This is a genomic window from Streptomyces sp. NPDC050548, assembly GCF_044457385.1.
Lineage (GTDB): Bacteria > Actinomycetota > Actinomycetes > Streptomycetales > Streptomycetaceae > Streptomyces.
Genome location: NZ_JBITGV010000003.1, coordinates 409,562 through 464,236, shown reverse-complemented (window position 1 = coordinate 464,236; position 54,675 = coordinate 409,562). Strand labels below are relative to the sequence as shown.

The window sequence follows — 54,675 nt, the reverse complement described above, 5'->3', positions numbered from 1 at the left end:
CCCAGTGCAGGACTACACATTGTCCAGCGGAGCTTCCGACGGAGTTTTCTCCAACGGGCGCAGGACGGTCACCGTGGCGGGCACCTGCCTCGCCCTCGCCGCCCTGGGCCTGAGCTTCAACACCCAGGCGCACGCGGCGAGTTACGGCACACCGACCATCTCCCTCTCGGCCTCCTACCTCTCGGGCGCGGTGGGCGGCGTCGGCGATCCGACGGTCCAGGTGACGGTCGCCCAAAGTGGCGCGGACGTCGGCGCGTTGACGGTCGCGGCGAGCAAGAGCAGCAAGACGTCCGTGGCACCGACGAGCGCGGTGACCGTCACCGGCACCGGCGCCACCCGTCAACTCGCCGTGGCGGCGGCCGCGCAGGGCTACACCGACCTGACCGTGAAGGTCACCGGCCTCGGCGGCAAGACGGCCACCAAGACCCTGCACTACGCGGCCTCCGCCTCCGTCCAACAGCCCGCCGACACCCGCTACTTGACCGGCTCCAGCGACGCCTCCGCCGCGGTCGACGTGGGCGGCGGCTACGTCGTCGTAGCGGACGACGAGTCCAACGTCCTGCGCCTGTACGACCGTTCGGCGTCCGGCGCCCCCGTCAAGACCTGGGACTTCAGCGACGACATCGGCGTCGACAAGGAGATCGACATCGAGGGCGCGGCCCGCGTCGGCGACACGATCTACTGGACCGGCTCGCTCGGCAACAACAAGGACGGCGAGTACAAGGCCGCCCGCAACACGGTCTTCACCACCGAGGTGACCGGCAGCGGCGCCAACACGGCTCTCTCCTACGGCAGTTCGTACGGCAAGCTGCGCGACGACCTGGTGGCCTGGGACAAGGCGAACGGCAACAGGTACGGCTTCGCGGCGGACACGGCGGACGGTCAAGTACCCAAGGAGATCGACGGGTTCAACGTGGAGGGCCTGGAGTTCGCGCCCGGTTCGACGACCACGGCGTACGTCGGTTTCCGCGCGCCGCTGGCCCCGGCAGTGGCAGGAGGCAAGGCACTCCTGGTCCCGGTCACCAACATCGACAAGGTGGTGGCGAACGGCACGGCGGCGACCTTCGGCACGCCGGTCGAGCTGGACCTCGGCGGTCTCTCGGTGCGCGACATCCGCAAGAACGCGGCGAACCAGTACCTGATCGTCGCCGGTTCCTGGGCCGCCGACGACAACTCCGACCCGTACGCCCTCTACTCCTGGACCGGCAACGCGGCCGACAGGCCGGTCAAGCTGCGCGACCTGCCGACCACGGACCCGGGCGCCTGGGAGGCGGTCGTCGACGTACCGGACCTGACGGCGGCGGGCGCCCGTGCCCAGCTGATCACCGACGACGGCGCGGCCGACCTCTACGGCGACGGCACCGAGGCGAAGGACCTCACCCACCCGGAGTGGCAGAAGTCCCGCTCGACCTGGTTCACGGTCACGGGCTGACGGGCGGCGGCTCACGGGGGGGACAGCTCACGATCACCGGCTGACACGCGGCGGCTTACGGGGGGAGGCAGCTCACAATCAGCGCTGGCACGCGGCGACTTGCGGGCGGCCAGGAGCGGCCCGTGCCGAGCTCCCGGCCAAAGCCGAGTGGAGAACACGCGCGCGGTCACAGGTGACGGGTACCGCGCGCCCGGCCCACGGCGGCGGGCCGCGCGCCCAGGACGGGTACCAGGCGCCCGGCCCGAAGCCGAGTGAAAACACCTGCGCGGTCAGAAACGACGGGTGCCGCGCGACCGCCCCACGGCGGCGGGCCGCGCGCCCAGGACGGGTACCGGGCGCCCGCCCCACGGCGGCGCGCCCCGCGCCCAGGACAGGTACCGGGCGCCCGCCCCACGGCGGCGCGCCCCGCGCCCAGGACAGGTACCGCGGGCCCGGCCCGAAGCCGGCGGGTGCCGCCCGCGCCGCCGGGAGGCTGTGCGCGCGTCACCCTGGCACCCTGGTCCTCGACAACACCGTCGAGGACGAAAGCCGAGTCATGACCACCGAGAAGCTCACCGTAGGCGTCCTGGGTACCGGCATCATGGGCGCCGCGATGGCCCGTAACCTCGCCCGCGCCGGACACACCGTCCACGCCTGGAACCGCACCCGCGCCAAGGCCGACCCGCTCTCCGCCGACGGCGCGCACGTCACCGACACCGTGGCGGAGGCCGTACGCGACGCGGACGTGGTCCTCACCATGCTCTACGACGGCGACACCGTCCTCGATGTGATGCGCGAGGCCGCGCCCGTCCTGCGCCCCGGCACCGCGTGGATCCAGTCGACGACCTCGGGCCTCGAATCGGTGGCCGAACTGGCCGCGTTCGCCGGCCGCCACGACCTGGTCTTCTACGACGCCCCCGTGCTCGGCACCCGCCAGCCCGCCGAGGCCGGTCAGTTGACGGTCCTGGCGGCGGGCCCGGAGTCCGGCCGCGCGACGGTCACCCCGGTCTTCGACGCGGTCGGCGCCCGCACGATGTGGGTCGGCGAGGACGGCGCCGCGGCCACCGCGACCCGCCTGAAGCTGGTCTCCAACAGCTGGGTCCTCGCCGTGACGAACGCGGCGGGCGAGGCCCTGGCCCTGTCCAAGGGCCTGGGCGTGAACCCGCAGAACTTCCTCGACCTCATCGCGGGCGGCCCCCTCGACATGGGCTATCTGCACGCCAAGTCGGCCGCGATCCTGGGCGACCAGCTGACTCCGGCGAGTTTCGCGGTCTCGACGGCGGAGAAGGACGCCCGACTGATCGTCCAGGCCGGCGCGGCTCACGGCGTCCGCCTCGACGTGGCGGCGGCGGGCGCGGAACGGTTCGCGCGGGCGGCGGCACAGGGGCACGGCGACGAGGACATGGCGGCGGCGTACTTCGCGAGCTTCGAGGCGGGGACGGACGGGAGGCCGACCGGGTCGTCCTGATCCGGCCTTGATCTCGTCACAGCCAGGACACAGCGGACACACAGAGGAAACCGGGTGCACGCCCTGAACTGTCTCCCCCGCCGAAATGCCGGCAAGTCCGGTCGCACGAACCGAACTCGGGGGACGTCATGCAGAAGAGCAGCATCCGCAGGGCCGCGATGGCTACGGCCGCACTGTCGGCGGCACTGGTGATGACGGCATGTCAGCCGGGCGACACGGACACCGGGTCCGACGTGTCGTCACAGTCGCCGACCGCGACCGCCTCCCCCATCTCCTCCGGGTCCACGGGTACTTCCGGATCAACGGGGTCCACGGGGTCCACGGGGTCCACGGGGTCGTCCGGATCCTCTGGGTCCACGGGGACCTCCGGATCCACGGGGTCGTCCGGGCCCGGGGGCAGCGCGGTGAAGACCTGCGCGGCGGCCTCGCTCAAGGCGATCGCCTACCAGGCCGCCGACCGCCCGGCCGGTACCGGAACCGGGGCGGCGATCGTGCAGTTCACCAACACCACCGCCAAGTCGTGCGTCCTCCAGGGCCACCCCACGGTCGCGGGTGCCGCGAACGGCTCCCCGGAACTCAACGTCCCCCTGAAGGTCACCCCCACCGGCTCCGCCTCCCCCGTGAAGCTGTCGCCCGGCGGCCAGGCCTGGCTGAAGCTGACCTTCGTGCAGGTGCAGGGCGAGGGGGACGGCTACTGCGAGTCGGGGTCGGCACCGGTGATCTACCCGACGATGGTGATCGGACTGCCCGGCGCCGGGAAACACCAAGTCGCCCTCGACGACGGGCAGTTCGCGGAGTGCGACGGCACACTGACCGCGACCGCCGTGACGGCGACGAAGCCCTCCTGACCGTACGACCGCACGGTTGGCCGTACGACCGGACGCCCGGCCGTACGGCTACACCGACTGGCGGTCGCCCGACGCCTCCACCGCCAGGCCCCGCATGACGTGTTCGAGGAGGGCGAGCAGGACCGACTTCACCGACTCCCGGTCGCGCGCGTCGCACAGGACGAGCGGGATGTCGGGGGCGAGGTCGAGGGCGGTGCGGATCTCCTCGGGGTCCTCCTCGCAGACGCCGTTGAAGCAGTTGACGCCCACGGCGAAGGGGATGCCGCGGTGCTCGAAGAAGTCGACGGACGGGAAACAGCTCTCCAGCCGCCGGGTGTCGGCGAGGACGACCGCGCCGAGCGCGCCGCGGGACAGGTCGTCCCACATGAACCAGAACCGGTCCTGGCCCGGGGCGCCGAAGAGATAGACCACGAGGGCCGAACTCAGCGTGATCCGGCCGAAGTCCATGGCGACCGTGGTCGTGGTCTTCTGCTCGACGCCGGCGAGGTTGTCGATGCCGACGCTGGCCTCGGTGATGAGTTCTTCGGTGCGCAACGGCGTCGTCTCGCTGATCGCGCCGACGAGCGTGGTCTTGCCGACGCCGAAGCCGCCCGCGACGAGGATCTTGGCCGTGGCGGCGTTGGGCGCGACGGTGGTGGCGCGGCGGTCAGATTCTGCGAATGCCATCGATCACTGCCTGGAGGAAACGGGCGTCGGGAGTACCGGCCGCGGTGGGCGGGGAGACGGAGACGAGTTCGTTGTCCAGCAGGTCATCGAGGAGGACCCGGATCACCGCGACGGGCAGATCGAGCCGGGCGGCGACCTCCACGAGCGCCGTAGGGGTACGGCAGAGCGCGAGCAGCCGGTTCTGTTCGGGCTGGAGGCGCTGATCGCGGGTGGGCGGCCGGACCGTGCTGATCAGGGTGATCAGCTCGATGCCGGAGTGGGCGGTCGGGGTGCGGCCGCCGGTCACCGTGTACGGGCGGACGAGCAGCGCGGGGTCTTCGTCCTCCCAGGGATCTTCCTCCGACCAATGTCTCATTCATGCTCACCCGCGAAGGGCACACCGCTGTACTCCGGGAACCGGGGGGCCGCGCTGAGGAACTGCCCCACCTGCCGTACGACCATGGTCATTTCGTAGCCGACGTTGCCGACGTCCACCTCGGAGGTGGCGAGCACGGCGAGCCGGGCACCTCCGCCCGCGGTGGTCACAAAGAGAAACAGATCGTCCATCTCGATGACGGTCTGCTGCACCCGGCCGCCGCCGAAGTGGCGGCTCGTGCCGAGCGCGAGCGAGTGAACTCCCGAGGAAATGGCGGCGAGTTGCTCGGCGTCCTCCTGGGCGAGCTTCTCGGAGGAACCGACGAGGAGTCCGTCCTCCGACAGGACGATGGCGTGCAGGGTCTCGGGGATCCGCTCGATCAGGTTGTCCAGCAGCCAGGCCAGTCCGCCGTGCGTGGTGTTGGGCGCAGTCATGGGTTGTTCCTTGTCGGACGGGGACGGGTGGGCAGCTGACGCCGCTCGGGCGGGGTGGTGGGCCAGTCGGCCGACGGGAACTCGTCCTGCGGGGCGGGCGGCCGGCCGGGCGCGGAGCCTTCCCCGCGCATCGCCGACGGCCAGGCGGGCATGGGCACTTCCTCCTGGGCGCGGGCCCGGCGGGTACCGTCCCGGAGCGCGGCGAGCATCGACCGCGCCTGCTCCGGCCGCCGCTCCGCCTCCCGCCCCGGCCCGTGGTCACCGTCGGCCTCCACGACCCGGTCCCGCAACTGCGGCGCGAGATTGGCCTGCCGCACCCGCCGAGGCAGCCGCCCGGAACCACTCCGGGCACCCGAGCCGGGCACGCCTCCCGACCGGGCCCCGAGCGACGACGAGCCGCCACCGGGACGAGACCCGCTGGGCAAGGCGCCCTCGGCCCGGAAACTGACGGAAGCCGAATCACCGGCGTAGAGACCAGTAGGCGGCGTCTCCCGGGCGGGGGAACCCGCGGACGGCATCTCACCGGTGCGGGAGCCCGCGGAGGGTGCGTCACCCGCCTGGGAGCCAAGGGGCCGTATCTCTCCGATGCGATGCCCCGCAGACGGCGGCTCGCCGGTGCGGGAGCCCGAGTACGGCGCATCCCCCGCCTGCGAACCCGGCGACCGCATCTCTCCGCTGCGGGAACCCGCGGACGGCATCCCGCCAGTGCGGGAGCCCGAGTACGGCGCGTCCCCCGCCTCGGAACCCAGGGACCGCATCTCTCCGGTGCGGGAACCCACGGACGGCATCCCGCCGGTGCGGGAGCCCGAGTACGGCGCGTCCCCCGCCTGTGAACCCGGGGACCGCACCTCCCCAGTACGAGAATCCACAGACCTCGCGTCCCCCGCCTGGAAGCCCAGGGACGGCGTCTCCCCCGCGCGGGAACCCGGGGACGGCGCGCCCCCCTTGCGGGATCCCAGGGCCCGCATCTCCCCGATGCGTGAACCTGTGGACGGCAGGTCTCTCGCTCGGGACCCGGTCGAGGGCAGGTCCCCTGCTCGGGACCCTGCGGACGGCATGTCCCCGGCGCGAGAGGCCCCGGAGGGGATGTCCCCCGCGCGCGAACCCACGAACGGCATGTCACCCGGCGTCGGCGCATCTCCCGTGCGCGGCCCCTCGGACGGCGTGTCCCCCGCGCGCGAGCCGGCGAAGGGCCCGGCCTCGTGGGAAGGCGCCGCCTCATAGGAGGGCGTGGTCTCGCGGGAAGGCGCTTCGTCGTAGGTCGGCGCGGTCTCCTGGGACGGTGCGGCCCCGTAGGAGGGCGTGTCCTCGTGGGACGGTGTCGTGGCGGTGACGACGGGGCCCGCCGCCGAGGCGTTCCGGGTGCGGCGGGTGCGCATCGGCATGCCGCCCGGCGTCACTCCCGCGCGGGGCGGGCCGCCGACCGGGCCGGTGGGCTGGCCGGGGGCCGGGAACGGGTCGGTGGGGGAACCCGCCACCGACGCCAGGTGGCGTTCCGCGCGGGCGTCCAGGGGGGACGGTATGCCGTCGGCGACCGGCTCGGTGAGCGCCTGCGGCAGTACGACCACGGCGAGCGATCCGCCGTACGACGAGGCCTGGAGGCTGGCGGTGATGCCGTGGCGCTGGGCGAGGTGGCCGACCGTGAAGAGGCCCAGGCGCGGGTCCTCGCCGAGGGTGGTGAAGCTGAAGTCCTTCGGGTGGTGCAGAAGTTCGTTCGCCGCCGCGTACTCGTCCACCGCGAGGCCGAGCCCCCGGTCCTCGACCTCGACGGCGTACCCCTGCGCCACCGGCAGTGCGCGGACGCGTACTTCGGTGTGCGGCGGGGAGAACGTCACGCCGTTCTCGATGAGTTCGGCCATGAGGTGGATGGTGTCGCCGACCGCCGGGCCCAACACCGCTATGGGCGGGAGGGGTTCGACGACGACGCGGGTGTAGCCCTCGATCTCGGACACCGCGCTGCGCAGCAGGTCCGAGAGTGGCACCGCCTGCTTCCAGCGGCGTCTGGGGGCCGCGCCGGACAGCACGGTGAGGCTCTCCGCGTTGCGTCGCATCCGGGTGGCGAGGTGGTCCACGCGGTAGAGCTCGGCGAGGAGTTGGGGATCCTGCTCCTTGCGTTCCATGGAGTCGATGACCGTGAGCTGACGGTGCACGAGGAGCTGGATACGGCGGGACATGTTGTGGAAGACCAGCCGCGCGCCCTCGCGCAGCGAGGCCTGTTCCAGCGCGACGCTCACCGCGGTCCGCTGAGCGCTGTTGAAGGCTTCCGCGACCTTGCCCAACTCGTCGGTGCCGTAGTCGAGTTCGGGCAGATCGTCGAGTTCGGCGCGTTTGCCCTGGGTGCGCAGCCGGGTGATCAGCTCGGGCAGTCGTTCCTCGGCGAGTTCGAGGGTCTCGGCGCGCAGGCCGGACATCCGGCCGAGGAGGGAGCGGGTGATGCGCCAGGACAGCAGGGCGACGGCGAGTACGGCGACCAGGGCGAGCGCACTGCCCAACAGCGCCTTGACGAGCACCTGGTGGGTCCGGTCCTGGGAGTCGCCGGTGACCTTGTACAGGAACTGACCCTCGACCGCCTGCACCCCGCCGGTCACCCGTGCCGGGGCCGCCGCGCGGTCGGCCGTGGTGTGCGGCACCGCGATCGTGCCGTCGTGCCCGGCGGACGCCGACGCGACGGCCGTCTCGAAGGCCGTCATGGCCGCCCAGTCCCGGCCGCCCGTGACCTTGTCCAGCGCCGCGCCCATCTCCGTGGGCAGGTACGGCTCCACCTCGTTGGACAGCACGGAGACCCGGACGGCCTCGGCCGCCGCCAGCGCCGACCGTTCCTGGACGCTCAGCTTCCCGGACGCGGCGACCCCGCCGAGGATCGCCTGCTCCTGCGAGAGGGCCTCCGTGCCGCGCAGGAACGCCAGCGCGTGCCCGGCGTCGGCCGCGGTGGCCGCGTCGCCGCTGTCGGTGCTCAGCATCCCGAAGAGGTTCAGCGCCGAGGACACGGCGTCGGAGTAGGCGGTGTAGGCCTGCTGCCGGGTGCTCTTCCCGCCGTCGACGGCGGTCCGTTCGGCGGTCAGCGCGGTGAGCCGCTTGCGTACGGTGCCCAACTGGGCCCGGTACTGCGCCGATCCGACACCGCCGGAGGCGGCGTCCGCCTTGCGGAATCCGGCCAGTACGGCATCGGTCCTGCGCCGCTGCGCCTCCAGCGCGGCACGGCTGCCGTGCGAGGCCAACAGCCCGACCGTCAGCTGCCGTTCCTTCTGGAACTCGCCGATCGCGGGCTGCAGGGCGTAGGTGGTCTTCGCCGCCTGCCCGACGTTGTTGGACTGGTGCCACTGGTCGAACAGCGCGAAGGAACCACTGACCCAGAGCAGGACCATCGCCGCCGCCGGCACCACCGCGAGCGTGATGAGCGAGGCGCGGATGCTGCGCCCGCGACCGCTACCGGGTCCGGTCTGCGCGGACGTGTCCCGGTGTCTGCTCACTTCACCCACCGGTGTCCGACGGCGCGACGATGGAGGCGGGCTGCGGTGAGGAACTGCGACACCGGTGGTTTCCTTTCCGGGGTGGCGCGTGACGCGTCGGATCGCGGGCATACGTCAACACGCCTGCACAGACTGGGGAGTTGGCGGCGTAGCACGGCACGTACGCCAAAGACGGGCTGCGGTTTCCCGACGGGCGCCCGAGCCCCCCGCGCAGTTGGTCAGTTATGAAACCGAGCCATCCGACCCGGGTCAAGGGACGCCACAAACGCGCCAGGCGCAGCCGTTTAGGGCGTTCAGTACACTACACGCGTAGACAATCCGGCGGCCCGCCCGCCCAACCACCCGCCCACGAAGACGTTTTGGCTGACTACCCTGGGTGAAGTGCGGGGCAGAGGGTGACTCGGGTGACGCCGGGGACGCGACGGGAGCTGCGGGGCGAGGCGTCCGGGCGGGACGCGAATGTGACCTAGTTCACAGCATAAACACCGTCCACGCACACCAACTCCACCGCTTTCCGCGGCCGGTTGCTCACCCCCGCCCCGGCGCCTCCAGCAACGCCAGGGTCTGCGCCCCGAGCGATGTCATGCCGTACGTCTCCGCCCCGCGCGCCGCCTCCCGCAGCAGCCGGACCGCGTGCGGCTCGCTGCCCGGACCGCCCGCCCGGCGCGTCGCGCGGGCCTGGGCCAGGCGGAGGCGGGCGAGTTCGGGCTGTGAGGAGCGGGCCGGGACCGCCGCCTGCCGGAAGCGTTCGAGGGCGGTCTCCGGCTCCCCCGCCGCCAGCGCCAGCAGTCCGCAGGCCCGGGCGGTCGGCCCGACGAGGACGGTGGGCCAGCCGCCCAGGGCGATCTGCCCGCCGTCGTGCGGCGCGAGGCGCGCACGGAGCCCGGGCACCGCCTGCGCCAACTCGGCCTCGAATCCGCCCTCCAGGTCCAGCGCCGCGCAGACCTCCGCCAGCAGGACCAGCGCGGGCACCGCCCAGCCCGACGGCGGGAACCGGTCGACGTCGGCGACACAGCCGAGGAACAGGTCCGCCCCCTCGGCGTGCTGCCCGGTCTCGCACAGGGCGAGGGCCAGCCCGGCCCGCCAGACGGGGAAGTAGGCGTGGCGCTCGACGTCGCCGGCCAGATCGGAGGTGAACAGCTCGTGCAGGCGCCCCTGTTGGCGCAGCAGCCAGTAGGCCTGGCCGAGCCGGGTCTGCGTCAGGTTGTCCGCCGGTACGGCGTAGTCGGCGCGGAGCAGTTCGATGAACTTCAGGGACTCCACGAAGATCCACTCGGCGGCGGCGTCGAACCGGCCGTGCCACAGGTCGAGCAGGGCGTCGAGAGTGTGCCGCTGCCAGAGGGCCAGGGCGCTCTGGGTGTCCGCCGCGTGCTTGCGGTACTGGTTGGCGGTGGCCAGCGCGCTGAAGATACGGCCGTTGCGCAGCTGGTCGATGGCGACGGCCATGAGCGCCTCGCCGCGGAAGTACGCCGAGTCCTGCCGGGCCGCGGCCTCGCGCAGCCGCTCGGAGAGGTCCAGCGACTCGGGCGCGCTCATGAAGTCGTAGCGTGCCCACCGGCATTCGGTGAGGACCTCGCAGCGCACCTCGTCGTCGCCGTCCTCGGGTAATCGGCGCAGGGTGTCCTCGGCGAGCCGGGCGCCCTCGGCGGGACCGGCGAGCCCCGCCACGGTGTCCTGACTGACCGCCAGGGCCATCTTCTTCGCCAGATGGGCTTCGAGCCGCAGCCGCAGCCCCGCGGCCTCGGGGCCGCCGTCGCCCTCCAGCGCGGCCAGGCACCCCTTGATGGACTGGAGCAGCTCACGGTCGACCTGCCCGGGGTCGGACCAGCGGCGCGCCAGCCTGATCACCGCCTCGGCCTGCGCCCGCGGGTCCCCGGCGGCGCCGCGATAGGCGGCCGTGTAATGCCGTTCGGCCTCGCGCATCTCGCCGGCGGCATGGCTGAGATCACCGCGCCGCAACAGCCGTAGGAACTCGGCCCGTTCGTGCGTGGTGGCCGAACGCCCGTCCTTCCCGGGGGACTTGACCAGCCGCACGGTCTCCCCGCGGACGGCCCTCGGCGGCGCGTCGGTGCCGGGTGGTGGTGTCAGGCCTGCCAACGCCCCCTTGGCGCCCAGGACTTCGTCGCACAGTTGGGCCAGCTCCAGGGACGCCCTGCGGCGTCCGTTCTCGACGCGGCTGAGGAAACTGCGGCTGCAGTACACCCTGCCGGCCAGCTCACTCAGTGACATACCGGCCGCAATGCGGCGCCTGCGTAACTCCGCGCCGAATCCGTCGTGCTCGATGGCCATCCCCCCAACAACACGCCGGCCGACCGGTGTTGCCAAATACCCGCTGGCAACACCCGACCCCTGCGGACCGGCACGATTACCGACGAAGCTGTCTGTGCCGGGAGCCTACCGGGCACAGGGGCGTGCCCATTGGCGGAACAGGAGCACTGGTCATGCCTTCGGGCGAACCTGTGGCGTCGACGGGGGTCGATATGCCGGAGGCACTCACCCACAGCACACCCACCGCGCTCCGCCCGGCACCGAAGAGCTGAATGACGACGGGGGGATGGGGGGTCCACGGTCCGGGGCGCGCGGGGGGCGCTCCGGACCCCGGATCCTGTCGCCCTCCCAGGAGTTGAGCCGGTGGGTCAGAACCCGGCCGCGCGTGCCGCCGCGTACACCTCGGCGTTCACGTCCTTCAGTTCCTGCGCGTCCCGCGCGGCCCACGAGAGGTCGACCAGGAACTCGTCGAGGCCGATGCCGTCGTACGCCATCAGGTCGGTGACGATCTGCTCGACGTCGCCCTGGAAGGGACGGCGGTCCGGGCCCTCGTAGCGCTTCGCGGTGTAGTCCGGGTTGACGCGAACCACCGTCCGCAGCGGGCGGGTTCGGCCCCGCTCGGCGGCGAGGTCCTGCAACTGGCGCCAGCCCGCGGCTACTTGCTCGGGGCCGTCGGCGTACGGGAGCCAGCCGTCGGCGTGGTCGACGAGCCGGCGCATGGACCGTGGGGAGTTGGCCGGGACGAGGATCGGGATCGGGCGGGCCGGCTTCGGGCCGACCACGGCCGGGGCGATCCTCGTGACCCTGCCGCCCTCGTAGACCACCGGGTCCGGGCCCCACACCGCCCGGCACACCTCGAAGACCTCGTCCATGACCTTGCCGCGCTCCGCGAACGGGCGTACTCCGGCGGCGGCGTACTCGTCGAGTGACCAGCCGCTGCCGAGGCCAGCGATCACCCGGCCGCCGCTCGCCGCGTCCAACGTGGCCAGGGACTTGGCCAGTTGGAAGGGGATGTGCAGCGGGGCGACCAGTACGGCGGTGCCCAGTTCGGCCCGCTCGGTGGCCGCCGCCGCGAGGGTCAGCGTGACCAGCGGCTCGGCCACGCCCCGGTAGGCGTCGGGCCACGGCAGGCCGGGGACGCCGTAGAGCGGCTGGGTCTGTGGTTCCGGGAACAGGGCGCGTTCGTACACCCAGAGGCTGTCGTATCCGATGGCCTCGGCGGCGCGGGCCACGTCGGGCACGTCCTTGCCGAGGTCGTACTTCCGATTCTGCGGGAGACCGATTCCCAGCCGGGTCGTCATGCCGATGCGTTCCTCTGTGGTCGGTTGCGCGATCAAGTCGGTGTGGTGGCGAAGTGGCCGTTCGTCAGCGGCCGGACAGCAGGCGCAGCATGGTGGCGTACTCGCCGCGGGCCTCGGCGAAGCGCAACGGTTGGACGGCCTTGACGAGGATCTCGTCGGGCTGTTCGCCGGCGCCGAGGATGCTCATGACCTCGTCGAGGAAGGCGTCGAGGGGCATCGCGGTCTCCGACTCCTCCTGACCCATCAGGGCGGTGCGCACGGCCGGGGGCACCAGTTCGAGAACCTCGACGCTCGTGTCCGCCAGCTGGACGCGCAGGCTCTCGGTGAAGGAGTGGACAGCGGCCTTGGTGGCGTTGTAGGTCGGGGCGATCGGCAGCGGGACGAAGGCCAGTCCGGAGGAGACGGTCATGATCGTCGCCCGCGGCCGGGTGGCGAGGTGTTCGGTCAGCGCGGCCACGAGGCGGATGGTGCCGAGGAGGTTGGTCGCCACCGTCGCCTCCGCCACGGCGAGGAAATCCGGGTGGTGGAGGTCCTCCGGCAGCATCATGCCGGCCATCGTCACCAGGACGTCGAGGTCGGGAAAGCGTTGGAGCAGTTGGGCGGTGACGTCCCGGACGGCGGCCGGGTCGGTGACGTCGAGCACGACGGACTCGATGCCGGGGTGCTCCGAGACGATCTGTTTCAGCCTGTCCTCGCGGCGCCCGGAGACGATGACCCGGTTGCCTGCCGCGTGCAGCCGCAGCGCCAGCCCGAGTCCGATGCCGGAGGTCGCTCCGGCGACGAGGATGGTGTTGCCTGTGGCGTTCAAGGGGTTCCCCAGCTGAAGAAGGACGCTTGTCGAATGACACCGGGACGGGCCGCGGCGGGTGATGCGGGGCCACGGGGGCCGGGCATCACCCGCCGGCGAGTGGCTCAGTGCTGGTTGACGGCCGAGGCCCAGTCGAAGTTCACGCCCATGTCGGAGTACATCTTCGAGTAGCCGACGAAGCAGTCGAACTTCTCGACCTTGCCGTTCTTCAGGTACCAGAAGTCGGCGGTCGGGGCGTCGACCTTCTGGCCCTTGCCCTTGACGAAGCCGCCCGTCGGCGCCTGGAGCTGGCCGTCGAACGTGCCCTGGATGGACAGCTCGATGCTGATGGTGTCGCCGTTCACGGTGATGCGCTTGAGGTCACGGTGGACGTTGGAGAAGAGGCCCTTCATGTACGGCAGCACGTTGCCGAGCGCCTTACCCCGGTAGGCGACGCCGGGGACCATGTCGTTGAAGACGCCGTCCTTGGCGAAGCTGTTGACGAAGGTCGGGACGTCGATGTGGCTGCCCTCGGCCACGTAGTAGTCGCGCAGGACGATCGCGAGGTTGGTCTTCTCGTGCTTGGTCAGGTGCCGGTCGGTGAGCGGCAGCGCGGCCAGCTGACGCGCGGTCAGGGTCGGGGCGGCGGACTTGTGGTGCGTGGGGCTCGCGGCCTGTGACGGCACGGCGGCGATGGAAAGACCACCCAGAACAGCTACCGCGGTGGCGGCGGTGATCGACTTCCGGCTGAGCAGCTTCATGACACATTCCTTCATGTTTGTCCTCAGGATCCGGGGGCCGCACAGCAGCGGTCCCCCGCTCGCTCTTAGTAAATCAAGCGATGGCTTGACTTTATGGACGGCCGGCGCAAGCTGTCAAGCCACTGTTTGAATTGTGTGGCCCGCCGGGCCCTCGCCAGGCGCCGACCACTTGACGATGCAGTCAAACAAATGATTGAGTACATGGCGTGATAAGGGAGAACAAGACGGACCTGCGCCGGGAGGCCGGTCAACGCACACGGGACGGCCTGCAGTCGGCCGCCCTGGAGCTGCTCGCGCAAAGGGGCCAGGAAGGCGTGACACTCCGCGAGATCACGGATCGCGCCGGGGCCAACGTCGCGGCGGTGAGCTACCACTTCGGGTCACTCAAGGCACTGTGCGACACGGCGATCGAGCACGCGCTGGAACAGTATCTGGACGCCCAGATGGCGGCGATCGACTCGCTCGGCCCCGACGCGGCACTTGAGGAAGTGGCCGCGGCGTTCGCCGGGCCGATGATGCGCGCGTTCGCCGCCGGCGGGCAAGACCTTGCCGTGATGCGAACCGTGGCACGCATCGGGATCGAGCCGCCCCAGGGGTGGGAGCGCCTGACCGGCAAGTTCGAGAAGAGCCGCCGGGACGTGCTGCGGGTACTGGCGCCGAACATCCCCGGAGTCGACGAGGAAGAGCTGATCTTCCGCACGCGCTGCGCGGCCGGCCTGCTGAACTGGCTGGCGTTGGCGCCCATCGGCACGGAGCTGGCCGCCTTGCCCGCCGAGCGGTTGGAGCGGCAGTTGGTGCCGGTGGTGGCGGGGGCGTTTCGGGGGAGTGGGGGGTAGCGGTGGATGGGCCTGCGCTACGGCGCTTGTCCGCGAAAGCGGAAGACTCCCGGACCCGACGAAGGGTCCCGACAGCCCATAAGGCCAGGTGAGAGCCCTGATGGCAGACGAGCCGGGCCGTACGCCGGGTTCTGTTTCCGGGAGGACCTCACGATCCCCCCGGCGACGGCCATCCATCTAGGACCGACGTTGCCGTCGGCCTCGTGCGGTCTACCCGCGGACTCGGGCGGGCAGCCCTCGAACGTCCGCGCAGAGCCGCGCCTCTTTCGAAGCGGTGGCTCCTTTTGACCTTGCTCCGGGTGGGGTTTACCTAGCTGCCCAGGTCACCCTGGGCACTGGTGGTCTCTTACACCACCGTTTCACCCTTACCGGGGACCGAAATCCCCGGCGGTCTGTTTTCTGTGGCACTGTCCCGCGGGTCACCCCGGGTGGCCGTTAGCCATCACCCTGCCCTGTGGAGCCCGGACGTTCCTCGGGGAGTTCCCACCAGGGGCACTCCACGCGGCCGTCCGCCCGGCTCGTCTGCCGTGTCGACCATGCTACCGGGCGGGCACGCGTCCTTCGGACCGGCGGCCGGTCCCACCGGCCCCTCCTCCCGATCCCACTTCGTCGCTCGGGTCCGGCCGATGCATCCGCCCGCGTCGCCACCCCGCCACCCACCTACCTCGCCGCCTGCGCCGGTCCTCCCGGTCCCGCCGGTTCGACCGAACCCACAGAACCCACAGAACCCCCTGACCCCACCGACTCCCCCACCCCCGCCAGTCCCCCGGCGGCCTCCTTGCCGCGCCCATGTCCCCCCGAAGCCCCTGCTCCAGCCGGCCCCGCCGTCGCCAGCACCGACCCCGCCAGGATCAGCGTGAAGGCCACCCCGATGCCGAGCGTCAGGTCCTCGCCCAGGAAGAGCGCGCCCGCCGCCACCGCGATTGCCGGGTTGACGTAGGTGATCACCGTTGAGCGGGTCGGGCCGACCTCCTTGATCAGTTCCAGGAAGGCCACGAACGCCACCGCCGTGCAGATCACGCCCAAACCGGCGAGGGAAGTCAGCACCTGAGCCGAGGGCACCGTGGACGGCCAGGTCAAAGCCGCCGCCGGGGCGTACACGATCGCCGCCAACGCCAGGCACGGCGCCGTCAGTTGGAGCGTCGGGACGTCCTTCAGATGGCGCGCCGCTATCAGCGGCGCCGTCGCATAGCCGAGCACCGTCAGCAGCACCTCCACCAGTGAGCGCGCGTCGCCGCCCGTCAGGTGCGGGACCGTGAGGACCGTGACCCCGGAGAGGCCCAGCGCCAGGCCCGCCACCCGTCGCGCCCCCAGCCGTTCCGCGTCGCCGAAGAAGCGCGCCATCAGCACGCCCACGATCGGTACGCCCGCGATCAGCAGACCCGCCGTAGAGCTGGACAGGTGCCGTTCCGCGTCCGTCAACGTGAACCACGGGCCGATGATCTCTATGCACGCGAAGGCCAGCATCGGGCGCCAGTGCGAACGGACCACACGCGTCAGGCCGCCCTGTCGTAGTGCGAAGGGGAGCAGGAGTACGGCGCCCAGGGCGCAGCGTGTGAAGACGACCATGGACGGGGAGAGCGGGGCGTCCACCGCCACCTTGATCATCAGGTAGGGGATGCCCCACACCACTCCCATCAGGGAGAACAGGAACCAGCCGCGTGCAGTCATACGGCGAGGATGCGCCGCCCCCTCATCGGGCGTCTTGAACGCTGTTGCGGTACGCCGCCGGGGTCACCCCGAGCACCCGCCGGAACCAGCGGGTCAGATGCGCCTGGTCGGCGAAGCCCACCTGGGCCGCGACCTCGGCGGGCCGCCCGCCCAATTCCAACAGGCCGCGCGCCCGGGTGACCCGGTACTGGGCGAGCCAGGCGTACGGCGGGATCCCCATCGTCGTACGGAAGGCGCGGAGGAGTTGGTAACGGGACAGGTCGAAGTCCGCGGCCAGGGCCGAGAGCGACGGCGGGGTCAGCAGGTCGTCCGCCAAGCGGTCCCTCACCGCGTGCGCCACCCAGGACGCGCCCACGGGCAGGTCCGGTGCCGGGCGGGACGTCGAGTGGCGGCGGGCCAGGGCCGTGAGGAGCCACGGGAGGCGGGACTCGGCCTCCAACGGGTCGGGGCAGACGCTGAGTTCGGTGTGTGCGAGGCGGAACGCGCGGGCGAGTTCGGCGTCGTCGAGGAGCGGTTCGCGGAAGTGCGGGACGCCGCCGAGGGTGCCGTCGGTCAGGAGTGCCGGGTCGGCGTAGAGGGCGCGGTAGGCGTAGCCGGCGGTGGGGCTGCCGGGGCCGCCGGTGTGCATTTCGCCGGGGGCGAGTACGACGATGGAGCCGGGGGTCGTACGGATGTGGCCGCCGCGGTAGTCGATGAGTTCGGAGCCGTCGACGCAGACGCCGATCGTGAACTCCTCGTGGGCGTGCGGCGCGTAGACGTGCCGGTCGAAGCGGGCGGTCAGGAGGTCGAGCGGCGGGCCGCAGTGGCCCAGTCTCGCCCTCGTCCACAGGGCATGTTCGCGTGCGCTCACCGGACGCACCCCCTTTCCCCCACAGGGTGCAACGCTCCGGGGCTCCGTGTCATGCCGGGGTGAGCGCCCGTTCCAGGATGTCGAAGGCCTCGTTCATCCGGGCCTGGTGGTCCTCGGCCGTCGCTTCGTCGCGTTCGCCGGCGAGCAGGCGGCGCGCGGTGGTGACGTAGACCGACCGGTACGCGGCGACGATCAGGGCCGCGGTCAGGGCGGGGTCGGGGGTGTCCGGGGCGGTCTCGGCGAGGGCGTCGGACAGGGCGGTCTCGATCTCCTCCAGGCCTTCGCGGGCCCGGGCGCGCAGGGCCGGTGAGTCGATCACGACCTGCCAGAAGGCCGGGAAGTTGTCGTTGGGGCCGGCCAACGGGTGGTGCTGGTCGCGGAGTTCGAGCGTGAGGCGGCGCAGCGCGGCGAGCGGGGTCTCGTCCGGGGCACGGTGGCGTACCGCCCCGCTGAGCACCTCGACCGCCTCGGGGATGCGGTCGAGGAACATGTCCTCCTTGCGCGGGAAGTAGTTGAAGACGGTCATCGTCGACACCTCGGCGGCGCGTGCGACCTCCGCCACGGACACCCCATCGAAGCCGCGCGCCTTGAACAGCTCCGTGGCCACGTTCGAGATCCGCTGCCGGGTCGCCCGCTTCTTGCGCTCTCTCAGAGAAAGCTCGCCCTCACCATCGCTCATGAGAACAGTGTAGCGAACATAATTTTTTAGTTACTACACTCTTAGCCATGGACACCGAGAACACTCAGAACACCGAAACGAACTACGACGTCGTCGTCTCCGGAGCCGGCCCCGTAGGCCTGCTGCTGGCCGCCGAGCTGACCCTCGGCGGGGCCCGCGTGCTGGTCGTGGAGCGGCTGGCCGAGGTCGACGAGACCATCAAGGCCGGCGGCCTCAACTCCACGACCACCGTGGCCCTTTACCGGCGCGGGCTGCTCCCCGAGCTGACCGGGATACACCAGGAGGCGATGAACCGCTTCAAGGAGTTCACGCGGACGCACGGCGACAGCGACGGCAGCGGCGACAACAACCCCGTTCCGCCGCCGAAGTTCGCCGGGCACTTCTCCGGGATCATGCTGCGGGCCGATCTGCTCGACGAGTCGGACCCGGCCTTCGCGGGCCTCGGCCCGGTCGACCGCGTCGGACTCGTCCCGCAGGCCCCGCTGGAGCGGCTGCTCGGCCGGCACGCCGACGCACTCGGCGTCGAGGTGCGCAGGCAGGTCGAGTTGACCGGTTTCGACGCCGACGAGGAGGGCGTGATCGTCCGCCTCGCCCCTACGGACGGTTCCGCGCCGTACGCCGTCCGGGCCGGCTGGCTGGTCGGCTGCGACGGTGGCCGCAGCCTCGTGCGCAAGCTCAGCGGGATCGAATTCCCGGGCACCGCACCGGAGATCACCGGCTACCAGGCCATCGCCGACCTGACCGGCACCGAGCCGCTGCGCGGCGGCTGGAACACCACCGACGTGGGGACGTACGCCTTCGGTCCGTTGCCGGGACGGATCCTCACCGTCGAGTTCGACGGACCGCCCGCCGACCGCCAATCCCCCGTCACCGCCGAGGAGTTGCAGGCGAGTGTGCGCCGGGTGACCGGTGTCGACGTCACCGTGCACAAGGTCCACTCCTCGACCCGGTTCACCGACAACTGCCGTCAGGCGGAGACCTATCGCGCGGGCCGGGTGCTGCTCGCGGGCGACGCGGCGCACGTCCACTCGCCGTTCGGCGGGCAGGGGCTCAACCTCGGTGTCGGGGACGCGATGAACCTCGGCTGGAAGCTCGCCCTGGTGGTGAGCGGCCGGGCGCCGGTCGAACTCCTCGACACCTACACGGCCGAACGGCATCCGATCGGCGCCTGGGTGCTCGACTGGACGCGTGCCCAGATCGCCGTGATGCGCCCCGAGCCGCACTCCCGCGCCCTGCGCTCGGTGGTCACCGACCTCGCGGGGACGGTCGACGGGACGACGTATCTCGTCAAGCGGATCTCCGGCGTCTGGCAGCACCACGACCTCCCCGGCGACCACCCGCTGACCGGCCGCAGCGCCCCCGACCTCGAACTCGCCGACGGCACGCGCCTCGCCGACCACCTCCACAACGGCCGCGCCCTCCTCCTCGACCTCGCCGACGACCCGAAACTCCGGGCCCGCGCGGACGGCTACGAGGGCGTGGTGGACGTCCTGACCACCTCCTGCCCCGGGCGGCCGGAGCTTGCCGCCCTGCTGGTGCGCCCGGACGGATTCACGGCCTGGGCGGCGGACACGGACGGCGCCGGGGACGATCCCTCGGACGCGCTGCGGCTCTGGTTCGGCGCCGGCCGGTGCTTGACCCTGCCGTAGCGTCAATGTCTCTACTGGTCCCATGCGGATCGGAGAACTCGCCGAGACCGTCGGCGTCACCACGCGGACCGTCCGGCACTACCACCAACTGGGCCTGCTGCCGGAACCGGAGCGCCGCTCCAACGGCTATCGCGACTACGGTCTGCGGCACGCCGTCGTCCTCGCCCGGATCCGGCGGCTCACCGAGCTGGGTCTGGGGCTGACCGAGGTACGGGACGTGCTCGCGGACGACGCCGGCCGGGACCTCGCCGAGGTGCTCACCGAACTCGACGAGGACCTGGCCCGGCAGGAGTCCGCGATCCGGGAGCGCCGGGCCCGGCTGCGCGCCCTGCTGGACTCGGGAGAACTGTCCGCCGAAGGGCCCGTCTCGCCCGAACTGGCGGCGGTGTTCAGCGAGTTGAACCACGCCTCGACGCTCCCCACCGACTCGCCGATGGCCGCCAAGGACCGCGAGATGCTCGCCCTGCTCGACACCGTGGCGACCCCGGCCGAGCGGGCGCGGATCATGGACCTGGTGGGCAGCGCCGTCGCCACACCGGACGCGGTCGCCCGGGCGCACGAGGCGTACGCGCTGCTCGACGCGCTCGCCGACACCGAGCACCCCGTCGACCCCGCCGACCCGCGCGTGGACGAGGCGGCTCGCGCCCTCGCCGGCTGCGTTCCCGCCGCGCTGCTCCCCGAGGGGAACCCGGTCGACCACGACAGCGGCTTCCTGCGCGCCTTCTACGCGGACTTCGCGCCGGCCCAGGCGGAGGCGATCCGCCGGGCGCTGCGGATCGTCACACGGGGGTAGGGATCAGAAGTGACCGCGGTCAGGCAGGCGCGAACCGTACCTTCGACGTCCCCGGGTCCGCCTGCGTGAGCCGGACCCGCAGCCGCTCCCCCAGCGGCAGCGGAGTCGCACCGCCCTCCAGCCGGGCGACGACGGCCGGAGCGTCCAACTGCACCTTCCCTACGGTGGGTTGACGTTCCTCCACGTCGACGACATAGCCGTCGAAGAGGTCGCCGACACGGTCCTTCAGCAGGGCCGCCTCGACGACGTCGACGCACTCGCGCTCGACCGTGCCCGCGAGGCGGCTGCCGTCCGCCATCTCCTTGGGCAGGGCGTCGAGGCCGGCCAGGACCCAGGCGGGCGGGGACGCGGGCGAGAGGCAGATCTCGGCGGCGTAGCGGTCGACCAGCCGTCGTAGCGGAGCCGTGCAGTGGGTGTAGGGGGCGGCCACCGCCGCGTGGGTGGTGATGGGCGGGAGGTCGCCGCCCTGGAAGACCGTGTAGCCCGCGCCGCGCAGGAGGGTCGTGCACTCCTGGAGGAAGGCCGCGTGGTGCGGGAGTCGCGGGTCGAGGGAGCGGATCAGCTGCGCGTACGACACATGGTGCGGCCAGTCGATGCCCAGGGCGTGCGCGGTGCGGTGCAGGCGGCCGACGGCGCCGTCCGGGGCGGCGGGCAGGGTGCGCAGGACGCCCGTGCCGTGCGTGAGCATCAGGTCGGCGGCGGCCATGCCGGTCAGGAGGGAGATCTGGGCGTTCCAGCCGTCGGCGGGGAGCGGGGCACGGTAGGCGAGTTCGTAGGTGTGGTCGCGCTCGACGATCTCCTGCTCGGGCACGTTGAGGGAGATGCCGCCGCGCTCGACCTCCAGGCGTTCGCGGGCCTCGCCGATGTCCTTGAGTAGCGCGACCGGTTCCTCGGCGGTGCCCGTGTCGATCCGTCGCTGCGCGGTCGCGTAGTCGAGCTTGGCCCGGCTGCGGACGAGCGCCCGGTGGACGTCGACGGCGACCGTACGGCCGTCCGCGTCCAGGTCGATCGTCCACAGCACCGCCGGCCGGGTCACGTCCGGCAGCAGACTCGCGGCGCCCTCGCTGAGCAGGGGCGGGTGCAGCGGGGTCTTCTCGTCGGGGAAGTAGAGGGTGGTGACGCGGCGGTGGGCCTCCGCGTCGAGCGCTCCGCCGGGTGCGACGAAGGAGGCGACGTCGGCGATGGCGTACCGCACCCGGAAACCGCTCCCCCGGCGGGACAGGTGCATCGCCTGGTCGAGGTCCATGGACGTGGGCGGGTCGACGGTGAAGAAGGGGATGTCGGTGGCGTCCGGGAGCGCCGGCAGCGGCGCCGCGGCGGCCCTCCCCCATTCTCGGCTCCGCTCGAACGGGGGGACCCCCATCGCCTCCGCGAGCACCTCCGGCGGGAAGCTCTCGGGTACGCCGAGTTCGGTGCGGAGCGCGGTGAGGGCGGCGCGGAGCGGGGCTTCGGGGGTGCCGGTCACCCGGATGCGGCGGCGGGGCATGACACGAGCGTAGGCACAATCCGCCCGGTCGCACCCTTTACGCTGGCGCAGCACCCACCGTAAGGAGAAACCCACCGTGCTCGTCCTGCTGCCGCCCTCCGAAGGCAAGGCCTCCTCCGGCCGCGGTGCCCCGCTCAAGCCGGAATCGCTGTCGCTGCCGGGACTCGCCGACGCCCGCGCGGCCGTACTCGACGAACTCGTCGACCTGTGCGCGGCCGACGAGGACAAGGCACGCGAGGTGCTCGGCCTGAGCGAGGGCCTGCGCGGCGAGATCGCGAAGAACGTCGGCCTGCGGACCGCCGGCGCGCGCCCCGCCGGGGAGATCTACACGGGTGTCCTCTACGACGCCCTCGACCTGGCTTCCCTCGAACCCGCCGCGAAGAAGCGGGCCGCGCGCTCTCTGCTCGTCTTCTCCGGTCTGTGGGGCGCGGTGCGGGTGACGGACCGGATCCCGTCGTACCGCTGCTCGATGGGGGTACGGCTGCCCGGGCTCGGGGCGCTGGGCGCGCACTGGCGGGCGCCGATGGCGGCCGTGCTGCCCGAGGCCGCGGGCAACGGGCTGGTGCTGGATCTGCGGTCCTCCGCGTACGCGGCGGCGTGGAAACCGAAGGGCGAGGTCGCGGGGCGGACGGCGACCGTACGGGTGCTGCACGCGCCGACCCGGAAGGTCGTCAGCCACTTCAACAAGGCGACGAAGGGGCGGATCGTGCGCAGCCTGTTGAGCGCCTCGGCCGCGCCCGGGACGCCCGCTGAACTGGTGGACGCGTTGCGGGAGTTGGGGTACGAGGTGGAGGCGGAGGCGCCCGGGCAGGCGGGGCGGGCCTGGTCGCTGGACGTGCTGGTGGACGAGATTCACTGAGCATTTCCAGGGCGAGCGTGCGTTGCATTCTGTGCAATGACCTTTGCGCACACTGCTTCCGCTCGGCAGGATGAGGCCATGGCTTCCTCCTCGCTGCTCGATCTCGCCCCCGTCCTGCCCGTCGTCGTCATCGAGGACACCGCCGACGCCGTGCCGCTCGCGCGGGCGCTGGTCGCCGGGGGGCTGCCGGCGATCGAGGTGACGTTGCGGACGCCGGCCGCGCTGGAGGCGTTGCGGGCGATCGCGGACGAGGTGCCGGGGGCCGTGGTCGGGGCGGGGACCGTGCTGACTCCGGGGCAGGTGAAGGAGTGCGTGGCGGCGGGGGCGCGGTTTCTGGTGAGCCCCGGGTGGACGGATCTGCTGCTGGAGGCGATGCGGGGGTCCGGGGTGTCGTTCCTGCCGGGGGTGTCGACCACGTCCGAGGTGGTGGCGCTGCTGGAGCGCGGGGTGCGGGAGATGAAGTTCTTCCCGGCTCAGGCGGCGGGCGGGACCGCGTATCTCCGGGCGTTGGCCGGGCCGTTGCCGCAGGCGCGGTTCTGCCCCACCGGTGGGATAGGGGTCAAATCGGCGCCGGAATACCTGGCGTTGCCCAACGTCGGCTGTGTGGGCGGGAGTTGGATGATCCCGGCGGACGCGGTGGCCGCGCGCGACTGGGGGCGGATCGAGGCACTGGCCCGCGAGGCGGCCGCGCTCAGCGCAGGTGGGACGTGTCGTTGAACAGCCGTACGCTCGCGTTGCCGTCCGCGTAGTACGCCACCGCGGAGAGGGAGGCCGCCGAGAGTTCCATGCGGAACAGGGACTCCGGCGGGGCGCCCAGGGCGAGTTGGACGAACGTCTTGATCGGCGTGACGTGTGTGACCAGCAGGACCGTACGGCCCGCGTAGGCCGCGATCAGCTTGTCGCGGGTGGCGGCGATACGGGTTGCCGTGGCCGCGAAACTCTCGCCGCCGCCGGTGGGTTGGGCCGTCGGGTCGGCCAGCCAGGTCGTCAGGTCGTCCGGGTAGCGCTCCCTGACCTCGCCGAAGGTGAGGCCCTCCCAGGCGCCGAAGTCCGTTTCGCGCAGGCCCTCTTCGATCGTCACGTCCAGACCGAGGCGGTCCGCCACGGCCGCGGCGGTCTCGCGGGTGCGGGTGAGGGGGGACGCGAGGATGTGCTGGATGGTGCCTCGGGCCGCCAACGCGGTTGCCGCGCGGGCGGCTTGGTCCTGGCCGACGGGTGAGAGGGAGGGGTTGGTGCCGCCGCTGCCGGAGAAGCGCTTCTGGGGGGTGAGGGGGGTTTCGCCGTGGCGGAGGAGCACGAACGTTGCGGGGGCGCCCATGTCTGCGGGGGCCCAACCCGGGCTGGGGGCGGCCACGTTGCGGGCGGCTCGGACGTCAGTTTTGTCGGTTTTCGTCACAGTTGCGGCCGGTGGGGGTTGGTCGCGCAGTTCCCCGCGCCCCTGGGAGGCGGCTGCGCCGCCATCGTCCATCGCCTGGTTGGCCAAGCGGTCCGCGTGTTTGTTCTTCTCCCTCGGGATCCATTCGTACGTCACCTGCCCGACCGGGAACACCGAACCCGCCTCCGCCGCCAAGGGCTTCATGTCGGGGTGTTTGATCTTCCAGCGGCCCGACATCTGCTCGACGACCAGCTTGGAGTCCATGCGGACGTGGATCCGGGCGACGGGGTCCAGGGTGTGGGCGGCGCGGAGGCCCACGATCAGGCCTCGGTACTCGGCGACGTTGTTCGTGGCGACGCCGATGTACTCGGCCTCCTCCACCAGGGTCTCCCCCGTCGTCGCGTCGATGACCACGCTGCCGTAGCCCGCGGGCCCCGGGTTGCCCCGGGAACCGCCGTCGGCCTCGACGATGAACTCCCGCACCGCGAACGCTCCTTGAACGACGTGAGGGCTTACAGACCCGACTCGGACGTGCGCACCAGGATGCGGCGGCAGTTCTCGCAGCGGACCACCGTGTCGGGGGCCGCCGCGCGGATCTCGTTGATGTCGGTGATGGCGAGTTCCTGGCGGCAGCCCTGGCAGGTGCGCTGGTAGAGCTTGGCCGCGCCGATGCCGCCCTGCTGCTGGCGCAGCTTGTCGTAGAGCTTGAGGAGGTCCGCGGGGATGGTGGCCGCGATGACCTCGCGCTCCTTCTCGGCCTTGGCCTCGTCGGCTCCGAGGGTCTCGTCGGCTGCGTTGCGGCGGGCGGTCGCGTCGTCGATCTTGCCCTGCACGGAACCGACCCGCTCGGTCAGTTCGGCGGTGCGCTCCTGTGCGGACTCACGGCGCTCCATGACTTCGAGGACGATGTCCTCCAGGTCGCCCTGGCGCTTGGCGAGGGAGACGATCTCGCGCTGGAGGTTCTCCAGGTCCTTGGGCGAGGTGACGGCGCCGGAGTCGAGGCGCTGCTGGTCGCGGGTGGCGCGCTGGCGGACCTGGTCGACGTCCTGCTCGGCCTTGGTCTGCTCGCGGGCGCAGTCGCTCTCCTCGGTCTGCACGGCCACGAGCAAGTCGCGCAGCTGGGTGAGGTCCTTGGTCAGCGCGTCGATCTCGGCGTGCTCGGGCAGGGAGTTGCGCTTGTGCGCGAGCTGCTGCAGGCGTACGTCGAGGGCCTGGACGTCGAGAAGTCGGATCTGGTCGGCGGGCGCGGCGTTCAGTTGGGGGCTCCCAGTGGGTCAGGTGTGGCGGAGGACGCCGCGTGGGCGGTCCAGGGGTCGGTGACCGTCTTGGAGACGTGGACCCTGAGGTCCCATCCCTCGCGGTCGGAGATCTCGTCGAGCTGGGCGGCGGCCAGCTCGCACCAGGGCCACTCGGTGGCCCAGTGCGCCGCGTCGAGCAGCGCGAGAGGACTGTGGGCGCGGGCCTCGGAGACCGGGTGGTGGCGGAGGTCCGCGGTGAGGAAGGCGTCGACGCCCGCCGCGCGTACGTCGTCGAAGAGGCTGTCGCCGGAGCCGCCGCTGACGGCGACCGTGCGGACCAGGGCGTCGGGGTCGCCGGCGACGCGGATGCCCTGCGCGGTGGCGGGCAGTCGCTCGGCGGCGCGGGCCGCGAGTTCGCGGACGGTGAGCGGGTGGTCCAGCTCGCAGACGCGGCCGAGGCCCCGGCGGCCGTCGGGGTCGGTGGGGTCCGGCACGAGGGGGCGTACGACACGGAGGTCGAGCGCGCCCGCGAGGGCGTCGGAGACTCCCGGGTCGGCGCGGTCGGCGTTGGTGTGGGCGACGTGCAGCGCGATGTCGTGCTTGATCAGGGTGTGCACCACGCGGCCCTTGAAGGTGGAGGCCGCGACCGTGGTCGTACCGCGGAGGTAGAGGGGGTGGTGGGTGACCAGGAGGTCGGCGCCCAGCTTCACCGCCTCGTCGACGATCTCCTGGACCGGGTCCACGGCGAACAGCACGCGCGTGACGCCCTGATCCGGGTCGCCCACGACCGTGCCGACCGCGTCCCAGGACTCGGCCCGTTCGGCGGGCCACAGGTTCTCCAGCGCGGCGACGACTTCGGACAGGCGGGGTGCGGACTGACGGGATACGGGCTGACGGGGCACGGGCAAAGGCTACCTGGCCGCACTGCGGGGCTGAACCGCTGAAGCGGCCGTAGACGGCCTACGGTCCCGTTCAGCACACCGGCCCCGGTTTCCTCAGGCGAATCGTTACTTGGCCACCCTTATGTGTGATGAGGCTGCTCATCGGTCCCACGTCCGTACGTACGAAAACTAGTTTCGTCGCCGGAGGTGACCGAACCATGACGGCCTGTGCGATCGAGCCCACGGCGGCGGACGAGGACGGGGAGACGGACGGGGAGACGCGGACCGACGGTGCCGCGGGCACCGCGTGCGCGATCAGCGCGGACGGGGCGTACGCCGCCCGTCTCGCGCCGGCCGGCGACTGTCTGTTCCCGGAGCGGTGGACCCTGGACGGCCCGGAGCCGTACGCGGTGCCGCTGCCCGGCAACCAACCGGAGGAGCCTGGCAGCGAGGTGCAGCCGATGGGCGACGGGCGGGTGCTCATCCGGCGGCTGGTCGACGGGCGGCACACGCTCTCGCTGCTCTACCCGACCGGCCCGGGCACCGGTGAGCTGCCGCTCGGCGCGATCGAGTGCCCGGACCCGGACACCCGGCTGCGGCTGCTGCCGCCGGCGCCGGGCGGCGAGAAGGCGTACGCCCTCGCCGTGGGCCGGCGGTCGACGGCCGTGTGGCTGGTGGCGGGGGGTGCCTTCGGGCCCGAGCATCTCGCGATGGTGCCGGGGCGCTGTTCGGGCGGGGTCTGGCTGGACCGGGCGGGGCGGATGCTGGCGCTGGACCGGGAGGTCGGCGGGCGGACCAAGGCGATCGTGGTCGACCTGGAGCGGGACGGGGAGGTGTCGCCGCTGCTGCAGATCGCCGCGGACAGCGACGACCGGCTGCTCGCGGCCGACCCCGACAGCGGGCTGCTCCTCATCCGCTCGGACGCGCCGTCGCCGGGGCGGGAGGAGCGGCTGGGCTGGGGGGTGATCGGCTCCACGCTGCCGGTGCGGTTCCCGGAGTGCCTGCGGGTGGCGGACTGCACGGTGACGCCGTTCGCGATCCAGCCGGGGCAGGTGCTGATGCCGGAGAACTGCGGGGTGGCGCTGCGCATCGACGGGCCGGGCGGCAGCTGGCTCGGCGTCTGGCGGCCCTCGGACCGGCAGCTGCTCCAACTCCCGGCGCCCGAGGGGTGGTTGGCGGGCGCCGGGCTGTGGAGCGAGGACGGGGTGCTGCAACTGCCGTACGCCACACGGGAAGTGCCGTGCGGTGTGCTGCGGTTGGCGGTGCCCAGGGGGGCGGGGGACAACGGGGGCCCGGGGGCCGGGGGGATCCCTGGGGTAAAGGGGGAAACGGGGGGTACGGGGGAAACACGCCCGGGGGATCCGGTTCGGGACGGGACGGTGGGCGCGCCTGGGGAGGCCGCGCCCGAGCCGTCTCCACCGTCCGAACCGGATCCTCCGGTGCCGGTCGCGCCGCGTCCGGTGCCGTTGCGGGAGGCGCCGCTCAACGGCCGGGTGGCGGTCGGGTAACAAAGTGGTGCGGCTCGGTAACGAAGTCGTTCCGGACGGCGGTCCGCCTCGCGTCGGCCCCGGAACGGCTGGATAAGATCGCCGAGCTGTATGAAGGATCTTGTTACTACGGGGTGAAGTTTCCGATGAACGACACGAACACCGCACAGACGATGTCCGCCGACGCCCAGGACACCTCCGGCCACGGCAAGCACCGGGGCCCGGTCTCGGCGCAGGACGGCGACGCTGCCACCCACGGCCGCCACCGCAAGCCGTCGGAGCAGTCCGACTACGCGAACGCCTGACGGTACGTCAGGCACCTTGCACCACACGGCCCCGCTCGTCCTCGGACGGGCGGGGCCGTCGCGTCCCCTATGCTCCGCCCGGCTCCCGCTTGAGCCCGAGCACCTCGGCCGCCGCGAACGTCTCCCCCGCCGGTCGCCTCGCGTAGTGCGGAGTGAGTACGGCGTCCAGCTCGTCGTAGGTGAAGGTGTCCTGCTTGCTGTCGAACTTGGCCTGCACCTGCGGGCGTTCGACGATCGCGACCATGCCGCCGTGCACGACGAGCAGCTGTCCGTTGATCCGGGCGGCGGCGGGTGAGGCCAAGTAGCCGACGAGCGGGGCGACATGCTCGGGGGCGAGGGGGTCGAGGCCGTCGTCGGGTTCCTGGAAACCGGCGAAGACGTCCTCGGTCATCCGGGTGCGGGCGCGCGGGCAGATGGCGTTCGCGGTGACGCCGTACTTGGCCAGCGCGAGGGCGGTGGAGGTGGTCAGGCCGACGATTCCGCCTTTCGCCGCCGCGTAGTTGGGCTGTCCGGCGGAGCCGGCGAGGAACGCCTCCGACGAGGTGTTCACGATCCGCCCGTACACCGGCGCGCCCGTCTCCTTGGAGCGGCGGCGCCAGTGCGCGGACGCGAAGTGGGTCGTGTTGAAGTGGCCCTTGAGGTGGACCCGGATCACCGAGTCCCACTCGCCCTCCGTCATGGAGAAGACCATGCGGTCACGGAGGATGCCCGCGTTGTTGACGAGGATGTCGAGCCCGCCGAGTTCGTCGACCGCCGACTCGACCAGTTCGCGGGCCTGTTGGGTGTCGGCCACGTCTCCGGTGTGGGCGAGGGCCCGGCCGCCCGCCTCGCGGATCTCGGCGGCGACCCGTTCGGCGGGGCCCGCGGAGGCCTCGCCGGAGCCGTCCCGGCCGGGCTGGCCGTAGTCGTTGACGACCACGGCCGCGCCGAGCCGGGCGAGTTCGAGCGCCTCGGCCCGGCCGAGTCCGCGTCCGGCGCCGGTGACGATCGCGACCAGGCCCTCAAGTGGCAGCGTCATGACCGGCCTTCAGATCTCGATGCAGGTGCGCAGGGCCGTCCCCGAACGCATCTGGTCCAGGGCCTCGTTGATGTCGGCGAGCGGCACCCGGTGGGTGATCAGGCTCTCCAGGTCGACGCGGCCCGCTCGCCACAGGGCGATCGTGCGCTCGTAGGAGCGCAGCACGTCTCCCCCGCCGTACATCGAGGGCAGGATGCGCTTCTCGTCGAAGAACAGCTCGAACATGTTGAGCTGGAGGAAGTCGTCGAGCGCGCCCGCGCCGACGATGACGAGGGTGCCGCCGCGCCGGGTGTTCTCGTAGGCGGTGCGGGCGGTGGCGGAGCGGCCGACGACCTCGAAGACGTAGTCGAAGCCCTCGCCGGCGGTGACCTCCTGCTTGGCGGCGGGCAGCTCGTCCGGGGAAACCGCCCTGGTGGCACCGAACTTGAGCGCGGCCTCGCGGCGGGAGGCGACCGGGTCGACGGCGACGATCTCGGCGGCGCCCTTGAGCCGGGCTCCCTGGATCGCGGAGATGCCGACACCTCCGCAGCCGATCACGGCGACCGACGAACCGGCCTCCACGTCGGCGGTGTTGAGGGCGGCGCCGAGTCCCGTGGTGACGCCGCAGCCGATGAGGGCCGCGATGTCGAAGGGCACGTCGTCGGGGATCGGCACGGCGCAGCCCGCGTCGACGACGACCTCCTCGGCGAAGGTGCCGGTGCCCGCGAAGCCGAAGACATCGCCGCCGGGGCGCTTGAAGTTGGGGGTGCCCGCGTTCATGAAGCCGGCCAGACACAGCTGGGTCTGGCCGCGCTTGCAGGCGGCACACACACCGCAGGCCGGCAGCCAGCAGACGACGACCCGGTCGCCGGGCTTCAAGTGGCTGACGCCCTCGCCGACTTCGAGGATCTCGCCCGCGCCCTCGTGGCCGGGCACGAACGGTGCCGGCTGCGGCAGGACGCCGGCCATCGCGGACAGGTCCGAGTGGCACAGCCCCGTGGCGCGCACCCGGATCCTGACCCGGCCGGGCCCGAATCCCGTCGTCTCGACGTCGTCGAGGACTTCCAGTTTGTCCTGGCCTATCTCGTGCAGTACGGCTGCGCGCATGGGGCGCTCCCCTCGACTCTGCTCAACTCGGGCCTGGTTCAGGAGTGTTCGACGGTCGTGTCGGCGAGGACGGGTGCGTCGTCCCGCTCCACGGCGCTCACCGCGACCCGCACCTCGGTGTCGCCGAGGCGCCACATGCGGAGGCGCAGCGTCTCGCCGGGGTAGACGACTCCGGCGAACCGGGTGTCGTAGCCGCGTACCCGGGTCACATCGCCGTCCAGCAGGGTGTCGACGACGGCCTTGAGCGTCATGCCGTAGGTGCAAAGACCGTGCAGGATGGGCCGGTCGAACCCGGCGACCTTGGCGAACTCGGGGTCGGCGTGCAGCGGGTTCCAGTCGCCGGAGAGGCGGTAGAGGAGGGCCTGGTCCTCGCGGATGGGACGCTCGACCACCTTGTCGGGGGCGCCCGTTGGCGGTTCGAGGCGGGTGGAGGGCCCGCGGTCGCCGCCCCATCCCCCCTCTCCCCGTACGAAGATCTGCGCGTCGTTGGTCCACAACGGGCCGTCGGCGTCGGCGACTTCGGTGCGCATGACGAGGACGGCCGCCTTGCCCTTGTCGTAGACGGCGGCGATGTGGCCGGTGCTGGTCGCGGTGCCCTGGGCCGGGATGGGCCGGTGCAGGCGCAGGGACTGGCCGCCGTGCAGGACGCGGGCGAGGTCGACCTCGATGCCGGGCATGGACAGGCCGCTGATCACGCCGGGCGATCCGTTGCCCGCGACGGTGGCGAAGCTCGGCAGGACGTGCAGCCGGGACTCCAGGGTGTAGCGCAGCTCGTCGGGGTCGGTCGCCGGGGTGCCCGCGCCGAGGCCGAGGTGGTAGAGCTGGACGTCCTTGGTGGTCCAGGAGATCTCGCCGGTCCGGGGTTCGGCCGCGAGGGCCAGGGCTGCGTCGATGGGCATGGGGCTCCTGATCGCCGGTGGTCGAAGACCTCGGTGCGGCCGTCCGCACCGTCGGCCGCACCGAGGTCGTCACGGGCCGACCTAGAACGCGTTCCAGTCCGGCGACCCTTGTATAGCCCAGCACCCGGCAGTTGTGAAGGCTCCTGACACTGTGTCAGGTCCGGTTTCCGCGGCTGAGGACCGGTGACATTTGTCCTGCCCGAGTCCGTACAAGCGCATCTGCCGGACAGGGGGTGCGAGTTCGTAGCGTCGTACCCATGACACAGACAGGTGGGACAGAGCGCGCGGTGTCCTTCGCGGGGGCGGTCAAGACCTTCGGCGCGGTGCGCGCCGTCGACGGGGTGGACCTGGAGATCGGGCGCGGCGAGACGGTCGCGCTGCTCGGGCGCAACGGCGCGGGCAAGTCGACGGCGATCTCGCTGCTGCTCGGGCTGAACGCGCCCGACGCCGGCACGGTCGAACTGTTCGGCGCGGCACCCGAGTCGGCCGTCCGCGGTGGCCTGGTCGGGGCGATGCTGCAGGAGGCGCGGGCGGTGCCCCGGGTCACCGTCGGCGAGCTGGTCGCGTTCGTCGCCCGGCGCTATCCGGCGCCGATGCCGATCGCGCGGGCCCTGGAGCTGGCCGGGATCGGCGAGTTGGCCGGGCGGCGGGTGGACCGGCTGTCGGGCGGGCAGACGCAGCGGGTGCGGTTCGCCGTGGCGCTGGCGGGCAACCCCTCACTGATCGTGCTGGACGAGCCGACCGCCGCGCTGGACGTGGAGGCGCGGCACGCGTTCTGGCAGTCCATGCGGGGCTTCGCGCGGCGCGGCCACACGGTCCTGTTCTCCACGCACTACCTGGAGGAGGCCGACGCGCACGCCGACCGGATCGTCGTCATCGACCGCGGCCGGATCGTCGCCGACGGCACCGGCGAACAGCTCAAGCGGGCGGCCGGCGGCAGCCTGGTCTCCATCGACCTGGCGGGCCGCCCCACCGAGGGCCTGGACCGGCTGCCCGGCGTACGCACCCTCGAAGTCCGGGGCGACCGCGCCCTGTTGCGCACCGACGACTCGGACGCGACGGTACGCGCGCTGGCGGACCTGGACGCGATCCACGGCCTGGAGGTCACGCCGGCGTCGCTGGACGACGCGTTCCTGGCACTGACGGCACGCGAGCTGGAGACGGTGTGATGCTCGACCGCCTGCGGCTCGCGAACCGCCTGTCCCTGCGTGATCCCGGCCCGGTGGCCGGAGGCCCGCGCACCGGCCGCCGCCTCGGCGCCACCCCGGTACCACTGAAGGACACGGAGACCGTCCGATGATCGACTACCTGCGCCTCGAAGTCCGCCGGACCCTGCGTGACATCGGCTTCGTGATCGGCGGGATCGCGATGCCCGTGATGATGTATCTGCTGTTCACGAACCTCGGGGGCGACGACAGCGGCTACCAGGCCACGGCGATGGTCGGCATGGCCGCCTACGGCGCGGTCGGCTCCGCGCTCAACACCGGCGGCGGGGTCGCCGAGGACCGGGCGATCGGCTGGCTGCGGCAGCTGCGGGTGACGCCGATGACCCCACGCCAGGTCGTCCTGGGGCGAGCGCTGACCGGTTCGGTGACCGTGCTGCCGGCGATCGTCGCGGTGCTCGCGGCGGGCGGCCTGGTCAACGGCGTACGGCTGGCCGCCTGGCAGTGGGCGCTGATCGCGCTGCTGCTGTGGCTGGGCTCGGTCCCCTTCACCCTGCTCGGCCTCGGCAACGGCTACGGCCTCACCTCCCAGACCACCGGCGTCGCCAACATGGCCTGCAACCTGGGGCTCGCGGTGATCGGCGGCCTGTGGTTCCCGATCAGCCTCTTCCCCGGCTGGCTGCGCACGGTCTCCGCCTACACCCCCACCAACCGCTTCGCCCAGCTCGGCACCTCCGTCGCCGACGGGCACGCCCCCGCACTCGGCGCGATCGTGGTGCTGACGGCCTGGCTGCTCGCCTTCGGTTCGTACGCTGTGCTGGCGTACCGCCGGACCGGGCGGACCGTGTGACCGGGGGAGCGAAAAAGATGTCCTGGATACAGGGGATCACCTGTCAGGTGCGGGCCTGGCAGGCGGCGCGGGCCGACTGGAAGGCCGACATGGAGCGGTTCAAGACCGCACGGAAGGAGGCCCGCAGGACCGGCGGGAAGATGCCCGAACAGCCCGGTCCGCCGCCCACCGGCTTCGCGCTGCTGCCGTGGCTGCTGATGGGAATGGGCTCCTTCTCGAACCTCCTCCAGGGCAAGACCCCCAACCCCTGGATCGGCGCCCTGGGCCTGCTCGCCTTCAACTCCCTCTACATCAACGTCGTCTTCCGCGCCTTCGTGAAGGACAAGCGCGAGTCGCTCTCGACCCGCGTGGCGCTCGGCGCGATGTGCCTGATCACCTGCGGTCTCGCCCTCGGCTACGGCGGCAGCTGGCTGTACTTCTTCCCGCTCCTCGGCCTCGCCACCGGCGCCGTACTGCGCGGCCCGTGGCTCGGCAAGACCGGCATCGCCCTGGCCGCTCTGGCGGGTGCCGTCTCCGGCGTCCGGGCGGGCACGGCCGCCATCAACATCGCGTACGGCACCTTCCTGTCGACGATGGTGACCGCCGCGATCCTCTCCCTCTCCGAGGCCGTACGCGAACTGCGCGCCGCCCGCGAGGAGTTGGCCCGCCGCGCCGTCGAGAAGGAACGCATGCGGTTCTCCCGCGACCTGCACGATCTGCTCGGCCACACCCTCTCGGTGATCGTGGTGAAGTCGGAGGCGGCCCGGCGCCTCGCACCCCGTGACATGGAGGCCGCGCTCGGCCAGATCACCGACATCGAGGCCGTCGGCCGACAGGCCCTCACCGAGATCCGCGAGGCCGTCACCGGCTACCGCGAGGGCAGCCTCGCCACCGAACTCGACCGCGCCCGCTCCGCGTTGTCCGCCGCCGACATCGACCCGGTGGTCCGCCAGTCCGGCCCACCCCTGACCCCGGGGACCGAGGCCCTGCTCGGCTGGGTGGTCCGCGAGGCGGTGACCAACGTCGTACGGCACAGCGGCGCGGCCCGCTGCGAGATCACCCTCGACGGCGTCCTGGACCGCGCCCGCCTGACCGTCGCGGACGACGGCGCCGGCGACTCCGCTGGGTCCGGTTCCGCCGAGGGCATCGGCGGAACCGGTCTGAAGGGGCTCACCGAACGCCTCGCGGCGGCGGGCGGCTCCCTGCGCGCCGGCCCGTCGCCACGCGGCGGCTTCACGGTCACCGCCGAACTCCCGGTGGAGGCAACCGATTTGACGTCCTCCGTGGTGGCTACGGCGCCCAGGGAGCCGTGACCACCCAACTCACGTCGTCCGTCCACGAGGTGGCGCTGTCGAAGGCGTTCGAGCCGCCGTCGCTCGCTATGTAGACGTTGTAGTTGTAGTGCCGGAGGTATCTGGTCGGGTAGTTGTACGACGCGAACGAGCTGCCCGTGCCGCTCTTGCCGGTCGACGCGCAGAACGTGGCGTCCTGTCTGAACTGCGCGGTGCCGACCATGGGTTGGCGGTAGAGCTGGTAGTTGTAGTGCCGCAGGAAGTCGCCGGGGTAGTTGCGCGACTCGAAGGAGTAGCAGGAGCTGTCGGCGAGTCCCCTGCGGACGATCCAGGTGGCGTCGCCCTTGTCGAGCGCCGAACTGCTGGACGTGATGGCCGAGAGGACCGCCGCGTTGTTCTGGTGGCGGATGTAGTCGGCCGTGCAGCACGAGGTCGTCGCCCGCAGCGAGATCTCCGAACCGGCCGCGAGCGTCCCGGTGGTGCCGGTCGAGCCGCCGTAGCCGACGGACACGATGTTGGCCTGTACGGAGTTGTCGGCGGCGTCCGTCGGGATGCCGGCCGTCATGACGCCCTCGAAGAACGAGCCGATGGAGCCGTTGCTGTTGTCGCCGCCGGTGCCCAGGACGATCGCGCCCTCCTGGTGCATGGGCGAGTAACCGCTCGTGGTGGGCTCACCGCCGGAATAGGTGGTCGTGAGACTCCCCGACTGGGCGTTTCCGTATTTCAGCGCGAAATGGTCCTGACCGTTGTTTTTCAGCAAAGCGGTGACGAAAGGCATCGCTCCGGTGCCGGTGTTCGCCGTGTTCTTGCTGTACCCGGAGTCCGACTGGAACAGCCCGTTCTCCAGGTCGGCCTGCACCCAGGGACCGCTGCCGTAGCAGGGCGCGAACCAGCACTCGGTGCCGAAGTTGATCGCGTCCATGTGCCCGTTGCCGGTGTCCTGGTTGTTGGTCTCGGCGTTGCCGTAGTCGAAGCAGCAGCTGCCGTTGACGTGCGTGCCCGAGGTCACCATGTACATCCCCTCGGCGGCGCCGTTCGTCGCCACGCCCGAGGTGGAGTTGTCGCGGTAGCCCATCCCGGCGGAGATCTCCAGGCCGTAGACCTGGTGCCCGCCGACGGTCACCGGCAGGGCGTCCGCGGGCGCCCCGACATCGGCCACGCCGGCCCCGCCCGCGCCCTCGATCGTGAGGTCGTTGTGGCGCGCGGACTGGTCGTAGATCTTGGTGATGATGCACGTCGTACCGGAACAGAACGAGTCCTGGGCCGCCGCGTTGGCGTATCCCCCGGCCGCCAGCAGCCCGATGTTCGCGGTGGCGCTGTCGGAGGCGCGCTGCACTTGGTAGAGCGAGCCGTTGTACGACGAGTAGAGCGCCCGGACGAGACTGTGCGCGGCGACGCACGGTGTCCCGGCGGTGGCGTAGATGTCGCACGGGAGCGAGGTGGCGGCCGACGCCTGCGGAACGCCCACGGCCAGTGCGAGGACGGTCACGAGCGCGGACAGTGCGGCCAGGGTCGCGCTTCTCAGCCGGCGCGGCCGAGTGCGGAGGAGTCTCAAGAACACGGTGCACCTCTTTTTCTGGAGGGGCTGGTCGATATACCGGACGCCGTTCGATCGAAATGCCGAACCCATTCGCGATCGAAATGTCGAACTGTCGAAAGTTTTCCGAAAGCGGCTCTGTTCGGGAAATTCCATGGCTCCGGCGGAATACCGAGGCGATTGTTTGCCCGCAGCCGGAGACCGTCAAGACTCACGGACGCGAACAATGAAGAGTTTTTGATAACCGCTCCGGGCCTTACCCTTGCCCCGTGGATGAGATGCCCCGGGACCACCGGCCCGCCAAATCCGTCAGAGTGCTGCTCGCCGAGGACCAGGGCATGATGCGCGGCGCCCTCGCCCTGCTGCTCGGCATGGAGGCGGACCTGGAGGTCGTCGCCCAGGTCGGGAGGGGTGACGCGATCGTGGACGCGGCCCTGATCCACCGCCCCGATGTCGCTCTCCTGGACATCGAACTCCCCGGCATGAGCGGCCTCGACGCCGCCGCCGAACTCCGCGAACAGGCCCCCGACTGCCGGGTGTTGATCCTCACGACCTTCGGCCGCCCCGGCTACCTCCGCCGGGCGATGGAGGCGGGCGCGGCGGGCTTCCTGGTGAAGGACGGCCCGGTGGAGGAGCTGGCCGCCGCGATCCGCCGGGTCCTCACCGGCGAGACGGTCATCGACCCGGCCCTTGCCGCCGCCGCGCTGAGCGCGGGCCCGAACCCGCTGACCGCCCGCGAGTGCGACGTCCTCAATGCCTCGGTGGACGGCGCGACGGTCTCCGACATCGCCACGAAGCTCCACCTCTCCGAGTCCACCGTCCGCAACTACCTCTCCTCCGCGATCGGCAAGACGGCCACCCGCAACCGCATGGAAGCGATGCGGGAGGCCCGCCAACAGGGGTGGCTGTAGGACGGACGCACCTCAAGGGACGGGCAGGACGATGTGCCGCCGGCCGCTCCCCGGACCTGCCGTGGGAGCGGCCGGACAGCTTCTACTTCGTCACTCCGTCACCTTCACCGAGTCGAACGACGTCCCCTCCGGGGCGACGCACACGAACCAGTTGTCCGGAGAGCCGGCCACCGGGCGGATCGTCGCCTCGTCGCTGTTGACGTCGGCCCCCGAAGCCACCCTGTGGGCCTCGGTGGACGTGCCGTCCTTCCAGCTGCACTGGACCGTCCGCGCGGTCTTGGCGACCTGGCCGACCACCAGACGCTGGGGGCCGTCGGTCTTCTTCGGGTCCAGAGTGGACGCGCCCGACTTGAGGTCCGTGCCCGCCATGGTGTCCTGCGGGGAGGCCGAGTCGCCCATCAGGAGAGTCGGGCCTCCGCTCCCGTACGACTGCCGTACGAAGTACGTGATCTTGCCGACCAGTGCGGACGCGTTGTCCTTGTCCCAGGGCTCCTCGCCGCGGATGGACATGGCGGTCAGCTGGGCCTGGGCCTCCGCCTTGGTGCGGGGGGCACCCCACACGTCGAGCGTGACGTACCAGTCCTTGCTCTTGTCGGTGCCCGTCGCGAGCATCGTCTCCTGCGGCAGGTACACATGCCGCTGCTCCGGTGTCGACGGCCGGGTCGCCTTCTGGGACACCGCGGGCGTCACCTCCGACCCGCCGCTGTCGCGCAGCGAGGCCAGTGCCAGGGTGCCCGACGCGCCCGTGATCACCAGTGCCGCGGCCGTGGCGAGCGCCCAGCGGCGGGCCCGGCGGCGACGGCCGCCGCGGATCACCGCCTGGTAGGGGGCTATGCCGATCTCGACCTCGTCCGCCGCGTCGGCCAGCAGGAAGGCGATGTCTCTGTCCGTCATGGTGTGGTTCGTCTCCCGGTCCGCGCTCATCACTTCGCTCCTCCCTGCGTCACCGTCTCGGCGAGTCCTGGTATGGCGCGGAGTTTCGCGATCCCCTTGGCCGCGTTGCTCTTCACCGCGCCGACGGAACAGCCCATGGCCTGCGCCGTCTGTGTCTCGGTCAGGTCCTCCCAGTACCGCAGCACCACCGCCTCCCGCTGCCTCGGGGGCAGTTGGGCCAGTGCCTTCAGCAGGGCGTTGCGGTCCTCGGCCTGGGCGATGCGGTCACCGGTGTCGGCGATCTCGCGCACCAGTCCCGAGTCGTCCTTCGGGGCCAGGAACTCCTTGAGCCGTCTGCGGTGTTTGCGTGCGTGCGCGTTGATCATCACGCGCCGTACGTACGCCTCCGGATCGTCCGCCGAGCCGACCTTGCGCCAGGCCACGAAGACCTGTTCCAACGTCGACTGGACCAGGTCCTCCGCGGCGTGCTGCTCCCCCGTCAGTAGAAATGCCGTCCGCACCAACCGCGGCCAGCGGCCGATGACGAAGCTCTGGAACTCGTCGTCCCGAGTCCCCCGAGCCTCCTTGCGATCCCCCATGGGCACCTCCTAGATGTCTAAAGGAGTCCATGAGCCGCCCGGATCGTTGCCTCACTTCTCGAAACTCGTGGAAGCCGCGCCCTCGGCGTCCGCCGCGTCCACCACGACATCGCCGTCCGCGCTCGCCGCGGGCACCGCGGCCACCGCCGGCACCGCCGCCCTGCGCCACGGCAGCCACACCGCCATCAGCACCACCCCGCCGAGCAGCACCCCAGCCCCGGTACGGAACGCCAGCGCATACCCCTCCGTCAGCGCCTCCGGCGTACTCCCGCCGCTGCCCGCGGCCTCCGCCGCCCGCGCCGCCGCGATCGTCGACATCACGGCGAGGCCCAGCGAACCCCCCATCGTGCGCGAGGTGTTGACCAGTCCGGAGACGAGACCGGCCTCCCCCGGCGCGGCTCCGGACGTGGCGAGCGCGGCGAGCGGGGTGGCGGTCAGGCCCGCGCCCAGCATCATCAGGATTCCGGGGAACATGATCTCCGTCAGATAGTCCCCCCGCGCGGTCATCTGCGACTGCCAGCCGAAGCCCACCGCCGCGATCAGCGTCCCGAGGACGGCGACGTTGCGCGCGCCGAGGAGCGGCATGAAGCGGGGTGCCGACTTGGAGCCGACGAGGACGGCCAGGGAACTCGGTACCAGGGCGAGCCCGGCCTCCAGCGGGCTGTACCCGAGGACGTTCTGCGCGTACAGCGTCATGAAGAACCACATGCAGAACATCGCGGAGCCGCTCAGGAACATCGCCGCGTTGGCCGACGACACCGCCCGCGACCGGAACAGCCCGAGCGGCATCAGCGGAGCCGCCGTGCGGGCCTCGACGGCCAGGAAGAGCGCGACCAGCGCGAGTCCGGCGGCCAGCGGGGCCAGGGTCGCGGCGGCCGTCCACCCCTCGGCCTCGGTCTGCGAGATGCCGTAGGCCAGCGCCCCGAGGCCCGCCGTGACCAGGACGGCGCCCGGCAGGTCGAGGCGGCGCCCGTCGCCGGCCCGGCTCTCCGGGAGCCACCTCAGCGAGCTGGCCAGCACCACCGCGCCGACGGGCACGTTGATCAGCAGCACCCACCGCCACGACAGCGTGTCGACGAGCACTCCGCCGACGAGTCCCCCGGCCGCCCCGCCGCCCGCGCCGACCGCCGTCCAGGTGGCGATGGCCCGGGCGCGGGCCGCGCCCTCCGGCACCGCCGAGGTGACGATCGTCAGCGTCGAGGGCGCCAGCACGGCGGCGCCGAGTCCCTGTACGGCCCGGGCGAGGAGCAGTTGCCAGCCGTCCTGGGCGAGTCCGCCGGCCAGCGAGGCCAGGGTGAACAGCGCGAGCCCGACGAGGAACATCCGTTTGCGGCCGTAGAGGTCTCCGGCGCGTCCGCCGAGCAGCATGAACCCGGCGAAGGCGATGGCGTACGCGTTGACGACCCACTGCAGTCCGGACGCGCTCATGCCCAGGTCGGCCCGCATGGACGGCAGGGCGACATTGACGACGGACACGTCGAGGACGACGAGGAACTGTCCGGCGCACGCGAGCGCCACGACCAGCCAGGTGGCGGGCCGCGGGGAACCCTGTCGGGGCGGGCGGGCTGTTCGGGAGGCATCAGCGGCTCGGGGCATGGTTGTCATACTCTCAACCCGCCCGCGCCCCTTGCATCGGCATTTCGCCCTGGCCACGGGCCCGTCGTAAGACCTACGTCGCCCGCAGCAGCGTGACCACCGCGGCCCCGCCAAGACCGATGTTGTGGGCGAGCCCCACCTCGGCCCCCGGCACCTGCCGCTCCCCCGCCGTACCTCTCAACTGCCACACCAGCTCGGCGACTTGGGCGATCCCGGTGGCCCCCAGCGGATGTCCCTTGGAGATCAGCCCGCCGGACGGGTTCACCACCCACCGCCCGCCGTACGTCGTCCCCCCGGACTCGACGAGCTTCCCGGACTCCCTGGGTTCGCACATGCCGAGGGCCTCGTACGTCAGCAGTTCGTTGATCGAGAAGCAGTCGTGCAGTTCTACGACGTCCACGTCCTCGATGCCGAGTCCGGAGCGTTCGTAGACCTGGCGGGCGGCGGCCCGGGACATGGGCTGTCCGACGACGTCGATACAGGAGCCGGAGGCGAAGGAGTCCTCGGTGTCGGTGGTCATCGCCTGGGCGACGATCTCGACCAGCGGTCCGGCCAACTCCCTTGACCGCGCGAAGCGTTCGGAGACGACGACCGTCGCCGCGGCTCCGTCGGAGGTCGGTGAGCACTGGAGTTTCGTCAGCGGGTGGTGGACGACCCGGGCCGCGAGGATGTCGTCGACGTCGTAGACGTCCTGGAACTGGGCGTACGGGTTGTGCGCGGAGTGCCGGTGGTTCTTGGCGGCGACGGCGGCGAGCTGGGCCTCGGTCGTGCCGTACTTCTCCATGTGTTCGCGGGCCGCGTCGCCGAAGATCTGGGCGGTGGGCGGGGTCATCTCGAAGCCGTGCCGGGCGGCCATGATCCCGTAGTGGCGGGCCACAGGGGACGTGGCGAAGTCGCCTCCGTCGGTGCCCCCGCCGAGCGCGCCGCGCTTCATCGTCTCGAAGCCCACCGCGAGCACGCAGTCGGCGGCGCCGCCCTCGACGAGCTGGCGGGCGAGCATCAGGGCGGTCGAACCCGTCGCGCAGTTGTTGTTGACGTTGTAGACGGGGATGCCGGTGAGACCCAGCTCATAGGCGGCGCGCTGGCCGGCGGTCGAGGGCTGGAAGCAGTAGCCGATCGGAACCTGTTCTACGTCGCCGTAGGAGATCCCGGCGTCCGCGAGGGCGGCGTTCCCCGCCTCGCGCACCATGTCCCAGTACTGCCACTCGCGGCTCTCCGGCTTCTCGAACTTCGTCATCCCGACGCCGGCGACATAGGCCTTCATGGCGGGCGAGATTAGAACACGTTCCATTGAATGGCCAGAGATGACGGAGGGTCAGATATTCATGGGACGGTCAAGGATTCGTTAGTACGCCGAAGCATCGGAATAGTTGCCCATGCATACGAGGTTTACCGTGCACTTATCCCGCACGGATCACTCACCCTTACGGCCTGGAGGCCTCACTCCATGACGCACACGTCGACCGACCAGCCCGCACGGAGGCCGTCCGGCGCCATCGTGCCGGTGCTCGCCTTCGCGGGCATCGTTGTCGCGGTGATGCAGACCCTGCTCGTCCCGGTCATCAAGGACCTGCCGCAGCTGCTGAGCACCGAGCCCAGCAACGCCACCTGGGTCCTGACCTCGACGCTCCTGTCCGGAGCCGTCGCCACGCCGATCATGGGCCGCCTCGGCGACCTCTACGGCAAGCGGCGGATGCTGATCACCAGCCTGGCCATCATGGTGGTGGGCGCCCTCGTCAGCGCCCTCACCAGCGATCTCCTCACGATGATCGCGGGCCGTACGCTCCAGGGCTTCGCGATGGGCGCGATACCGCTGGGCATCGGCCTGATGCGCGACATGCTGCCCCGCGAGAAGCTCGGCTCGGCCATGGCCCTGATGAGCTCCTCGATCGGCGTCGGCGGCGGCCTCGCGCTGCCCGCCGCGGCCCTCGTCGCCCAGCACGCCGACTGGCACGCCCTCTTCTACGGCGCCGCCGGCCTCGGTGTCCTCGCCATCGTCCTCACCCTCCTCGTCGTACCGGAGTCCCCGATGCGCGCCGAGGGCACCTTCGACGTGCTCGGCGCGATCGGCCTCTCCGCCGGCCTCGTCCTCTTCCTCCTGCCCATCACCAAGGGCAGCGACTGGGGCTGGACCTCCGGCACCACGCTCGGCCTGTTCGCCGCGGCGGCCGTCGTCCTCGTCCTGTGGGGCGTGATGGAGCTGCGCCTGAAGGCCCCGCTGGTCGACCTGCGCACCACGGCCCGCCCGGCGGTCCTCTTCACCAACCTCGCCTCGATCATGGTCGGCGTCTCCTTCTACGTCGTCTCCCTCGTCCTGCCCCAGCTCCTCCAGCTCCCCAAGGCCACCGGCTACGGCCTCGGCCAGTCGATGGTCACCGCCGGTCTGCTGGTCGCGCCGCTGGGCCTGACGATGATGTTCACGGCGCCCGTCTACGCCCGTCTCTCCGCGAGGTACGGCCCCAAGGTCACCCTGATCATCGGCATGGTGATCATCGGCGTCGGCTACGGCGCGGGCATCGGCCTGATGAGCGCGGCCTGGCAGAGCCTGGTCATCGCGGTCGTGCTGGGTGCGGGTATCGGACTCGCGTACTCGTCGCTGCCCGCGCTGATCGTGGGGGCGGTGCCGGCGTCCGAGACCGGTGCGGCGAACGGACTCAACACCCTGATGCGGTCCATCGGTACGTCCGTCTCCAGCGCCGTGATCGGGATGGTGCTGGCCAACACCGCGAACCATGTGGGCGGGGTCGCGATCCCCACGATGCATGGATTCCGGGTGTCTTTCATGATCGCTACGGGTGCGGTGGCCGTCGGTCTGTTGATGGCACTGTTCCTCCCGAAGCCGAATCGGGCGCCGCAGTTGAACTTCAGCAGCGAGGAGGAGGCGAACCTGGAGCGCGCGGAGGAGATTCTGCGGGGCTTCAAGGGACGGGTGTTGAGTGCCGACGGCGTGCCGGTCGCCCGTGCGAAGGTCACGCTGATCGACCGGCGTGGTCGGCAGGCCGGAGCCACCTTGTCCTCCGAGGACGGGAGTTATGTGCTCGCGGTGCCGTCCGAGGGGGCGTACGTGTTGGCCGCGCGTGCGGTGGGACATGGGCCGTTGGCCTCGTCTGCGACGCATGCGGGAGATGAGATTGCCGTGGACCTCGATCTTTCGTTGCCCGGTGAGAGTGTCAGCGCGTAGTCGGTAGTTTGTCGGGTGCGGGTGTGTGGGGGCTGGTCGCGCAGTTCCCCGCGCCCCTAAAGACAACCGCGTACCCCTGATCGAGAGGTCCCCTATGTCACCGGCACCCAAGCCCGAGATCCTCGCCGCGTTCGAGGCCGCCAAGGGATTCATGCCGGTCGACGAAGGGCTCGCCCTCTACTCCGCCGCCGTAGAAGCCGGAAGGCTCGGGCTGCCGTTGCTGGAAGTGGGGACGTACTGCGGGCGGTCCACCATCCTCCTCGCCGATGCCGCTCGTGCGGCCGGTGTCAGTGTGCTCACGCTCGATCATCATCGGGGCAGTGAGGAGCAGCAGCCGGGGTGGGAGTACCACGACCCGGAGACCGTCGACCCGGAGATCGGGCTGATGGACACGTTGCCCACGTTCCGCAGGACGCTGTACCGGGCGGGGCTTGAGGAGCACGTGGTGGCGCTTGTCGGGCGGTCGCCACAGGTGGCGCGGGTCTGGGGCACTCCCCTCGGGCTCGTCTTCATCGACGGCGGTCACACCGACGAGCACGCGAACGCCGACTACGAGGGCTGGGCGCCCCATGTCGCCGAGGGCGGGCTGCTCGTCATCCACGACGTGTTCCCGGACCCCGAGGACGAGTTCACCGGGCAGGCCCCGTACCGCGTGTACCAACGGGCCCTGGAATCGGGTGCGTTCACGGAGGTGTCGGTGACGGACTCGCTTCGGGTCCTACGGCGCACAGGTACTGGCGTCTGAGATCAACCGGGCAGTCCGGCCAGCCACTCCGTCAGGTGCTGGTTGACCTCGGCGGGCCGTTCCTGCTGGATCCAGTGTCCGCAGCCCTCCAGGATGTGCGAGCCGCGCAGACCGGGCAGGGTCGTCGGGTACGCGGTGATCGCGTCGGCCAGCCAGGTGGTGGAGGCGTCCAGGGAGCCGCCGAGGAACAGGGACGGCTGGGTGACGGGCGCGCCGTCGAAGTCGGCCAGGTCCTCCCAGTCGCGGTCCATGTTCCGGTAGCGGTTGAGCGCTCCGGTCAGTCCCGTCCGCTCGAACTCCCCCGCGTAGACGTCGAGTTCGGCCTCGCTCAGCCAGGCGGGCAGCCCGGCCTTGACCGGTAGGCGCTCGCGCAGAGTGCCACCGGCCCGGCTCACGAAGTGCGGGTCGGGGGCGCCGGGTCCGGGCATGGTGCCGGCGGAGAGGGCGGCGTAGAAACCGGCGAGCCAGCCGCGTACGTCCGGTTCGATCTCGGCCTCGGCGCGGCCGGGCTCCTGGAAGTAGGAGACGTAGAACTCCTCGTCCCCGCCCATGCCCGCGAAGACCTCGCCGGGGCGCGGACCGCCGCGCGGGGTGTAGGGAACGCTCAGCAGTCCTACGGCGCGGAAGACGTCCGGCCTGAGGAGGGCCGCGTTGGCGGCGATGCCCGCGCCCCAGTCGTGGCCGACGATCACCGCGGACCGCTCGCCGAGCGCGTGCACCACGGCGACGGCGTCCTCGACGAGGTCGAGCATGCGGTACGCCGACACGTTCTCGGGCCTCGACGAGCGGCCGTAGCCGCGTACGTCGACGGCGACCGCGCGGTGGCCGGCCGCGGCCAGCGCCGGGAGTTGGTGGCGCCACGAGTACCAGGACTCCGGGAAGCCGTGCACCAGCAGGACCAGTGGTCCGGTGCCCTGTTCCACCAGGTGGATACGGCCGGCGGGAGCGGGAACGAGTCGGTGGACGGCGTCCTTGACCATGGTCATGAGTCCTCCGTGACGGGGGCTGGTCCAGTGATCCTGCGCCCCGGCCCGGCTCGCCGACGACTCTTGTTGCCGCTTCGGCAAACCGGCACAGTCGGGCGGCTAGGGTGGCTCCCGTGTCGTACGTAGGTCCGGACTTTGATCCTCCGCAGCCCCGCCGTTTCCGTCGAGGGCCCCTGACCGTGGCGCTGGCCGCGCTGGTGCCGGGGGCGCTGATCGGGTGGTTCGTGTACGAGGCGGTGGGTGGGCCGGGTGACTCGGGCGGGACCGCGGCCGGTTCGTCGGCGTCCGGCGCGCCCGTGTCCCCCTCGGGCACCGCCTCGAACGACGACAAGCCGCCGAACCCCAGACCCCTCAAGGGCAAGGTCGTCGTCATCGACCCGGGCCACAACATCACCAACTTCCAGCACACCGCCGAGATCAACCGCAAGGTGAACATCGGCACGAACTGGAAGGAGTGCGACACGACGGGGACGTCGACCAACTCCGGTTACTCGGAAGCCCAGTTCACGATGGACGTGTCCCACCGGCTGCAGAAGATCCTGGAGCGGCAGGGCGCCACGGTGAAGCTGACCCACGACGGCACCTCCCCGGCCTGGGGACCGTGTGTCGACGAGCGCGCGAAGATCGGCAACGACGCGCACGCGGACGCCGCGATCTCCATCCACGCGGACGGCGCGGCGGCAGGCGACCGCGGCTTCCATGTGATCCTGCCCGCCTCCGTCCACGCCGGCGCCGCCGACACCCGTGCCATCGTCGCCCCTTCCGCCGCCCTCGGCCGGAGCATCGAGAGCGACTACCTTCACGCGACGGGCGAACACCCCTCCAACTACGTCGGCGACGGCACCGGTCTCGTCACACGCAAGGACCTGGGCGGCCTCAATCTGTCGACGGTTCCCAAGGTGTTCATCGAGTGCGGCAACATGCGCGACAGCGACGACGCCGCACTGCTGACGAGCGGCGCCTGGCGACAGAAGGCGGCACAGGGGATCTCCGCGGGGATCGTCGGTTTCCTGGCGGGCTAGGTGGTTTGACGGCACGCCACATGAAGCCTTCCCACTCACCTCACGGGGGATCACTTGAAGCTCCAGACAGTTCGGTGCGGGATCGTTGTCGCTTCACTGTCCGTAGGCCTGCTGGGCGTGACGGCCTCGGCGCAGGCGGCACCCGGCGCGGAGCATGCGAACGTCGCGCCCGTGGGTCCGTTCAAGCGGCTGATCAATGTCCACTCCATCGGGACCGCGTGCGGTAAGCAGGTGATCGCCTCGGCTTCCGGGCGCGGCAGGATGACGCTGCGCATCGACGACACCCGATCGGTCGGCACCGTGCTCTCGAAGCACATCGAAGCTTCCAAAGGCGTGATCAGTGCCGGCGTCGGCTGGGACGTGACGAAGTCGCACAGCATCACGGTGAGCGGTGCGAAGGAAGTGCCGAGCGGCAAGTACGGCACCCTCGACGCCTACACCAAATACGCCGTCAAGAAGTTCGATGTGCAGGAGTATCTCGACGGCTACACGTTCACCATCCAGAAGGGCAAGAAGGCCTACAAGCCCATCGGCGTCTGCTTCAAGTACACGCAGCGGTAGGCGCCCGGCGCGAGAAGGCGGCGCGAGGAATCGTGAGGGTCTTGCGCGGGTGACCCAGCCCGCTCCGGAGCGGCGGGCACCCGAACCCCGCAAGCGATACTGTCACCCGTACGATGAGGGGTCATCCACACGCCTCACACCGGGGCATGAGAGCTGCATGGTGACAACGACGCCTCCACCGATGACGAGACGACTGAGCTGAAGGACCTTGCTGAAGTGAATATCCGCTCCCTCACTAGAGGCGACGGCGTGGTGATCGGAGCAGCGGTGCTGCTGTTCATCGCGTCGTTCCTCGACACCTACGACAGCTCCGGCAGCAACATCCCCAACGCCTGGGACAACCTTGGCCTGGTCATGAGCACGTACGTCGGCGGCATCATCGGCGCAGCCTTGATCGTTCTCGCCCGTGCGCTCCCTCAGCCTCGCAAGGTCGTCGGTCTCGACCTCGGTCAGGTCGGTGTCTCGCTGACGGTCTTCGCCGCGTGGACCGCGTTCTGGACGATCATCGACCCGGTGGGGCCGTTCGACGAGTTGGGCTCGGGTGTCGATGCCGGCTCCGGTCTCATCTTCGGCCTGATCGCCACCCTGGTCCTGGCCGGTGCCGCCATCGCCACCCCCTTGGTCCCCGCCCTCCAGGCCGCTCTCGTCCCGGCCCCCAAGCCCGTGGCCCCCGCGCCCTACGGCGCCCAGCCGCCCGGTGGTTACGGCTACCCGGGCGCCGGTGCGCCGCAGCCGACGTACGGCACTCCGCCGCAGCAGGCGGGGACCGCGCAGCCGTTCGGTCAGCCCCAGCCGCAGCCGACGCCCCCTCCGGGCGGGGAGTTCTCGCCGTTCTGGTTCGCCGTGCCGGTGGCCCGGCCGCTGTTCGGGGAGGACGGTTCGCCGTCGCCGATCGCCGAACTCGCGCCCGGTACCTGGTACTTGGCCGTCGAGCAGCGCGGTGCCGCGCTGATCGCGCAGACGCAGGACGGCCGTCGTGGCGTGCTGCAGGACACCTCCGGGATCCAGCGCGGCTGAGCCCCGCACCGTCTCCCACGGCCCCTCGCCCTTCCGGGTGGGGGGCCGTTGTCGTACAGTCGCAGCCGTCCGTCGATTTGCTGACGATCCGTCAGATCGCTGACTGTGGAGGCGCTATGCGGCTCGGTCTCGCACTCGGGTACTGGGGGCGCGGGCCCTCCGCCGACCATGTGCCGCTGGCCCAGGAGGCGGAACGGCTCGGATACGACTCCGTGTGGACGGCCGAGTCGTGGGGTTCCGACGCCTTCACTCCCCTCACCTGGATCGCCGCCCAGACCTCAAGGATCAAGCTGGGGACGGCGGTTGCGCAGATGGCGGCCCGCTCGCCGACCACCACCGCGATGCACGCGCTCACCCTCGACCATCTGTCGGGCGGACGGATGATGCTCGGGCTCGGGCTGTCGGGGCCGCAGGTGGTGGAGGGCTGGTACGGGCGGCCGTTCCCCAAGTCACCGCTGACCGCGACCCGGGAGTACGTCGAGGTCGTACGGCAGGTGCTGCGGCGGGAGGGGCCGATCGAGGTGGACGGACGGTTCCACGCGCATCCGTACCGGGGCGCGGACGGGACCGGGCTCGGCAAGGCACTCAAGTCCATCACCCACCCCCTCCGCCCCGACCTGCCCGTCCTGCTGGGTGCCGAGGGGCCGAAGAACGTGGCGCAGACGGCCCAAATCGCCGACGGGTGGCTGCCGTTGTACTGGTCGCCCAGCCGACCCGAGGTCTACGGCACGACCGACTTCCGCGAGGGCTTCCTCGTCGCGCCCATGGCACAGGTGAAGGTCTGTGACGACGTCGCCGAAGGCCTGCTCCCTGTGAAGATGATGCTCGGCTTCTACATCGGCGGAATGGGCCACGCGGCCCGCAACTTCCACGCCGACCTGATGGCACGCATGGGATACGAGGAAGAGGCCCGCCGGATACAGGAGTTGTTCCTCGGCGGGCGCCGGGAGGAGGCGGTCCTCGCCGTGCCGGACGCGTTCGCCGACGAGATCTCGCTGATCGGCCCGCGTGAACGGATCGCGGAACGGCTGGAGTTGTGGCGCAAGGGCCCGGTGACGGACCTGCTGGCCCTTGCGCCCGACCCGCACACACTGCGGGTGCTGGCAGAGCTGAACTCCTAGGAGCCGCCCGCCAGTTGCCCTGCCGACGGCACCTGGTCGGTCACCTCGGCGCCCGCGCTCTTCGCGGCGTCCTTGACCTTGTTGATGATGTCGTCGAAGGAACTCGCCGTCGCGTCCGTCGAGTCACCCTTGCGGAGCTTGGACGGCAGGTCCTTGAGGGAGTCGATGCCGGCGGTCAGCGGGGCGAGTGCCTTGGAGAGCGTGGGGTCGCCCTGGGCGTTCTTCTTGGCCGCCTTGAGCCGGTTGTACGCGAACGCGCCCGCGAGACCCGCCTTGACGAGGGCGAACCTGCGTCCACTCGCACCCTTCTTGAACTTGCCGGCCTTCCAGGGCTTCACGATCCACTGGTAGGTCGCACCGGCGGCGAGCCCCGCGTTCGCGACGAAGCGGGTCTTCGCGAGCTTCTGGCGCTCGGCGGTGGTGCTCGGGCTCGGGGTGGCGGCTGCTGCCACGACGGCCGCGGTGTTCTGCGTGGCGTCCTCGGTGGCGCCGCCGCAGGCGGTGGCACCGGCGAGCAGGGCGCAGCACAGGGTGAGCGCCACGAAGAGGCGCCGTATCGGTACGGGCACGGAATCCTCCGGGGGTTTCCCCGAGTGGGTGTCCTTACCCCGGCAGCCTCACCCGGCCCGGGCGGTTGCGCCACCCGGGGGACGCCGTTCGGGTTTTCGCGCCGCCTGGTTTCAGCGCGGGCGGAGCGGCAACCCGGTTGGCATGTCCCCCTACCGACGTGGTTCGAACTCCGCCGGCAACGTCATCGTGATCATTGCCGACATCATGGCCCTCATCCTGGGGCTCTGGATCCTGATGTACCTGATGGACGCCAACCGCGCGAACGACCTCGTGCAGTTCGTCCACCGCACGGCGGACTGGCTGGCCGGCTGGTCCCGTGACCTGTTCACGTTCGACGAGGCGTGGGCGCGGGTGGTCTGCGGCTACGGTCTGGCCGCGATCGTGTACCTGTTCATCGGCCATGCGATCGCCAACCGGGTACACCGTTCCTGACTGTTCGGCGGCTGCGGGGTGCGTTGTGGCTGAGCACGCAGTTCCCCGCGCCCCTAAATCGGCTTCGCCGATTAGGGGCGCGGGGAACTGCGCGAGCAACCCCCACCGGCCCGCAGCTAACAACAATCCGGATCCAGCCCCAGAGGCAAAAGCTCGGCCCCGAACACCGCACACGTCGCGTCATGGCCCCCCAACGCCGCCACCGCAAGCAGCAACGACCCCGCGGTCCACGTCGTCAACTCACGCGGCCACACCGCGTCGTCCTCGAAGACGTACCCCGTCCAGTACAGCCCGGTCTCCGCATCGCGCAGGTGCTGTATCGACTGGAGGATCTCCAACGCGCGGTCGGACTCCCCCAACACCCAGAGCGCCAGGGCGAGTTCCGCGGACTCGCCCCCCGTCACCCACGGGTTGGGGACGACGCACCGCACCCCGAGCCCGGGCACGACGAAGCGGGTCCAGCCCTCCTCCACGCGGGACTTGGCCTCCGTGCCGGTCAACGCGCCGCCCAGGACCGGGTAGTACCAGTCCATCGAGTAGCGGTCCTTGTCCAGGAACCGTTCCGGATGGCGACGGATCGCGTGCCGCAGCGCGCCGACCGCCAACTCCCAGTCCGGCTGCGGCTCTTCGCGCTGTTCGGCGATGGCGAGCGCGCAGCGCAGCGCCTGGTGGATCGAGGAGGAACCGGTCAGCAGCGCGTCGGCCGTGTCCGTGCCGTCGGCGTCCCGTTTCCAGCCGATCTGGCCGCCCGGCTGCTGGAGCCGGAGGACGAACTCGACCGCCGCGTAGACCGTGGGCCACAGCCGGTCCAGGAACGTGTCGTCGCCGGTCGAGAGATAGTGGTGCCAGACGCCCACGGCCACGTAGGCGACGAAGTTGGTCTCGCGGCCCCGGTCGGTGACGTCGTGCGCGTCGCCGTCGGCGTAGGCCGCGTACCAGGAGCCGTCCTCGTTCTGGTGCCGGGCGAGCCAGCTGTACGCCCGCTCGGCGGCCTCGTGTTCGCCCGCCGCGTCGAGCGCCATCGCGGCCTCGGTGTGGTCCCACGGGTCGAGGTGATGGCCCCTGAACCAGGGGATCGCCCCGTCCTCCCGCTGCACGGCGAGGATGCCGGCGACGGTCGCGGCGGCCTCCTCCGCGGTGAGGACCCCGGGCAGGACGAGGTGTTCTGTCCGGGGAGCGGTCACTTGGCTTCCGCCAGGGGGAGGTGCGGCTTGGTCGCGTAGGCCACGAAGCTCTTGCCGATCACCGGGTTCAGCGCCTGCTCGGCGACCCGGGTGGCGAGGGGTTTCTTCATGATGTCCCAGACCAGGAGCTTGTGGTACGCCTGCACCGGCAGCGCCTTGTCGTTGTCCACGCCGAACGCGCACTTCAGCCACCAGTACGGCGAGTGCAGCGCGTGCGCGTGGTGGGTGCCGTAGGGCTTGAGGCCGGCCTCGCGGATCTTGGTGAGGAGTTCGTCCGCCTTGTAGATGCGGATGTGGCCGCCCTCGACCTCGTGGTACGCGTCGGACAGGGCCCAGCAGACCTTCTCGGGGCCGTAGCGCGGGACGGTGATGGCGATCCGGCCGCCGGGCTTCAGGACCCGGACCATCTCGGCGAGCACTCCCTTGTCGTCCGGGATGTGCTCCATCACCTCGGAGATGATCACGACGTCGAACGACTCGTCGGGGAAGGGGAGTTGGAGCGCGTCGCCCTCCATCGCGGTCGCGGTGGCGCCGGCCGGGGCCTCGCCGGCCTCCTTCATCGCCGCGAACCACTTGGCGACCTCGCGGATCTCCTCGGCGTTCTGGTCGAGGGCGACGACCTGTGCCCCTCGCCGATAACACTCGAACGCGTGCCGCCCGGCACCGCACCCGAGGTCCAGGACACGGTCGCCAGGGGCGAGCGGGAACCGGGAGAAGTCGACGGTCAGCACGTGGCCCTGCTTTCGGGATAGACGCCGGTAACACTGGTCGGAGACGGGGATGGAGAGGTCGTACGGCCCGCGATCGCCTCGCGGTACCTGGCCGCCGTACCCTCGGCGGCCTTGGCCCAGGTGAAGCGCGCGAGTACGCGTTCCCGGCCCGCCCGGCCCAGCCGCACTCTCAGCGCCGGGTCGGCCAGGAGCCGGCTCAGGGCGGTGGCCAGCGCGCCGGGGTCCCCCGGCGGTACCGCGAGGCAGGTCTCGCCGTCGCGTCCGGCGACCTCCGGGATCGCTCCGCCGGTCGTCGCGACGAGCGGCGTCCCCGTGGCCATCGCCTCCGCCGCCGGGAGCGAGAAGCCCTCGTACAGCGAGGGGACGCAGGCGACCTCCGCCGAGCGGACCAGGTCGACGAGTTCGGCGTCGGAGATGCCCTTGACGAACTCGACGGCGCCTTCGAGGCCGTAGCGCTCGACGGCCTGGGCGACCGGTCCTTCCGTGGGGCGTTTGCCTACGACGATCAGGTGGGCGTCGGGGTGTTCCGTGCGGACCTTCGCCAGGGCCTCGACGAGGAAGACGAGGCCCTTGAGGGGGACGTCCGCGCTCGAAGTGGTGACGATCCGGCCCGGTACCTGGGGTACGGCGGGGTCCGGGGAGAACTGGTCGGTGTCGGCTCCGATGTGGACGACGTGGATGCGGTCGTCGCGGACGCCGAGGTGGTCGATGATCTCCTGGCGCGAGGTGCCGGAGACGGTGAGCACGGAGGGGAGGCGGCGGGCGACCCGCTTCTGCATCTGGGTGAACGCGTACCAGCGGCGCTTGGACATCCGCTGCCGCCGGTTCTCCGCCGCGTCCAGCTCCAACTGCCGGTCCACGGTGATGGGATGGTGGATCGTCGTGACGAGCGGTGCACCGACATCCCCCAACAACCCATAACCCAGCGTCTGGTTGTCGTGCACGACGTCGAACTCGCCGCGTCTGGACCGGAGATGACGGCGGGCACGCAGCGAGAAGGTGAGGGGCTCGGGGAAGCCGCCGGTCCACATCGTCGCGACTTCGAGCGCGTCGATCCAGTCCCGGTACTCGTCGCGCTTCGGGGTGCGGAAGGGGTCCGGGGAGCGGTAGAGGTCGAGCGAGGGCAGCTCGGTGAGGGAGATTCCCGGGTAGCCCTCGTCGAGGACCGGGTACGGCTGGGAGCCGATGACCTCGACGCGGTGTCCGAGGCGGGCCAGTTCGCGGGAGAGATGGCGGACGTAGACGCCCTGACCGCCGCAGAACGGGTTCCCTTTATAGGTGAGGAGTGCGATACGGAGCGGTCGCTCTCCCCCACTCTCGACTTCGCTCGACCGGGAGGGACCCCCACCGCCTGCCGGGCCCTCCTGGGGGCCCGCCTGACTGGCCTCAGCCGTCACTCTGAGCCCCCTTCTGCCTGCACTGTCCCGCGAGATTACGCCGGGACGCTAATCTAGAACAAGTTTCAGACTTGATCGTCCAGGAGGTTCTGAATCTACCGGCCGGTACGGGCGCTGTGAGAAGTGGATCAGGTGATTCACACCACGGCCGAGACCCTGCCATGATCGGTCCGATCACCTGCCCTCACCGACAGTCACGGAAGCAGTCACGGAACGGGAGCCATGCCAGTGGAAGCCAAGCCCGAAGCCACTGCGCGGACCTCGCCGCCCCTCACCGAGCGGCAGGAGGCGCGTCGGCGCCGCATCCTGCACGCGAGCGCGCAGCTGGCGAGCCGGGGTGGTTTCGACGCCGTGCAGATGCGGGAGGTCGCGGAGTCCTCGCAGGTCGCGCTCGGCACGCTGTACCGGTACTTCCCGTCCAAGGTGCATCTCCTGGTGGCCACGATGCAGGACCAGTTGGAGCACATGCACGGCACGCTCCGCAAGAAGCCGCCGGGCGGCGAGACGGCGGCCGAGCGGGTCGCGGAGACCCTGATGCGGGCCTTCCGCGCGCTCCAGCGCGAGCCGCATCTCGCCGACGCGATGGTCCGCGCGCTGACCTTCGCGGACCGCAGCGTCTCCCCCGAGGTCGACCAGGTCTCCCGGCAGACCACGGTGATCATCCTGGACGCGATGGGCCTGGAGCACCCGACGCCCGAGCAGCTCTCCGCCGTCCGCGTGATCGAGCACACCTGGCACTCGGCCCTGATCACCTGGCTCTCGGGCCGCGCGTCCATCGCCCAGGTGAAGATCGATATCGAGACGGTGTGCCGCCTGATCGACCTGACGTCAACCGACGATTGACCGATGCCATAACCAATGATTTCACCGCTGATACTATGACTGCATGCCGATGATCACAGTGGAATTCACCGAGGAAGAACTCGCCGTGGCCAAGGAGCACGCAGCCTCGCTCGGAAAATCGATGCGTGCCCATGCGCACGACATAATCCTCGCCGATGTACAGCGGGCGGCGTTCCTGAAGGGCGTCGACAAGACCGTCGCCTGGGCTCTCGACGTGTTCAAGGACATGCCGGAGGGCATGCGTTGAGCCCTGTCATCCGGGTCGACGCGGGCTGGATCCTGGAGATCCAGACCCATGTCTCGCCCGTCAACACGCCCGTCGCCGACTGGGGCGCCCTGGACTCCATGACAGGCCGCCATCTCTTCGAACAGCCGCACGGCGAGCTCTACTACGAGGAACCGGCGGCACGTGCTGCCACGTTCTTCCACACCGCGCTGCTCCTTCGCCCCTTCGCCGACTTCAACGCCGTCATCGGCTGGGCGTGCGCCTCGCTCTACATGGCAGCCTCCGGGCAACGGGTCGACCCGAAATCCGACGATGTCCACCTTCTGGCCGGAGCGATCCGAGCCCAGGAGGCGGACCTGCGCGACACGGCCCGCGCCATCGCCGGCTGGCGCTGACCGGACTCCACCCCCGCCCGGGGAGATCACTCCTCAGGCGGGAACACCGGCTCCCCGCTCCCCAGCAGCGTGATCATGATGGCCTCCACCGGGCAGCCCTCGGCCGCGGCGAGGATCCGCTCGTTGGCGTCGGTCTCCGGTTCGGCCGGGTGGGACTGCATGGCCGAGTCGAGGCGGAAGCGGTCGGGGGCCTGGTGGACGCACTGGGCCGAGCCGATGCAGACGGACCGGTCGACCTCGACCTGCCAGCGGTCACCCGCCCCCACGCTCGAATACGCTCGCGCGGGAGGTACCCCCATTCCGGTCACCCTTCCCAGCCGGCCGGGAGGTGGATCATCTTGTGTTCGAGGAACTCGGAGAAGCCCTCGGGCCCGAACTCCCGCCCCAGACCGCTGTTCTTGTAGCCGCCGAAGGGGCCGAGCATGTCGAGGCTGAAGGTGTTGACGTTGTAGGTGCCGGTGCGGACCTGGCGGGCGATGTCGATGCCGTGGGCCACGTCGCCCGTCCACACGCTGCCGCTGAGGCCGTAGTCGGAGTCGTTCGCGATCTTCACGGCCTCGGTCTCGTCGCCGTACGGGAGCAG

The 54,675-nt window shown here is 71.1% G+C and carries 56 protein-coding genes and 1 other RNA gene (1 of these 57 running past the window's edge); 25 read left to right on the top strand and 32 right to left on the bottom strand.

Features of this window, described 5'->3' with window-relative positions:
* Positions 1 to 19: 19 nt before the first annotated feature.
* Positions 20 to 1,432, top strand: a complete 1,413-nt coding sequence (locus ACIBJH_RS12305) for a hypothetical protein (protein ID WP_399116764.1) — start codon at positions 20 to 22, stop codon at positions 1,430 to 1,432.
* 496 nt (positions 1,433 to 1,928) lie between these two features.
* Positions 1,929 to 2,879, top strand: a complete 951-nt coding sequence (locus ACIBJH_RS12300) for an NAD(P)-dependent oxidoreductase (protein WP_399116937.1) — start codon at positions 1,929 to 1,931, stop codon at positions 2,877 to 2,879.
* 202 nt (positions 2,880 to 3,081) lie between these two features.
* Here ACIBJH_RS12300 and ACIBJH_RS12295 read toward each other — a convergent pair whose 3' ends face one another.
* The gene (locus ACIBJH_RS12295; RefSeq protein ID WP_399116763.1) at positions 3,082 to 3,312 is read right to left on the bottom strand and encodes a hypothetical protein; all 231 of its coding nucleotides are present in this window, start codon (positions 3,310 to 3,312) and stop codon (positions 3,082 to 3,084) included.
* On the opposite strand from ACIBJH_RS12295, the gene ACIBJH_RS12290 reads away from it, so the two are divergent.
* The gene (locus ACIBJH_RS12290; protein ID WP_399116762.1) at positions 3,284 to 3,727 is read left to right on the top strand and encodes a DUF4232 domain-containing protein; all 444 of its coding nucleotides are present in this window, start codon (positions 3,284 to 3,286) and stop codon (positions 3,725 to 3,727) included. The genes ACIBJH_RS12295 and ACIBJH_RS12290 overlap by 29 nt on opposite strands.
* A gap of 48 nt (positions 3,728 to 3,775) precedes the next feature.
* Here the strand turns inward: ACIBJH_RS12290 and ACIBJH_RS12285 are convergent, their stop codons facing one another.
* The 8 genes from ACIBJH_RS12285 to ACIBJH_RS12250 all read right to left on the bottom strand — a co-directional run bounded on the left by ACIBJH_RS12285 (position 3,776) and on the right by ACIBJH_RS12250 (position 13,769).
* Entirely contained in the window at positions 3,776 to 4,393 is a 618-nt protein-coding gene (locus ACIBJH_RS12285) for a GTP-binding protein (RefSeq protein WP_399116761.1), read from the bottom strand.
* Entirely contained in the window at positions 4,374 to 4,748 is a 375-nt protein-coding gene (locus ACIBJH_RS12280; RefSeq protein WP_200714322.1) for a DUF742 domain-containing protein, read from the bottom strand. The genes ACIBJH_RS12285 and ACIBJH_RS12280 overlap by 20 nt, the downstream gene beginning before the upstream one ends.
* Positions 4,745 to 5,182, bottom strand: coding sequence for a roadblock/LC7 domain-containing protein (locus tag ACIBJH_RS12275; protein ID WP_200714321.1), 438 nt, complete (start codon positions 5,180 to 5,182; stop codon positions 4,745 to 4,747). Before ACIBJH_RS12275 ends, ACIBJH_RS12280 begins: the two co-directional genes overlap by 4 nt.
* Entirely contained in the window at positions 5,179 to 8,652 is a 3,474-nt protein-coding gene (locus ACIBJH_RS12270; RefSeq protein WP_399116760.1) for a nitrate- and nitrite sensing domain-containing protein, read from the bottom strand. The genes ACIBJH_RS12275 and ACIBJH_RS12270 overlap by 4 nt, the downstream gene beginning before the upstream one ends.
* 528 nt (positions 8,653 to 9,180) lie before the next feature.
* The gene (locus ACIBJH_RS12265) at positions 9,181 to 10,941 is read right to left on the bottom strand and encodes a helix-turn-helix domain-containing protein (RefSeq protein WP_399116759.1); all 1,761 of its coding nucleotides are present in this window, start codon (positions 10,939 to 10,941) and stop codon (positions 9,181 to 9,183) included.
* A gap of 347 nt (positions 10,942 to 11,288) precedes the next feature.
* A complete protein-coding gene (locus tag ACIBJH_RS12260) occupies positions 11,289 to 12,221 on the bottom strand; it encodes an LLM class F420-dependent oxidoreductase (RefSeq protein ID WP_399116758.1) in 933 nt (310 codons plus the stop codon).
* Positions 12,222 to 12,285: 64 nt separating this feature from the next.
* Positions 12,286 to 13,029: an SDR family oxidoreductase gene (locus ACIBJH_RS12255; RefSeq protein ID WP_399116757.1), complete on the bottom strand. Its 744-nt coding sequence runs from the start codon at positions 13,027 to 13,029 to the stop codon at positions 12,286 to 12,288.
* A 104-nt stretch (positions 13,030 to 13,133) separates the two neighbouring features.
* Positions 13,134 to 13,769, bottom strand: a complete 636-nt coding sequence (locus ACIBJH_RS12250; RefSeq protein ID WP_019067247.1) for a nuclear transport factor 2 family protein — start codon at positions 13,767 to 13,769, stop codon at positions 13,134 to 13,136.
* 206 nt (positions 13,770 to 13,975) lie between these two features.
* Here ACIBJH_RS12250 and ACIBJH_RS12245 point away from each other — a divergent pair, with 206 nt between their 5' ends.
* Complete coding sequence (locus ACIBJH_RS12245) at positions 13,976 to 14,605, top strand: TetR/AcrR family transcriptional regulator (RefSeq protein ID WP_399116756.1); 630 nt, start codon at positions 13,976 to 13,978, stop codon at positions 14,603 to 14,605.
* A gap of 104 nt (positions 14,606 to 14,709) precedes the next feature.
* Here the strand turns inward: ACIBJH_RS12245 and rnpB are convergent.
* The 4 genes from rnpB to ACIBJH_RS12225 form a co-directional block, all read right to left on the bottom strand.
* Positions 14,710 to 15,126, bottom strand: an RNA gene (gene rnpB, locus ACIBJH_RS12240) — RNase P RNA component class A.
* A gap of 139 nt (positions 15,127 to 15,265) precedes the next feature.
* Positions 15,266 to 16,276 (bottom strand): DMT family transporter, encoded by a 1,011-nt coding sequence (locus ACIBJH_RS12235; protein ID WP_399116755.1) that lies wholly within the window; start codon positions 16,274 to 16,276, stop codon positions 15,266 to 15,268.
* Between the two features lie 22 nt (positions 16,277 to 16,298).
* Entirely contained in the window at positions 16,299 to 17,126 is an 828-nt protein-coding gene (locus ACIBJH_RS12230; RefSeq protein WP_399116754.1) for an AraC family transcriptional regulator, read from the bottom strand.
* 49 nt (positions 17,127 to 17,175) lie between these two features.
* Positions 17,176 to 17,805, bottom strand: a complete 630-nt coding sequence (locus ACIBJH_RS12225; RefSeq protein WP_399116753.1) for a TetR/AcrR family transcriptional regulator — start codon at positions 17,803 to 17,805, stop codon at positions 17,176 to 17,178.
* A 47-nt stretch (positions 17,806 to 17,852) separates the two neighbouring features.
* Here ACIBJH_RS12225 and ACIBJH_RS12220 point away from each other — a divergent pair, with 47 nt between their 5' ends.
* Together ACIBJH_RS12220 and ACIBJH_RS12215 are read left to right on the top strand one after the other, a co-directional pair.
* The gene (locus ACIBJH_RS12220; protein ID WP_399116752.1) at positions 17,853 to 19,454 is read left to right on the top strand and encodes an FAD-dependent monooxygenase; all 1,602 of its coding nucleotides are present in this window, start codon (positions 17,853 to 17,855) and stop codon (positions 19,452 to 19,454) included.
* Between the two features lie 22 nt (positions 19,455 to 19,476).
* Positions 19,477 to 20,247, top strand: coding sequence for a MerR family transcriptional regulator (locus tag ACIBJH_RS12215; protein ID WP_399116751.1), 771 nt, complete (start codon positions 19,477 to 19,479; stop codon positions 20,245 to 20,247).
* Positions 20,248 to 20,266: 19 nt separating this feature from the next.
* On the opposite strand, the gene ACIBJH_RS12210 is transcribed toward ACIBJH_RS12215, so the two are convergent.
* Positions 20,267 to 21,733 carry an RNB domain-containing ribonuclease gene (locus ACIBJH_RS12210; RefSeq protein WP_399116750.1) on the bottom strand — a complete coding sequence of 489 codons (1,467 nt, stop codon included), beginning with the start codon at positions 21,731 to 21,733 and terminating at the stop codon, positions 20,267 to 20,269.
* A 76-nt stretch (positions 21,734 to 21,809) separates the two neighbouring features.
* Here ACIBJH_RS12210 and yaaA point away from each other — a divergent pair, with 76 nt between their 5' ends.
* Both yaaA and eda read left to right on the top strand, forming a co-directional pair.
* The gene (yaaA, locus tag ACIBJH_RS12205; RefSeq protein WP_399116749.1) at positions 21,810 to 22,592 is read left to right on the top strand and encodes a peroxide stress protein YaaA; all 783 of its coding nucleotides are present in this window, start codon (positions 21,810 to 21,812) and stop codon (positions 22,590 to 22,592) included.
* 78 nt (positions 22,593 to 22,670) lie between these two features.
* Positions 22,671 to 23,309, top strand: a complete 639-nt coding sequence (eda, locus tag ACIBJH_RS12200; protein ID WP_399116748.1) for a bifunctional 4-hydroxy-2-oxoglutarate aldolase/2-dehydro-3-deoxy-phosphogluconate aldolase — start codon at positions 22,671 to 22,673, stop codon at positions 23,307 to 23,309.
* Here the strand turns inward: eda and ACIBJH_RS12195 are convergent.
* Genes ACIBJH_RS12195 through ACIBJH_RS12185 form a run of 3 tightly spaced genes read right to left on the bottom strand, consistent with a single transcriptional unit; the run spans position 23,284 to position 26,107 of the window.
* Positions 23,284 to 24,450 carry a bifunctional RNase H/acid phosphatase gene (locus ACIBJH_RS12195; protein ID WP_399116747.1) on the bottom strand — a complete coding sequence of 389 codons (1,167 nt, stop codon included), beginning with the start codon at positions 24,448 to 24,450 and terminating at the stop codon, positions 23,284 to 23,286. The genes eda and ACIBJH_RS12195 overlap by 26 nt on opposite strands.
* A gap of 29 nt (positions 24,451 to 24,479) precedes the next feature.
* On the bottom strand, positions 24,480 to 25,223 hold the full coding sequence (locus ACIBJH_RS12190) for a zinc ribbon domain-containing protein (RefSeq protein WP_399116936.1): 744 nt from the start codon (positions 25,221 to 25,223) through the stop codon (positions 24,480 to 24,482).
* Positions 25,220 to 26,107, bottom strand: coding sequence for a Nif3-like dinuclear metal center hexameric protein (locus ACIBJH_RS12185; protein WP_399116746.1), 888 nt, complete (start codon positions 26,105 to 26,107; stop codon positions 25,220 to 25,222). Before ACIBJH_RS12185 ends, ACIBJH_RS12190 begins: the two co-directional genes overlap by 4 nt.
* A gap of 197 nt (positions 26,108 to 26,304) precedes the next feature.
* Between ACIBJH_RS12185 and ACIBJH_RS12180 the strand changes: the two genes are divergently transcribed.
* Both ACIBJH_RS12180 and ACIBJH_RS12175 read left to right on the top strand, forming a co-directional pair.
* Positions 26,305 to 27,594 carry a hypothetical protein gene (locus ACIBJH_RS12180; protein WP_399116745.1) on the top strand — a complete coding sequence of 430 codons (1,290 nt, stop codon included), beginning with the start codon at positions 26,305 to 26,307 and terminating at the stop codon, positions 27,592 to 27,594.
* Between the two features lie 125 nt (positions 27,595 to 27,719).
* Positions 27,720 to 27,878 (top strand): hypothetical protein, encoded by a 159-nt coding sequence (locus tag ACIBJH_RS12175; protein WP_399116744.1) that lies wholly within the window; start codon positions 27,720 to 27,722, stop codon positions 27,876 to 27,878.
* A 67-nt stretch (positions 27,879 to 27,945) separates the two neighbouring features.
* On the opposite strand, the gene ACIBJH_RS12170 is transcribed toward ACIBJH_RS12175, so the two are convergent.
* The 3 genes from ACIBJH_RS12170 to ACIBJH_RS12160 are packed head-to-tail and all read right to left on the bottom strand — an operon-like array spanning position 27,946 to position 30,881.
* Positions 27,946 to 28,896 carry a 3-oxoacyl-ACP reductase gene (locus ACIBJH_RS12170; RefSeq protein ID WP_399116743.1) on the bottom strand — a complete coding sequence of 317 codons (951 nt, stop codon included), beginning with the start codon at positions 28,894 to 28,896 and terminating at the stop codon, positions 27,946 to 27,948.
* 9 nt (positions 28,897 to 28,905) lie between these two features.
* Positions 28,906 to 29,982 carry a Zn-dependent alcohol dehydrogenase gene (locus ACIBJH_RS12165; protein ID WP_399116742.1) on the bottom strand — a complete coding sequence of 359 codons (1,077 nt, stop codon included), beginning with the start codon at positions 29,980 to 29,982 and terminating at the stop codon, positions 28,906 to 28,908.
* Positions 29,983 to 30,020: 38 nt separating this feature from the next.
* Positions 30,021 to 30,881, bottom strand: coding sequence for a MaoC/PaaZ C-terminal domain-containing protein (locus ACIBJH_RS12160; RefSeq protein WP_399116741.1), 861 nt, complete (start codon positions 30,879 to 30,881; stop codon positions 30,021 to 30,023).
* Positions 30,882 to 31,138: 257 nt separating this feature from the next.
* On the opposite strand from ACIBJH_RS12160, the gene ACIBJH_RS12155 reads away from it, so the two are divergent.
* The 4 genes from ACIBJH_RS12155 to ACIBJH_RS12140 are packed head-to-tail and all read left to right on the top strand — an operon-like array spanning position 31,139 to position 34,186.
* Positions 31,139 to 32,050, top strand: coding sequence for an ABC transporter ATP-binding protein (locus tag ACIBJH_RS12155; RefSeq protein ID WP_399116740.1), 912 nt, complete (start codon positions 31,139 to 31,141; stop codon positions 32,048 to 32,050).
* Entirely contained in the window at positions 32,050 to 32,181 is a 132-nt protein-coding gene (locus ACIBJH_RS12150; RefSeq protein ID WP_399116739.1) for a hypothetical protein, read from the top strand. Before ACIBJH_RS12155 ends, ACIBJH_RS12150 begins: the two co-directional genes overlap by 1 nt.
* Entirely contained in the window at positions 32,178 to 32,894 is a 717-nt protein-coding gene (locus tag ACIBJH_RS12145) for an ABC transporter permease (RefSeq protein WP_399116738.1), read from the top strand. Before ACIBJH_RS12150 ends, ACIBJH_RS12145 begins: the two co-directional genes overlap by 4 nt.
* A 17-nt stretch (positions 32,895 to 32,911) precedes the next feature.
* Positions 32,912 to 34,186 (top strand): sensor histidine kinase, encoded by a 1,275-nt coding sequence (locus ACIBJH_RS12140; RefSeq protein WP_399116737.1) that lies wholly within the window; start codon positions 32,912 to 32,914, stop codon positions 34,184 to 34,186.
* Here ACIBJH_RS12140 and ACIBJH_RS12135 read toward each other — a convergent pair.
* Positions 34,164 to 35,726, bottom strand: coding sequence for an alpha-L-arabinofuranosidase B (locus ACIBJH_RS12135; protein ID WP_399116736.1), 1,563 nt, complete (start codon positions 35,724 to 35,726; stop codon positions 34,164 to 34,166). The two genes, ACIBJH_RS12140 and ACIBJH_RS12135, sit on opposite strands and share 23 nt — an antisense overlap.
* A gap of 254 nt (positions 35,727 to 35,980) precedes the next feature.
* Here ACIBJH_RS12135 and ACIBJH_RS12130 point away from each other — a divergent pair, with 254 nt between their 5' ends.
* Positions 35,981 to 36,613, top strand: a complete 633-nt coding sequence (locus ACIBJH_RS12130) for a response regulator (protein WP_399116935.1) — start codon at positions 35,981 to 35,983, stop codon at positions 36,611 to 36,613.
* A 90-nt stretch (positions 36,614 to 36,703) separates the two neighbouring features.
* Here ACIBJH_RS12130 and ACIBJH_RS12125 read toward each other — a convergent pair whose 3' ends face one another.
* The 4 genes from ACIBJH_RS12125 to ACIBJH_RS12110 form a co-directional block, all read right to left on the bottom strand.
* Positions 36,704 to 37,537 (bottom strand): hypothetical protein, encoded by an 834-nt coding sequence (locus tag ACIBJH_RS12125; RefSeq protein WP_399116735.1) that lies wholly within the window; start codon positions 37,535 to 37,537, stop codon positions 36,704 to 36,706.
* A complete protein-coding gene (locus tag ACIBJH_RS12120) occupies positions 37,537 to 38,085 on the bottom strand; it encodes a SigE family RNA polymerase sigma factor (protein ID WP_399116734.1) in 549 nt (182 codons plus the stop codon). The genes ACIBJH_RS12125 and ACIBJH_RS12120 overlap by 1 nt, the downstream gene beginning before the upstream one ends.
* A 51-nt stretch (positions 38,086 to 38,136) precedes the next feature.
* Positions 38,137 to 39,690: an MFS transporter gene (locus ACIBJH_RS12115; RefSeq protein ID WP_399116733.1), complete on the bottom strand. Its 1,554-nt coding sequence runs from the start codon at positions 39,688 to 39,690 to the stop codon at positions 38,137 to 38,139.
* A 64-nt stretch (positions 39,691 to 39,754) separates the two neighbouring features.
* A complete protein-coding gene (locus ACIBJH_RS12110; protein ID WP_399116732.1) occupies positions 39,755 to 40,945 on the bottom strand; it encodes a lipid-transfer protein in 1,191 nt (396 codons plus the stop codon).
* 183 nt (positions 40,946 to 41,128) lie between these two features.
* Here ACIBJH_RS12110 and ACIBJH_RS12105 point away from each other — a divergent pair, with 183 nt between their 5' ends.
* A complete protein-coding gene (locus ACIBJH_RS12105) occupies positions 41,129 to 42,862 on the top strand; it encodes an MFS transporter (RefSeq protein WP_399116731.1) in 1,734 nt (577 codons plus the stop codon).
* 94 nt (positions 42,863 to 42,956) lie between these two features.
* Complete coding sequence (locus tag ACIBJH_RS12100) at positions 42,957 to 43,607, top strand: class I SAM-dependent methyltransferase (protein ID WP_399116730.1); 651 nt, start codon at positions 42,957 to 42,959, stop codon at positions 43,605 to 43,607.
* Positions 43,608 to 43,609: 2 nt separating this feature from the next.
* Here the strand turns inward: ACIBJH_RS12100 and ACIBJH_RS12095 are convergent, their stop codons facing one another.
* Positions 43,610 to 44,593, bottom strand: coding sequence for an alpha/beta fold hydrolase (locus tag ACIBJH_RS12095; protein WP_399116729.1), 984 nt, complete (start codon positions 44,591 to 44,593; stop codon positions 43,610 to 43,612).
* Positions 44,594 to 44,706: 113 nt separating this feature from the next.
* Here ACIBJH_RS12095 and ACIBJH_RS12090 point away from each other — a divergent pair, with 113 nt between their 5' ends.
* The 4 genes from ACIBJH_RS12090 to ACIBJH_RS12075 all read left to right on the top strand — a co-directional run bounded on the left by ACIBJH_RS12090 (position 44,707) and on the right by ACIBJH_RS12075 (position 48,314).
* Complete coding sequence (locus ACIBJH_RS12090; protein WP_399116728.1) at positions 44,707 to 45,615, top strand: N-acetylmuramoyl-L-alanine amidase; 909 nt, start codon at positions 44,707 to 44,709, stop codon at positions 45,613 to 45,615.
* Between the two features lie 54 nt (positions 45,616 to 45,669).
* Complete coding sequence (locus tag ACIBJH_RS12085) at positions 45,670 to 46,176, top strand: hypothetical protein (protein WP_399116727.1); 507 nt, start codon at positions 45,670 to 45,672, stop codon at positions 46,174 to 46,176.
* A 216-nt stretch (positions 46,177 to 46,392) separates the two neighbouring features.
* Positions 46,393 to 47,193, top strand: a complete 801-nt coding sequence (locus tag ACIBJH_RS12080) for a hypothetical protein (protein WP_399116726.1) — start codon at positions 46,393 to 46,395, stop codon at positions 47,191 to 47,193.
* A 116-nt stretch (positions 47,194 to 47,309) separates the two neighbouring features.
* Positions 47,310 to 48,314, top strand: coding sequence for an LLM class F420-dependent oxidoreductase (locus ACIBJH_RS12075; RefSeq protein WP_399116725.1), 1,005 nt, complete (start codon positions 47,310 to 47,312; stop codon positions 48,312 to 48,314).
* Here the strand turns inward: ACIBJH_RS12075 and ACIBJH_RS12070 are convergent.
* Positions 48,311 to 48,883 carry a hypothetical protein gene (locus ACIBJH_RS12070; RefSeq protein WP_399116724.1) on the bottom strand — a complete coding sequence of 191 codons (573 nt, stop codon included), beginning with the start codon at positions 48,881 to 48,883 and terminating at the stop codon, positions 48,311 to 48,313. The two genes, ACIBJH_RS12075 and ACIBJH_RS12070, sit on opposite strands and share 4 nt — an antisense overlap.
* Before the next feature lie 142 nt (positions 48,884 to 49,025).
* On the opposite strand from ACIBJH_RS12070, the gene ACIBJH_RS12065 reads away from it, so the two are divergent.
* On the top strand, positions 49,026 to 49,316 hold the full coding sequence (locus ACIBJH_RS12065; protein ID WP_399116723.1) for a hypothetical protein: 291 nt from the start codon (positions 49,026 to 49,028) through the stop codon (positions 49,314 to 49,316).
* Between the two features lie 116 nt (positions 49,317 to 49,432).
* Here ACIBJH_RS12065 and ACIBJH_RS12060 read toward each other — a convergent pair whose 3' ends face one another.
* Genes ACIBJH_RS12060 through ACIBJH_RS12050 form a run of 3 tightly spaced genes read right to left on the bottom strand, consistent with a single transcriptional unit; the run spans position 49,433 to position 52,628 of the window.
* Positions 49,433 to 50,500, bottom strand: a complete 1,068-nt coding sequence (locus ACIBJH_RS12060) for a prenyltransferase (RefSeq protein WP_399116722.1) — start codon at positions 50,498 to 50,500, stop codon at positions 49,433 to 49,435.
* Positions 50,497 to 51,231, bottom strand: a complete 735-nt coding sequence (locus ACIBJH_RS12055; protein WP_399116721.1) for a class I SAM-dependent methyltransferase — start codon at positions 51,229 to 51,231, stop codon at positions 50,497 to 50,499. Before ACIBJH_RS12055 ends, ACIBJH_RS12060 begins: the two co-directional genes overlap by 4 nt.
* Positions 51,225 to 52,628 (bottom strand): glycosyltransferase family 4 protein, encoded by a 1,404-nt coding sequence (locus ACIBJH_RS12050; protein ID WP_399116720.1) that lies wholly within the window; start codon positions 52,626 to 52,628, stop codon positions 51,225 to 51,227. The genes ACIBJH_RS12055 and ACIBJH_RS12050 overlap by 7 nt, the downstream gene beginning before the upstream one ends.
* A gap of 222 nt (positions 52,629 to 52,850) precedes the next feature.
* On the opposite strand from ACIBJH_RS12050, the gene ACIBJH_RS12045 reads away from it, so the two are divergent.
* The 3 genes from ACIBJH_RS12045 to ACIBJH_RS12035 are packed head-to-tail and all read left to right on the top strand — an operon-like array spanning position 52,851 to position 54,092.
* Entirely contained in the window at positions 52,851 to 53,471 is a 621-nt protein-coding gene (locus ACIBJH_RS12045; RefSeq protein ID WP_359613803.1) for a TetR family transcriptional regulator, read from the top strand.
* Positions 53,472 to 53,514: 43 nt separating this feature from the next.
* Entirely contained in the window at positions 53,515 to 53,718 is a 204-nt protein-coding gene (locus ACIBJH_RS12040; RefSeq protein WP_399116719.1) for a hypothetical protein, read from the top strand.
* Entirely contained in the window at positions 53,715 to 54,092 is a 378-nt protein-coding gene (locus ACIBJH_RS12035; RefSeq protein ID WP_399116718.1) for a hypothetical protein, read from the top strand. Before ACIBJH_RS12040 ends, ACIBJH_RS12035 begins: the two co-directional genes overlap by 4 nt.
* 26 nt (positions 54,093 to 54,118) lie before the next feature.
* Here ACIBJH_RS12035 and ACIBJH_RS12030 read toward each other — a convergent pair whose 3' ends face one another.
* Positions 54,119 to 54,391, bottom strand: a complete 273-nt coding sequence (locus ACIBJH_RS12030) for a ferredoxin (RefSeq protein ID WP_362970889.1) — start codon at positions 54,389 to 54,391, stop codon at positions 54,119 to 54,121.
* A 5-nt stretch (positions 54,392 to 54,396) separates the two neighbouring features.
* Positions 54,397 to 54,675: the end of an aldehyde dehydrogenase gene (locus ACIBJH_RS12025; RefSeq protein WP_399116717.1), read on the bottom strand. Its footprint extends 1,179 nt past the window's final position; 279 of the gene's 1,458 nt are visible here — the last part of the coding sequence; the start codon falls outside the window, past its right edge; its stop codon occupies positions 54,397 to 54,399.

Excerpts from the sequence above, each read along its gene's own strand:
- ACIBJH_RS12155 (WP_399116740.1), top strand. The coding sequence starts at position 31,139 with ATGACACAGACAGGTGGGACAGAGCGCGCGGTGTCCTTCGCGGGGGCG.
- ACIBJH_RS12130 (WP_399116935.1), top strand. The coding sequence starts at position 35,981 with ATGCCCCGGGACCACCGGCCCGCCAAATCCGTCAGAGTGCTGCTCGCC.
- ACIBJH_RS12180 (WP_399116745.1), top strand. The coding sequence starts at position 26,305 with ATGACGGCCTGTGCGATCGAGCCCACGGCGGCGGACGAGGACGGGGAG.
- ACIBJH_RS12215 (WP_399116751.1), top strand. The coding sequence starts at position 19,477 with ATGCGGATCGGAGAACTCGCCGAGACCGTCGGCGTCACCACGCGGACC.
- ACIBJH_RS12235 (WP_399116755.1), bottom strand. The coding sequence starts at position 16,276 with ATGACTGCACGCGGCTGGTTCCTGTTCTCCCTGATGGGAGTGGTGTGG.
- ACIBJH_RS12150 (WP_399116739.1), top strand. The coding sequence starts at position 32,050 with ATGCTCGACCGCCTGCGGCTCGCGAACCGCCTGTCCCTGCGTGATCCC.
- ACIBJH_RS12225 (WP_399116753.1), bottom strand. The coding sequence starts at position 17,805 with ATGAGCGATGGTGAGGGCGAGCTTTCTCTGAGAGAGCGCAAGAAGCGG.
- ACIBJH_RS12125 (WP_399116735.1), bottom strand. The coding sequence starts at position 37,537 with ATGAGCGCGGACCGGGAGACGAACCACACCATGACGGACAGAGACATC.
- ACIBJH_RS12210 (WP_399116750.1), bottom strand. The coding sequence starts at position 21,733 with ATGCCCCGCCGCCGCATCCGGGTGACCGGCACCCCCGAAGCCCCGCTC.
- ACIBJH_RS12285 (WP_399116761.1), bottom strand. The coding sequence starts at position 4,393 with ATGGCATTCGCAGAATCTGACCGCCGCGCCACCACCGTCGCGCCCAAC.
- ACIBJH_RS12170 (WP_399116743.1), bottom strand. The coding sequence starts at position 28,896 with ATGACGCTGCCACTTGAGGGCCTGGTCGCGATCGTCACCGGCGCCGGA.
- ACIBJH_RS12220 (WP_399116752.1), top strand. The coding sequence starts at position 17,853 with ATGGACACCGAGAACACTCAGAACACCGAAACGAACTACGACGTCGTC.
- ACIBJH_RS12040 (WP_399116719.1), top strand. The coding sequence starts at position 53,515 with ATGCCGATGATCACAGTGGAATTCACCGAGGAAGAACTCGCCGTGGCC.
- eda (WP_399116748.1), top strand. The coding sequence starts at position 22,671 with ATGGCTTCCTCCTCGCTGCTCGATCTCGCCCCCGTCCTGCCCGTCGTC.
- ACIBJH_RS12175 (WP_399116744.1), top strand. The coding sequence starts at position 27,720 with ATGAACGACACGAACACCGCACAGACGATGTCCGCCGACGCCCAGGAC.
- ACIBJH_RS12075 (WP_399116725.1), top strand. The coding sequence starts at position 47,310 with ATGCGGCTCGGTCTCGCACTCGGGTACTGGGGGCGCGGGCCCTCCGCC.
- ACIBJH_RS12280 (WP_200714322.1), bottom strand. The coding sequence starts at position 4,748 with ATGAGACATTGGTCGGAGGAAGATCCCTGGGAGGACGAAGACCCCGCG.
- ACIBJH_RS12065 (WP_399116723.1), top strand. The coding sequence starts at position 49,026 with ATGTCCCCCTACCGACGTGGTTCGAACTCCGCCGGCAACGTCATCGTG.
- ACIBJH_RS12045 (WP_359613803.1), top strand. The coding sequence starts at position 52,851 with ATGCCAGTGGAAGCCAAGCCCGAAGCCACTGCGCGGACCTCGCCGCCC.
- ACIBJH_RS12110 (WP_399116732.1), bottom strand. The coding sequence starts at position 40,945 with ATGAAGGCCTATGTCGCCGGCGTCGGGATGACGAAGTTCGAGAAGCCG.
- ACIBJH_RS12030 (WP_362970889.1), bottom strand. The coding sequence starts at position 54,391 with ATGGGGGTACCTCCCGCGCGAGCGTATTCGAGCGTGGGGGCGGGTGAC.
- ACIBJH_RS12165 (WP_399116742.1), bottom strand. The coding sequence starts at position 29,982 with ATGCGCGCAGCCGTACTGCACGAGATAGGCCAGGACAAACTGGAAGTC.
- ACIBJH_RS12115 (WP_399116733.1), bottom strand. The coding sequence starts at position 39,690 with ATGACAACCATGCCCCGAGCCGCTGATGCCTCCCGAACAGCCCGCCCG.
- ACIBJH_RS12250 (WP_019067247.1), bottom strand. The coding sequence starts at position 13,769 with ATGAAGCTGCTCAGCCGGAAGTCGATCACCGCCGCCACCGCGGTAGCT.
- ACIBJH_RS12100 (WP_399116730.1), top strand. The coding sequence starts at position 42,957 with ATGTCACCGGCACCCAAGCCCGAGATCCTCGCCGCGTTCGAGGCCGCC.
- ACIBJH_RS12145 (WP_399116738.1), top strand. The coding sequence starts at position 32,178 with ATGATCGACTACCTGCGCCTCGAAGTCCGCCGGACCCTGCGTGACATC.
- ACIBJH_RS12140 (WP_399116737.1), top strand. The coding sequence starts at position 32,912 with ATGTCCTGGATACAGGGGATCACCTGTCAGGTGCGGGCCTGGCAGGCG.
- ACIBJH_RS12265 (WP_399116759.1), bottom strand. The coding sequence starts at position 10,941 with ATGGCCATCGAGCACGACGGATTCGGCGCGGAGTTACGCAGGCGCCGC.
- ACIBJH_RS12260 (WP_399116758.1), bottom strand. The coding sequence starts at position 12,221 with ATGACGACCCGGCTGGGAATCGGTCTCCCGCAGAATCGGAAGTACGAC.
- ACIBJH_RS12160 (WP_399116741.1), bottom strand. The coding sequence starts at position 30,881 with ATGCCCATCGACGCAGCCCTGGCCCTCGCGGCCGAACCCCGGACCGGC.
- ACIBJH_RS12095 (WP_399116729.1), bottom strand. The coding sequence starts at position 44,593 with ATGACCATGGTCAAGGACGCCGTCCACCGACTCGTTCCCGCTCCCGCC.
- ACIBJH_RS12120 (WP_399116734.1), bottom strand. The coding sequence starts at position 38,085 with ATGGGGGATCGCAAGGAGGCTCGGGGGACTCGGGACGACGAGTTCCAG.
- ACIBJH_RS12105 (WP_399116731.1), top strand. The coding sequence starts at position 41,129 with ATGACGCACACGTCGACCGACCAGCCCGCACGGAGGCCGTCCGGCGCC.
- ACIBJH_RS12275 (WP_200714321.1), bottom strand. The coding sequence starts at position 5,182 with ATGACTGCGCCCAACACCACGCACGGCGGACTGGCCTGGCTGCTGGAC.